The 57,671-nt window shown below is 54.9% G+C and carries 52 protein-coding genes (2 of these 52 cut by a window edge); 26 read left to right on the forward strand and 26 right to left on the reverse strand.

Translation table 11 applies throughout. From position 1 onward, the window contains the following. From araD1 to KUO20_RS13930, 3 genes are all read right to left on the reverse strand, one after another. Nucleotides 1-304 carry the 5' end (the start) of an AraD1 family protein gene (gene araD1, locus KUO20_RS13920; protein WP_235040431.1) on the reverse strand. It extends 692 nt beyond the left edge of the window, so the window shows 304 of its 996 coding nt (coding positions 1-304); the start codon lies at nucleotides 302-304; its stop codon lies off the left edge, out of view. 68 nt (nucleotides 305-372) lie between these two features. Beyond that, nucleotides 373-2,130: an IlvD/Edd family dehydratase gene (locus KUO20_RS13925; protein WP_235040432.1), complete on the reverse strand. Its 1,758-nt coding sequence runs from the start codon at nucleotides 2,128-2,130 to the stop codon at nucleotides 373-375. Between the two features lie 97 nt (nucleotides 2,131-2,227). Beyond that, on the reverse strand, nucleotides 2,228-3,625 hold the full coding sequence (locus tag KUO20_RS13930) for a GntP family permease (protein WP_235040433.1): 1,398 nt from the start codon (nucleotides 3,623-3,625) through the stop codon (nucleotides 2,228-2,230). Between the two features lie 158 nt (nucleotides 3,626-3,783). Between KUO20_RS13930 and KUO20_RS13935 the strand changes: the two genes are divergently transcribed. Continuing rightward, nucleotides 3,784-4,770, forward strand: a complete 987-nt coding sequence (locus KUO20_RS13935) for a LysR substrate-binding domain-containing protein (protein ID WP_235040434.1) — start codon at nucleotides 3,784-3,786, stop codon at nucleotides 4,768-4,770. Here KUO20_RS13935 and KUO20_RS13940 read toward each other — a convergent pair. The 4 genes from KUO20_RS13940 to KUO20_RS13955 form a co-directional block, all read right to left on the reverse strand. Next, on the reverse strand, nucleotides 4,765-6,270 hold the full coding sequence (locus KUO20_RS13940; protein ID WP_235040435.1) for a tripartite tricarboxylate transporter permease: 1,506 nt from the start codon (nucleotides 6,268-6,270) through the stop codon (nucleotides 4,765-4,767). The genes KUO20_RS13935 and KUO20_RS13940 overlap by 6 nt on opposite strands. Beyond that, complete coding sequence (locus KUO20_RS13945) at nucleotides 6,258-6,857, reverse strand: tripartite tricarboxylate transporter TctB family protein (protein ID WP_235040436.1); 600 nt, start codon at nucleotides 6,855-6,857, stop codon at nucleotides 6,258-6,260. Before KUO20_RS13945 ends, KUO20_RS13940 begins: the two co-directional genes overlap by 13 nt. A gap of 9 nt (nucleotides 6,858-6,866) precedes the next feature. Next, nucleotides 6,867-7,853 (reverse strand): Bug family tripartite tricarboxylate transporter substrate binding protein, encoded by a 987-nt coding sequence (locus KUO20_RS13950; protein ID WP_235040437.1) that lies wholly within the window; start codon nucleotides 7,851-7,853, stop codon nucleotides 6,867-6,869. 132 nt (nucleotides 7,854-7,985) lie between these two features. Next, nucleotides 7,986-9,119, reverse strand: a complete 1,134-nt coding sequence (locus KUO20_RS13955) for an iron-containing alcohol dehydrogenase (RefSeq protein ID WP_235040438.1) — start codon at nucleotides 9,117-9,119, stop codon at nucleotides 7,986-7,988. Nucleotides 9,120-9,474: 355 nt separating this feature from the next. Between KUO20_RS13955 and KUO20_RS13960 the strand changes: the two genes are divergently transcribed. The 5 genes from KUO20_RS13960 (at nucleotide 9,475) to KUO20_RS13980 (ending at nucleotide 15,032) form a co-directional block, all read left to right on the forward strand. Next, entirely contained in the window at nucleotides 9,475-11,004 is a 1,530-nt protein-coding gene (locus tag KUO20_RS13960; RefSeq protein ID WP_235040439.1) for a UxaA family hydrolase, read from the forward strand. 28 nt (nucleotides 11,005-11,032) lie between these two features. After that, nucleotides 11,033-12,001, forward strand: coding sequence for a GntR family transcriptional regulator (locus KUO20_RS13965; protein ID WP_235040440.1), 969 nt, complete (start codon nucleotides 11,033-11,035; stop codon nucleotides 11,999-12,001). 24 nt (nucleotides 12,002-12,025) lie between these two features. Then, nucleotides 12,026-12,904 (forward strand): NAD(P)-dependent oxidoreductase, encoded by an 879-nt coding sequence (locus KUO20_RS13970; RefSeq protein ID WP_235040441.1) that lies wholly within the window; start codon nucleotides 12,026-12,028, stop codon nucleotides 12,902-12,904. Between the two features lie 83 nt (nucleotides 12,905-12,987). Next, nucleotides 12,988-14,040: an Ldh family oxidoreductase gene (locus tag KUO20_RS13975; RefSeq protein ID WP_235040442.1), complete on the forward strand. Its 1,053-nt coding sequence runs from the start codon at nucleotides 12,988-12,990 to the stop codon at nucleotides 14,038-14,040. Between the two features lie 92 nt (nucleotides 14,041-14,132). Beyond that, a complete protein-coding gene (locus tag KUO20_RS13980) occupies nucleotides 14,133-15,032 on the forward strand; it encodes an NAD(P)-dependent oxidoreductase (protein ID WP_235040443.1) in 900 nt (299 codons plus the stop codon). Nucleotides 15,033-15,040: 8 nt separating this feature from the next. Here KUO20_RS13980 and KUO20_RS13985 read toward each other — a convergent pair whose 3' ends face one another. The 4 genes from KUO20_RS13985 to KUO20_RS14000 all read right to left on the reverse strand — a co-directional run bounded on the left by KUO20_RS13985 (nucleotide 15,041) and on the right by KUO20_RS14000 (nucleotide 19,667). Continuing rightward, nucleotides 15,041-15,991: a Gfo/Idh/MocA family protein gene (locus KUO20_RS13985; protein WP_235040444.1), complete on the reverse strand. Its 951-nt coding sequence runs from the start codon at nucleotides 15,989-15,991 to the stop codon at nucleotides 15,041-15,043. Nucleotides 15,992-16,041: 50 nt separating this feature from the next. After that, complete coding sequence (locus tag KUO20_RS13990) at nucleotides 16,042-16,812, reverse strand: FadR/GntR family transcriptional regulator (protein ID WP_235040445.1); 771 nt, start codon at nucleotides 16,810-16,812, stop codon at nucleotides 16,042-16,044. Nucleotides 16,813-16,843: 31 nt separating this feature from the next. Then, on the reverse strand, nucleotides 16,844-17,788 hold the full coding sequence (locus tag KUO20_RS13995; RefSeq protein ID WP_235040446.1) for a DMT family transporter: 945 nt from the start codon (nucleotides 17,786-17,788) through the stop codon (nucleotides 16,844-16,846). 76 nt (nucleotides 17,789-17,864) lie between these two features. Continuing rightward, on the reverse strand, nucleotides 17,865-19,667 hold the full coding sequence (locus KUO20_RS14000; RefSeq protein WP_235040447.1) for an IlvD/Edd family dehydratase: 1,803 nt from the start codon (nucleotides 19,665-19,667) through the stop codon (nucleotides 17,865-17,867). Nucleotides 19,668-19,988: 321 nt separating this feature from the next. On the opposite strand from KUO20_RS14000, the gene KUO20_RS14005 reads away from it, so the two are divergent. From KUO20_RS14005 to KUO20_RS14020, 4 genes are all read left to right on the forward strand, one after another. Next, nucleotides 19,989-21,080 carry a TRAP transporter substrate-binding protein gene (locus KUO20_RS14005; RefSeq protein ID WP_235040448.1) on the forward strand — a complete coding sequence of 364 codons (1,092 nt, stop codon included), beginning with the start codon at nucleotides 19,989-19,991 and terminating at the stop codon, nucleotides 21,078-21,080. 136 nt (nucleotides 21,081-21,216) lie between these two features. Further along, complete coding sequence (locus KUO20_RS14010; protein WP_235040449.1) at nucleotides 21,217-21,810, forward strand: TRAP transporter small permease; 594 nt, start codon at nucleotides 21,217-21,219, stop codon at nucleotides 21,808-21,810. Between the two features lie 2 nt (nucleotides 21,811-21,812). After that, nucleotides 21,813-23,096 (forward strand): TRAP transporter large permease, encoded by a 1,284-nt coding sequence (locus KUO20_RS14015; protein ID WP_235040450.1) that lies wholly within the window; start codon nucleotides 21,813-21,815, stop codon nucleotides 23,094-23,096. A gap of 106 nt (nucleotides 23,097-23,202) precedes the next feature. Further along, nucleotides 23,203-24,780, forward strand: a complete 1,578-nt coding sequence (locus KUO20_RS14020; protein WP_235040451.1) for an aldehyde dehydrogenase (NADP(+)) — start codon at nucleotides 23,203-23,205, stop codon at nucleotides 24,778-24,780. On the opposite strand, the gene nanR is transcribed toward KUO20_RS14020, so the two are convergent. The 8 genes from nanR to KUO20_RS14060 all read right to left on the reverse strand — a co-directional run bounded on the left by nanR (nucleotide 24,777) and on the right by KUO20_RS14060 (nucleotide 32,866). Continuing rightward, nucleotides 24,777-25,499, reverse strand: a complete 723-nt coding sequence (gene nanR / locus KUO20_RS14025; protein ID WP_235040452.1) for a transcriptional regulator NanR — start codon at nucleotides 25,497-25,499, stop codon at nucleotides 24,777-24,779. The genes KUO20_RS14020 and nanR overlap by 4 nt on opposite strands. 76 nt (nucleotides 25,500-25,575) lie before the next feature. Next, on the reverse strand, nucleotides 25,576-26,652 hold the full coding sequence (locus KUO20_RS14030; protein ID WP_235040453.1) for an Ldh family oxidoreductase: 1,077 nt from the start codon (nucleotides 26,650-26,652) through the stop codon (nucleotides 25,576-25,578). Between the two features lie 58 nt (nucleotides 26,653-26,710). Next, nucleotides 26,711-28,090, reverse strand: coding sequence for a TRAP transporter large permease (locus tag KUO20_RS14035; RefSeq protein ID WP_235040454.1), 1,380 nt, complete (start codon nucleotides 28,088-28,090; stop codon nucleotides 26,711-26,713). A gap of 49 nt (nucleotides 28,091-28,139) precedes the next feature. Beyond that, complete coding sequence (locus KUO20_RS14040; protein WP_235040455.1) at nucleotides 28,140-28,676, reverse strand: TRAP transporter small permease; 537 nt, start codon at nucleotides 28,674-28,676, stop codon at nucleotides 28,140-28,142. Between the two features lie 57 nt (nucleotides 28,677-28,733). Next, nucleotides 28,734-29,735 (reverse strand): sialic acid TRAP transporter substrate-binding protein SiaP, encoded by a 1,002-nt coding sequence (locus KUO20_RS14045; RefSeq protein WP_235040456.1) that lies wholly within the window; start codon nucleotides 29,733-29,735, stop codon nucleotides 28,734-28,736. 172 nt (nucleotides 29,736-29,907) lie between these two features. Further along, nucleotides 29,908-31,089 carry a four-carbon acid sugar kinase family protein gene (locus KUO20_RS14050; protein WP_235040457.1) on the reverse strand — a complete coding sequence of 394 codons (1,182 nt, stop codon included), beginning with the start codon at nucleotides 31,087-31,089 and terminating at the stop codon, nucleotides 29,908-29,910. Continuing rightward, complete coding sequence (gene pdxA, locus KUO20_RS14055; protein WP_235040458.1) at nucleotides 31,086-32,105, reverse strand: 4-hydroxythreonine-4-phosphate dehydrogenase PdxA; 1,020 nt, start codon at nucleotides 32,103-32,105, stop codon at nucleotides 31,086-31,088. The genes KUO20_RS14050 and pdxA overlap by 4 nt, the downstream gene beginning before the upstream one ends. Further along, on the reverse strand, nucleotides 32,102-32,866 hold the full coding sequence (locus KUO20_RS14060) for an SDR family NAD(P)-dependent oxidoreductase (protein ID WP_235040459.1): 765 nt from the start codon (nucleotides 32,864-32,866) through the stop codon (nucleotides 32,102-32,104). Before KUO20_RS14060 ends, pdxA begins: the two co-directional genes overlap by 4 nt. A 231-nt stretch (nucleotides 32,867-33,097) precedes the next feature. On the opposite strand from KUO20_RS14060, the gene KUO20_RS14065 reads away from it, so the two are divergent. From KUO20_RS14065 to KUO20_RS14075, 3 genes are read left to right on the forward strand one after another with little or no spacing between them, the layout of a single operon-like run. Next, nucleotides 33,098-34,261, forward strand: coding sequence for a fumarylacetoacetate hydrolase family protein (locus tag KUO20_RS14065; RefSeq protein WP_235040460.1), 1,164 nt, complete (start codon nucleotides 33,098-33,100; stop codon nucleotides 34,259-34,261). 37 nt (nucleotides 34,262-34,298) lie between these two features. Continuing rightward, nucleotides 34,299-35,600, forward strand: coding sequence for an L-fuconate dehydratase (locus KUO20_RS14070; protein ID WP_235040461.1), 1,302 nt, complete (start codon nucleotides 34,299-34,301; stop codon nucleotides 35,598-35,600). Continuing rightward, on the forward strand, nucleotides 35,600-37,024 hold the full coding sequence (locus KUO20_RS14075; protein WP_235040462.1) for an FAD-binding oxidoreductase: 1,425 nt from the start codon (nucleotides 35,600-35,602) through the stop codon (nucleotides 37,022-37,024). Before KUO20_RS14070 ends, KUO20_RS14075 begins: the two co-directional genes overlap by 1 nt. 73 nt (nucleotides 37,025-37,097) lie before the next feature. Here the strand turns inward: KUO20_RS14075 and hpaI are convergent, their stop codons facing one another. From hpaI to KUO20_RS14100, 5 genes are all read right to left on the reverse strand, one after another. After that, a complete protein-coding gene (gene hpaI, locus KUO20_RS14080; RefSeq protein ID WP_235040463.1) occupies nucleotides 37,098-37,865 on the reverse strand; it encodes a 4-hydroxy-2-oxoheptanedioate aldolase in 768 nt (255 codons plus the stop codon). Nucleotides 37,866-37,914: 49 nt separating this feature from the next. Further along, a complete protein-coding gene (locus tag KUO20_RS14085) occupies nucleotides 37,915-39,210 on the reverse strand; it encodes a TRAP transporter large permease (RefSeq protein WP_235040464.1) in 1,296 nt (431 codons plus the stop codon). Further along, nucleotides 39,207-39,761: a TRAP transporter small permease gene (locus KUO20_RS14090; protein ID WP_235040465.1), complete on the reverse strand. Its 555-nt coding sequence runs from the start codon at nucleotides 39,759-39,761 to the stop codon at nucleotides 39,207-39,209. The genes KUO20_RS14085 and KUO20_RS14090 overlap by 4 nt, the downstream gene beginning before the upstream one ends. Before the next feature lie 81 nt (nucleotides 39,762-39,842). Then, a complete protein-coding gene (locus tag KUO20_RS14095; RefSeq protein WP_235040466.1) occupies nucleotides 39,843-40,823 on the reverse strand; it encodes a TRAP transporter substrate-binding protein in 981 nt (326 codons plus the stop codon). A gap of 315 nt (nucleotides 40,824-41,138) precedes the next feature. Next, complete coding sequence (locus KUO20_RS14100) at nucleotides 41,139-42,053, reverse strand: LysR family transcriptional regulator (protein ID WP_235040467.1); 915 nt, start codon at nucleotides 42,051-42,053, stop codon at nucleotides 41,139-41,141. Nucleotides 42,054-42,200: 147 nt separating this feature from the next. Here KUO20_RS14100 and KUO20_RS14105 point away from each other — a divergent pair, with 147 nt between their 5' ends. After that, nucleotides 42,201-43,406: a CaiB/BaiF CoA transferase family protein gene (locus KUO20_RS14105; RefSeq protein WP_235040468.1), complete on the forward strand. Its 1,206-nt coding sequence runs from the start codon at nucleotides 42,201-42,203 to the stop codon at nucleotides 43,404-43,406. 37 nt (nucleotides 43,407-43,443) lie between these two features. Then, nucleotides 43,444-44,385 (forward strand): hydroxymethylglutaryl-CoA lyase, encoded by a 942-nt coding sequence (locus tag KUO20_RS14110; RefSeq protein ID WP_235042489.1) that lies wholly within the window; start codon nucleotides 43,444-43,446, stop codon nucleotides 44,383-44,385. Nucleotides 44,386-44,406: 21 nt separating this feature from the next. Here the strand turns inward: KUO20_RS14110 and KUO20_RS16790 are convergent, their stop codons facing one another. After that, nucleotides 44,407-44,535 carry a hypothetical protein gene (locus tag KUO20_RS16790; RefSeq protein WP_273543290.1) on the reverse strand — a complete coding sequence of 43 codons (129 nt, stop codon included), beginning with the start codon at nucleotides 44,533-44,535 and terminating at the stop codon, nucleotides 44,407-44,409. A gap of 62 nt (nucleotides 44,536-44,597) precedes the next feature. Here KUO20_RS16790 and KUO20_RS14115 point away from each other — a divergent pair, with 62 nt between their 5' ends. From KUO20_RS14115 to recQ, 5 genes are all read left to right on the forward strand, one after another. Then, nucleotides 44,598-45,725: an ABC transporter ATP-binding protein gene (locus KUO20_RS14115; protein ID WP_235040469.1), complete on the forward strand. Its 1,128-nt coding sequence runs from the start codon at nucleotides 44,598-44,600 to the stop codon at nucleotides 45,723-45,725. A 17-nt stretch (nucleotides 45,726-45,742) separates the two neighbouring features. Then, the gene (locus KUO20_RS14120; RefSeq protein WP_235040470.1) at nucleotides 45,743-47,023 is read left to right on the forward strand and encodes an ABC transporter substrate-binding protein; all 1,281 of its coding nucleotides are present in this window, start codon (nucleotides 45,743-45,745) and stop codon (nucleotides 47,021-47,023) included. 65 nt (nucleotides 47,024-47,088) lie between these two features. After that, nucleotides 47,089-47,973: a carbohydrate ABC transporter permease gene (locus KUO20_RS14125; protein WP_235040471.1), complete on the forward strand. Its 885-nt coding sequence runs from the start codon at nucleotides 47,089-47,091 to the stop codon at nucleotides 47,971-47,973. Continuing rightward, nucleotides 47,970-48,809 (forward strand): carbohydrate ABC transporter permease, encoded by an 840-nt coding sequence (locus KUO20_RS14130; RefSeq protein ID WP_235040472.1) that lies wholly within the window; start codon nucleotides 47,970-47,972, stop codon nucleotides 48,807-48,809. The genes KUO20_RS14125 and KUO20_RS14130 overlap by 4 nt, the downstream gene beginning before the upstream one ends. 58 nt (nucleotides 48,810-48,867) lie before the next feature. After that, nucleotides 48,868-50,682: a DNA helicase RecQ gene (recQ, locus tag KUO20_RS14135; protein WP_235040473.1), complete on the forward strand. Its 1,815-nt coding sequence runs from the start codon at nucleotides 48,868-48,870 to the stop codon at nucleotides 50,680-50,682. Between the two features lie 19 nt (nucleotides 50,683-50,701). On the opposite strand, the gene mtnA is transcribed toward recQ, so the two are convergent. Then, nucleotides 50,702-51,718: an S-methyl-5-thioribose-1-phosphate isomerase gene (gene mtnA, locus KUO20_RS14140; RefSeq protein WP_235040474.1), complete on the reverse strand. Its 1,017-nt coding sequence runs from the start codon at nucleotides 51,716-51,718 to the stop codon at nucleotides 50,702-50,704. 113 nt (nucleotides 51,719-51,831) lie between these two features. On the opposite strand from mtnA, the gene mtnB reads away from it, so the two are divergent. The 6 genes from mtnB to KUO20_RS14170 form a co-directional block, all read left to right on the forward strand. Continuing rightward, nucleotides 51,832-52,422: a methylthioribulose 1-phosphate dehydratase gene (mtnB, locus tag KUO20_RS14145; protein ID WP_235040475.1), complete on the forward strand. Its 591-nt coding sequence runs from the start codon at nucleotides 51,832-51,834 to the stop codon at nucleotides 52,420-52,422. Next, a complete protein-coding gene (gene mtnC / locus KUO20_RS14150) occupies nucleotides 52,419-53,135 on the forward strand; it encodes an acireductone synthase (RefSeq protein WP_235040476.1) in 717 nt (238 codons plus the stop codon). Before mtnB ends, mtnC begins: the two co-directional genes overlap by 4 nt. A 48-nt stretch (nucleotides 53,136-53,183) precedes the next feature. Beyond that, the gene (locus tag KUO20_RS14155; RefSeq protein ID WP_235040477.1) at nucleotides 53,184-53,732 is read left to right on the forward strand and encodes a 1,2-dihydroxy-3-keto-5-methylthiopentene dioxygenase; all 549 of its coding nucleotides are present in this window, start codon (nucleotides 53,184-53,186) and stop codon (nucleotides 53,730-53,732) included. Nucleotides 53,733-53,994: 262 nt separating this feature from the next. Beyond that, nucleotides 53,995-55,554: a type I restriction-modification system subunit M gene (locus KUO20_RS14160; protein ID WP_235040478.1), complete on the forward strand. Its 1,560-nt coding sequence runs from the start codon at nucleotides 53,995-53,997 to the stop codon at nucleotides 55,552-55,554. Nucleotide 55,555: 1 nt separating this feature from the next. After that, nucleotides 55,556-56,788: a restriction endonuclease subunit S gene (locus tag KUO20_RS14165; RefSeq protein WP_235040479.1), complete on the forward strand. Its 1,233-nt coding sequence runs from the start codon at nucleotides 55,556-55,558 to the stop codon at nucleotides 56,786-56,788. Between the two features lies 1 nt (nucleotide 56,789). Then, nucleotides 56,790-57,671: the 5' portion of an ATP-binding protein gene (locus tag KUO20_RS14170; RefSeq protein WP_235040480.1), read on the forward strand. Its footprint extends 246 nt past the window's final position; 882 of the gene's 1,128 nt are visible here — the first part of the coding sequence; the start codon lies at nucleotides 56,790-56,792; its stop codon lies beyond the right edge, outside the window.

Genomic DNA, 57,671 nt, shown 5'->3' on the forward strand with positions numbered 1-57,671 from the left:
GCATGGCCGAGCGGGTATCGGCACTGCCCAGGTGGGTCAGCCCCGTGCCCGTCACAAGGCAGTTCGCCGGGCTTGTGTGAGTCAATGGCGGAAGCAGCTGCTTTGCTTCTATCAGCGCGGCGTAATCCAGGCGTTCTTCGGTCAAGGCCGCCTTAACGACCTCGCTTAGCGGACGCGACTCGGCGATAGCCTGCTGGGCCAAGCCATAAACTCCTTCACTACCGCTGATAAGCCGAACCTGTTGAGGGCTTTCGACCATGGCGGCTCTCAATTGGCCTTCGTGTAAACACTGAATCAGACGCATACCGTTCTCCTGTTTTTATAACCGGGTGTTATGAATTTGTTGTTAATACTGATGGTTAATGTTGACGGTTAATGCGAGTGACGCGGCACCTCAGATCCCCGGCAGCCGACCAAAAAGTCAAAATCACAGCCTTCGTCCGCTTGCAGCACATGCTCAATATACAGCTGACGGTAACCGCCCTGGCTGGCGATAACCGTTGACGCCGCGGTGGGGTCGCTCTCGGCCAGGCGCGAGGCAAGCTCGGCATCGCTAATATCCAGGTGCAGCCGGCCGCCCTGACAATCAAGCTCAATCATATCGCCGTTACGCACTGCCGCTAGCGGGCCACCCGCAGCCGCTTCTGGGGCCACGTGTAATACAACCGTGCCATACGCCGTGCCGCTCATGCGGGCATCTGAAATCCGCACCATGTCGGTAATACCCTGGGCAAGAATCTTGGGCGGCAGGCCCATGTTGCCCACTTCCGCCATGCCGTGATAGCCCCGCGGGCCGCAGTGCTTCATGACCAGAATATCGTCGGCTTCAACGTCCAGATCAGGGTCGTTGATACGCGCTTTGTAATCGTCGTAATCCTCAAACACCACCGCACGACCGCGATGCTGCATCAGCTCTGCCGTCGCTGCCGAAGGCTTTAGCACCGCGCCGTTGGGCGATAGGTTGCCGCGCAGCACGCAGATACCGCCGTCGACCGTTAACGGATTATCCAGCGGGCGGATCACCTCGTCGTTATAAAGCGGGGCGTCTTGGACGTTTTCCCACAGGGTTTTGCCGTTAACGGTTAACGCATCCTTGAAGGGCAGCCGATCGGCTTCGCCCAGGCGTTTGAGTACCGCCGGCAGGCCACCCGCGTAGTAGAACTCTTCCATCAGAAAGCGGCCCGAAGGCTGCAGGTCAACCACCGTGGGCGTACCGCGCCCTACCCGGCTCCAGTCGTCTAAGGTGAGATCCACACCGATCCGCCCGGCGATCGCTTTTAGGTGAATCACCGCGTTGGTCGAGCCACCAATCGCCGCATTGGTACGAATGGCGTTATCGAAGGCTTCTTTGGTAAGAATTTTGGAGAGGCGCAGATCTTCATGGACCATCTCAACAATGCGGTTGCCGGAAAGATGCGCCAGCACATAGCGGCGGGAATCTACTGCGGGGATTGCCGCGTTATGGGGCAGCGAGGTACCCAGCGCTTCCGCCATGCAGGCCATCGTGGAAGCCGTGCCCATGGTGTTGCAGGTGCCGGCCGAGCGTGACATACCGGCCTCGGCGGCCATAAAGTCGTGCAGCGATATTTCGCCCGCTTTAACCTGTTCAGAGAGTTTCCAAACTACGGTGCCGGAGCCGATATCCTTGCCTTTGTGCTTACCGTTAAGCATCGGCCCACCGGTGACCACGATAGTGGGGATATCGCAGCTTGCCGCGCCCATCAGCAGCGCCGGGGTGGTTTTATCACAGCCCACCAGCAGCACCACCGCATCCATCGGGTTACCGCGGATGGCTTCTTCCACGTCCATACTGGCTAAATTACGGGTAAACATCGCCGTCGGGCGCAGGTTGGACTCACCGTTAGAAAACACCGGGAATTCGACCGGGTAGCCGCCCGCTTCTAAAATGCCTTTCTTAACGTGCTCCGCCAATTTTCGAAAATGGGCGTTACACGGCGTCAACTCTGACCAGGTATTGCAGATACCGATAATCGGCTTGCCCTGAAACTCATGGTCGGGGATGCCCTGGTTTTTCATCCAACTGCGGTACATAAAACCGTTTTTATCAGCGGTACCAAACCACTCGGCAGAACGCAGTTTTGGCTTATTAACATTTGATGAATCACTCATATTCTTCTCCTCAGTCTCGAACTGTCTGCAGCTCAATATTTTTTATTAGGGGTCAAGCCATACCGATTTGGTGGCGCTCTTAGTCACAACATCTTAGTTACACCAGTGAGAACACCAGCCACGCTAAACCAAACGCCATCAATGAAATTCCGATTGAAATAACGGTCCAGGTTTTCAGCATGGTTTTGGTATCCACACCTAAAAAACGACCTACCAGCCAGAATCCAGAGTCATTCACATGAGAATAACCAATGGCACCCGCGACGATGGCCACGGCAATACAGGCTGCGGGCAGGCCTGAAAGCGACGGGTCTGCCAAGACTACTGGCGCCATAATCCCGGCGGCCGTGGTGCCAGCAACCGTTGCCGAACCCTGAGCAATACGGATCACTGAGGCGATCACGTAGCCTGCCAGGATGATCGGCAAGCCGTAGCTTTGCAGGCTATCGGCCAGCGCGTCACCGATACCACTGGCGGTCAGTACGCCGCCGAACATGCCGCCAGCGCCGGTGATTAAGATGATGCTACAAACAGGCGATAACGCTTGTTCAACCGTCTCATTAATAGAGCCAATCGCTTCACGCTGTGGCGAACGAAGCACCAGTAGCCACATAGCAACACAGGTACTGATAAGCATCGCGATGGGCGTTTCACCGATCAAGATCAAGCCTTGAATCAGCGGATTGTCTGCATCCACCGTGCCGCCATGGGAAAGTGTCGAAAGGCCCGTATTGAGGAAAATAAGCACCAGTGGCAACAGCAGCACCAGTAGTACGGTGCGAAACGCGGGGCGCTTGTCTGCCGGCACTTCTTCATTGCTTCCGCCCATAAGGTTGGGCACTGCTTGAAACGGCATACGATTGGCAAGTATCAGTGACAGCCGGTATCCCATCAGATACCACGTCGGTAACCCAACAAGCAGGGCAATAAACAGCACTTGGCCAATATCAGCCTGAAGAAAAACCGCGGCGGCAACCGGCCCAGGATGCGGCGGCACCAGCGCATGCATTACCAGGAAGGCGCCTGCAGCCGGTAACCCATAGAGTAATAAAGATGCTTTCAGCTCTCTTGCCACGGAATAAATGACCGGCAGCATGACAACGAAAGCGGCATCAAGAAAGATAGGAAAGCCAAACAGCAGGCAGGCAATCGAAAGCCCTAACGGCGCCCGGCTATGACCAAATAGTTTGATCAACGTATCGGCCAGCACCTGAGCGCCGCCGGATACAGCGACAATTCGCCCCAGTACCGCGCCAAAGCCAATTAATAGCGCAACGTTGCCTAGCGTTTTACCAAAGCCGCCCAAAAGCGTCGGCACTAGGTCTGCGCCGGAAATACCTGTTGCCAATGCCGTGCCGATACTGACGATAACCAGCGCAAAAAATGGATGAAGGCGTACCCTGATAATGAGCAGCAGCAAAATGATAATGGCAGCCGCTGCGATCAGCATGAGCGCTAACGTTGAAGCCCCTGCTGCTTGCGTCGTTTCTAGCATGGCGTTTTTTTCCTAAAATTTTGTTGTTCTTGGTGTTGCCGTTAATAGCAATCACCAAAGCAAATGCACTATAGGCAGCCATGCAATAACCAACCAATGCCAAAAACTGCCAATATCGATATACTTTTAGTTATTAAGGGCACAACAAGGCTTATTCCATGGGCGTACTCGATGAAAACTGGTTTCTTAACGTGAGACTAAAGTTGCGTCACTTTCAGTTATTTTTGGCGCTTGATGAGCAGGGTAATCTGCATAGGGCGGCGGCTCAGCTCAACATGAGCCAACCCGCCGCCTCAAAGTTACTCAGCGATCTAGAAACAAATCTGGGGATTCGTTTATTTGATCGGCACGCCCGCGGGTTAACGCCTAACTGGTACGGCGAGATTATGATTCGCCACGCCCATACCATGCTTTCGGCATTACGCCACACCGGCGAAGAGCTAAATGCATTACGTGACGGCAATGCTGGAACGGTTGCCGTCGGTACTGTGATGGCGCCAGCGGTCACTCTGCTGACCAGCGCTATCGAGCGCGTGCATCGAGAGCGGCCAGGGTTAAAAATCCGCGTAGATGTTGATGTTAGTAAGACACTCGTGCCGCGCCTGCTGGAGGGCGAGCTAGATTTCGCGATTACACGGATCCCGGCAGGCTTTGATATAGAGCGCTTCGTCTTTGAAGAAATTGGCGAAGAAGAACTCTGCTTTGTATGTCGCCAAGGCCACCCACTAGCCGACAAAACGTCGCTGAGTTTGACCGACATGGCGACCTACCCATGGACGCTACAGCCGACTGGCGCCCTCATGCGCCAGCGTGTAGACAGCCTCTTTTTGCATCATCAGGTAGCGCCCCCCAGTCAGATAGTAGACACCGCCGATGTGCTGCTTTCGCTCGCGCTGGTCGATAAGTCAGACACGATCACCGTCACCACGCGGGAAACGGCCAATCTGCTATGCGCACCGCAGCGTTTCCATCTATTACCGTTTAGCGAAGCGCTCAGCGTTCAGCCATACGGGCTGGTTAGCCTACGCAATCAGCGCCTCTCACCCGGTGCCGCCGCGTTAATGAGCACACTGCGTGACATTATCGCGTTAGGATCCTCTACTGCGGCACCACATCATGGCCGTGATAATGGCCGTGCGTTATGAAGAGGCTCTCGCTGATCTAGATTGTTGGTAGCGATACGCCTTAACCAGAAGAGGCGAACACCACAACACAATCACGGCAATACCCAGCCCCGCACTGATGGGACGCGCGAAAAAGCTCGTTAAGTCGCCACCGGTGCGCAGCATTGCGCTCATAAAGTTATTTTCGACCGTTGAGCCTAGCACTAGCCCCAGAATGGCTGGCGCCATTGGGAAGCCATTGACGGCAAGCACATAAGCCACCAGCCCAATCACCAGCATTATCCAAACATCGACGATGCTGTTATTGATCGCAAAAGCGCCCACGATACAAAAACATAAGATAACCGGCATTAAGACGCGACTGGGGGTCAGAATAAAGAATTTCGATAGTCTGATCGCCATATAGCCAATGGGAAGCATCATTAAGTTAGCGATAATAAACACGATAAATAAGGCATAGATCAGTCCTGAGCCATCCATAAAAATGGTGGGACCAGGGTTCATCCCTTTCATATAAAGCACGCCAATCACGATAGCGGTAATGGAATCGCCCGGAATACCGAACACCAGTGCAGGCACCCACGCCCCGCTCAGGCCGGAGTTATTCGCAGAGCTTGCATCAACAATTCCCTCGATATGACCGGTGCCATATTTCGCTTTGTCTTTCGACCGGCTTTTGCCCACGGCATAGGCAATCCAGGCAGCAATATCGGCACCCGCGCCGGGCAACGCGCCAATCAATGTACCGATTGAGCTGCCGCGTAGCATATTCCGCCAATAGCGCTTCGTATGTTTCGGCACGTTGTGAAACACGCTGTCCGTAGCAACGATGTTGATGGTCTTTTTCTCAGACTTTGAGCTGTAGTAGTTCATCAGCTCATTCAGGGCAAACATACCGATCATTACCGGTATAAAGTTGACCCCCGCCATTAGATCAGGCACCCCAAAGGTAAAGCGTGGGGCGCCACTCATCATATCGAGACCGACGGTCGAGAGTAGAATACCAAAGAGTAATGAGAGAAAGGCTTTCGTTTTAGAGCCGATAGAAATAAATATCGAGCAGCTTAAGCCCAGCACGGCGAGCCAAAAGTATTCAAATGCACTGAATTGTAATGCGACTTCCGCGAGTGACTGCGCCACTACAATTAAGATCACGGTGCCAAAAATACCGCCGAATACTGAGCAAACTAAGTTGATACCTAATACTTCTCGTGCCCTGCCTTTTTTCGCCAGCGAATACGATTCCGTCACGTAAGCCGCCGATGCCGGCGTTCCCGGGATATTCAAATAAGTGCCCGGAATATCCCCCGCAAAAATAGCCATCGCGGATGTCGATACAATAGCGGCGATAGCCGGCGTCGTATCCATATAGAAGGTCACAGGCACTAGCAGCGCCACGGCCATGGTGGCCGTAAGGCCAGGCACGGCGCCGACAAAGATGCCAAATAGCGAAGCCGCTATAATGACCAACATAGTGTCCAGCGTTAAAACTAACGCAAAGCCATTAATCAAAGCATCCATGGCAAGTTACCCCCTAATAAAACGCCTTGAGGTAACGGCACTAAAAGATAGTGTGAAAAAATAAAATAAATAGCCAGTGAGACACCAACTGAGGCAGCCACGGCGACATATAAAACCGTTTTTCTTAGCATCATGAGTGAAAACATAATGATTATCATGGCAAACAGCGCGCCAATGTAAGGACTTGCCACGACGTAAAAAACAATCATCAGCGGCGGCAATATCATTGCCCAGCTTATTTTGCCTGATGGAGGCTCAGCGCCCTCTAACTCAGAGGCGCTTAGTGTTGATGTTTCAAACGTCGTGGTTTCAAACTCTATGGCTTCAAATTCAGTAGTTTCAAATTCAGTGGTTTCTCGTTCAGCGGCCTGTAAATCACTTTGCATCATTTGATCAGCCCCCCTGTGCCTTTGCCACATTCCACTCAACATGAGAACAGCGCCGCCGATGCAAAATCCCCCTCCAACAATGGAGGGGAAAAGCGAGGGCCCGAACTGGAGACTAGGTAAGGTGGGAAACTGCTGGGCGGTGTAAATAGTCACCACCCCAGCAATAACAAACCCTATTCCGATGACGACATCCCGCATTTTCTTTCCTTAGTTAACCAGGCCAACTTGCTCAACGATCTCGCCGAAAACGCTATCCATGTCTTCCATCAGCTGACCAAAGTCTTCAGCATTACGCCACTGCGTACCGAAGCCCTGCTGATGCATAAAGTCTTGATAAGTATCGCTGTTGTAGGCGGATTCCAAAGCGGCCTCAAGCGTGGCAACTACCTCTGGATCCATCCCTTTGGGGCCTGCAATACCGCGCCACTCACCTACTTGATAGCTACTGCCAAGCTCCTCTTGGATGGTAGGAATATCGGGGAAGCTATCAATACGCTCAGGGGACATAACGGCGAAACTTTTTACGCGCTCGGCTTCCATCATTGAACGCGCTTCTGGCACTGAGCTGGGCACGATATCAATGCCGCCGGAGACTAGCTCGATCATCGCAGGTGCGGCACCTTCACTCGGTATCCAGATCACTTGGTCAGCTGGGACACCTTGGTCCATCAAGAAACCCGCAAAAGCCAGATGCCAGACGCCGCCCTGACCCGTACCAGACGCGGTAAAGGTGCCTTTCGGCTCGGTGCGAATAGCTTCTATCAGATCTTCAAGACTTTCATAAGGAGAATCAGCGGCTACCTGTATACCCGGGAAGTCATAGTTAACCTGAGCAATCGGCGTAAAATCTTCATAGGTGAGGTCAGTCAACCCCAGCCAATGCATCATATTGACTTCGCCAGTAGCCAAACCGATGGTGTAGCCATCTGGCTCAGCGTTAATCATCGCAGTATGGCCCACCACGCCACTGCCACCGGTACGGTTAACCACGTTAACCTTTTGGCCCACTTCATCTTCAAGGGCGCGGGCAATGGTGCGCGCCGTCGCATCGGTACCGCCGCCAGCCGCCCAAGGTACAATCAGCGTGATAGGACGGTCAGGGTAATCGGCCAGAGCTGCGCCTGAGGCCACCATCACCGCTGCGGCAACACCTGAAACAAGCATAGATTTAAGAGAGTTATTTATAGTTGTCATATTCACTTTCCTTTAGTCATTGGTTGCTTAGCGTTAATTATCTTTCTTGGAAACGTCATGGGTTAATGCTTTAGGACTTTCTGTTCAAACAACGTTTGCTTTCTCAGTTAAATAGGTGGGGAAACCTATCGCTTAGAAAGCGTCTTTAAGCATGTTGTAAAAATCTTCTTTTGAGGGCGCTCGGGGATTGGTCGCCGTGGAGTGATCTTCTAATGCCCACTGAGCCAGTTGATCCAGGTGCTCTTCCGTGACTCCCATGTCGCTTAAACTAGCGGGCATTCCCAATGTCACATTGAGCTTTTCAAACGCTTTTACTAAATCGTCATCAGGGTTGAGGCCCATAGCGTCTTTGAGGCGAGCAAACTTCTCCTCACAGCCGGGCTGATTAAACTTAAGAACAGTGGGCATCAACACGGCATTGAGCGTGCCATGGTGAAGCTTCAACTCATGCAGGCCTCCTAACGCATGAGACAAGGAGTGCACCGCGCCAAGCCCCTTCTGAAAGGCCATCGCCCCTTCCAGAGCTGCCATCATCATTTCGTTTCGAGCGGTTAAGTTTCCACCGTTTTCAACGGCTTCCACCAGATATTGGCTGGCTCGCGCCAGCCCATCCAAAGCAATCGCTTCAGCGGGAGGATTTACCTTGGGACTTAAAAAGGTTTCCACGCAGTGAGCGATGGCGTCCATACCCGTAGCAGCGGTCAAGAACGGCGGCAAACCGAGCGTGAGTCGAGGATCGCAGATAGCCACCGCAGGAATCAGATACGGGGAAAGAAAGCCGAGCTTACGGTTATCTTTCATCGTAATTAAGGAGGCTCTGCCTACCTCACTGCCGGTTCCGGCCGTTGTCGGTACCGCGATTAAGGGCAGCACGTCGGCATTAATTTTTGCAACGCCGCCTTCAATCGCAGCGTATTGGCGCAGTGGCGCGGGATGATTAAAAAGTAACGCGACCGCTTTAGCCAAATCGATACTGGAACCGCCACCGACGGCCACAATGCCATCGCAGTCTTTTTCTTTTAGAAACGCCAATGCGCTTTCTACGGCCATTTCCGTTGGGTTTGAAGGAGTCCCATCGAAAATACAGGCGTCTTCGGCAAGCTGAGCGGCCTCAACGACTTGCGCAAGAACTGGAGTAGCGCTGAGGCCTTTATCCGTCACAAACAGCGGCCTTTTAACCTTTAACAGCTGTAGTTCGTTGGCAAGCTCTGCAATGGCATGCTCACCAAATTGAATTTTAGTCAGATAGTTGATGATATAAGGCATTGTAATTTCTCATTATTATTGAATGCAAAAATAAACCAATAATACAGACTCAAAAGGTGTCATACAGTATGACTGCACAACAACAGTCTAGTAACGTATTTTGTGCCTGCCAAGCCCTTAATGAAAAAATACTCCACACCAATATGAGCCACGACTGAAGCCGCTTAAAACTGCATTGCGCTTAGTCGCTGAAAGCAATCTAGAACAAATGAACATTGCATTCAATGACCATTACATAGGACGATAGTCTAATCGACGTGCGCAGCCTGCTTGGTAGAGTGCACCCACAATGATCGCTTTTGAGACTGTGCCTGTGCCACGCATCAAAAGTCCAACAATCAGTTTGAGGTAAACGATGGAACTCATTAATTCCCCGTCCGTTATTATTCATCTCAATCCAAGAGATAACGTAGGCGTTGCCTCAACAGCGGTACCGGTAGGTATTCCCATTGATAAAAATGGCACCCTAGCCACAGAGAATATTGATGCGGGTCATAAGGTTGCGTTAACTAACATCAAAAAAGGCGAGGCCGTTTATAAGTACGGCCAGTTGATAGGGCTAGCATCGCAGGATGTTCAGCCCGGCGAGCATGTGCATACGCACAATCTTGCTATGATTGAGTTAGATTCTTCATTACAAGATTTCAAGCCCCACTCGAAAACCGAAACAACGCCTTCTTCGCGCACGTTTCAAGGCTTTCAGCGTGCTGATGGAAGCGTAGGGACACGAAACTACATTGGTATTCTTTCCACCGTTAACTGTTCTGCCACGGTGGCCAAAGCCGCCGCCGACATCCTTAATCAGTCGGATGATCTAAGCCAAATGGGTTTCGACGGCGTCGTCGCGATTACTCATGGCTCGGGTTGCGCCATGAACACTGACTCGGAAGGTTTTACCTTTCTTGAGCGCGTTATTGCCGGTTACGCACAGCACGCTAACTTCGCCTTCGTACTTATTATTGGACTGGGCTGCGAGACGAATCAGGTTAAAACGCTCGTTAAAAGAAAAGGCTTAGAAGATGCTTCAAGGCTTGCCTACTTTAATATCCAAGATGCGGGCGGCACGCGCACAAGTATCAAAACGGCCTGCGATCACATCATGCAGATGGCGGCTCAGCACGGCAAAATACAGCGCACGCCCGCTTCCTTAGAACACCTGGTGGTGGCATTACAATGTGGGGGCTCGGATGGGTATTCTGGCATTACCGCTAACCCAGCGCTTGGCCATGCCGCGGATCTTATCGTGCAACAAGGCGGTAGCGTCATTCTGGCTGAAACTCCTGAGATTTATGGCGCGGAAAACCTGCTGATTGACCGTTCTATCGACGAAAGCGTCGCGCAAAAACTATTGGATCGGATTACTTGGTGGAAGCATTACACTGAGATTAACGGTGCCGAGTTAAACAATAATCCTTCACCTGGCAATAAAGCGGGTGGGCTTTCAACGATTCTAGAAAAATCACTGGGCGCCGTCGCAAAAGGCGGAAGCTCAAGCCTCAACGATGTGCTGCAATATGCAGAGAAAATCACTGCGCGCGGCTTTAACTTTATGGATAGCCCAGGCTACGACCCTATTTCCGTGACCGGCCAAATTGCGTCCGGGTCAACGGTGGTGTGCTTTACCACCGGGCGGGGGTCGGTGTCAGGTTTCAAACCAGCGCCCTGCCTTAAGCTCGCCACCAATACGCCCATGTATGAGAAAATGCATGAAGATATGGATATCAACTGCGGTGTAATCGTCGATGGTACTGGCAGTGTAGAAAGCGTTGGGGAAGAAATTTTTGAACGCATTATCGCGATTGCTTCAGGTGATATGAGCGCAAGCGAATCATTGGGTTACGGTAATAATGAGTTCGTTCCTTGGCTGATAGGTGCCGTCACCTAAGCGTTGTTTCAAAAGCAATGGGCTAACCATGACACAAACGCTGCGCGACCAACTTTATAAGGCTCTTAAGCAGAGCATTGTTGGCAATCGCCTTGAATCAGGCCTGGTGCTGCTTGAGGGCAACATAGCGGCGCTCTTTAGCATTAGCCGCTCCCCCGTTCGTCAAACCTTAAGCCGGCTACACGAAGAGCAGTACATTTGCCGCTTCGAAGGGCGCGGCTATCTTGTAGGGGCATCGCCTAGCGAGATCGTCCGGCGCCCTCTTAGCGAGCGGGATTTCAAACAGCTGGGCTATGCCCCTAAAGTAGATCGTACCGTTTCCTGGCAGACACATATCGACGGCGTAGAACATGACATCGTTCTATGTTCGATTAAGGGCGCGTTTGAGCTCAACGAGCTGCAGCTTTCAAAATCACTTAACGTCAGCCGCACGGTCACTCATCAGATTCTGCACCATTTGCGCTCGATCGGGCTGGTCGAAAAGATTCAATACAATAGCTGGAGCGTTGTCCCCTTAGATGATGTAAGGCTACACAACCTTTACGAGGCACGCCGCCAATTAGAGCCTTATATGATTGTCCGCGCGGCGCGCCATATGCCGGAAAGCACGCTCAGCGGCTATATTGCCAAGCTTAAAGATGCCGCTAGTAGCTACCCTAATATTAAAGGTGAGCTACTCGATGCGTTAGAAAACGATCTCCACCATAGCGCCGTTAGTTTAGGCGCTAATCAGGAGGTCATGGATATGCTTAGGCGCACCCACCCTATTTTACTTATCAGCAAACACCTGCTTGGGCGCGTGCTTAAACTGCCCGACCAAGATCCTTTTTTCGATGAGCATTTGTGTATCTTCGAAAAGATACGCCAACAGCAGCCAGAGCAGGCGGGTAAAGCACTGGTAACGCATTTAGAGCGCTCGGAATCTAAAGTGCTTGATCGTCTTATTCACTTTAGAGAATCGGGAGATATCGATATACCGCCTTATCTACGGCAATAATTAAAATAAACAGAGGAACCAACAATGACAATGTCACGGACTATTGGCTTTATTGGCACAGGCATTATGGGCGCGCCTATGGCGGCACGCTTGGCTAAAGCGGGGCACCGCGTGCGTGTCTGGAACCGCACGAAAAACAAAGCCGAGAATCTAGCATCAGCGGGCGCCAGCATCGTCGAAACGCCTATAGATGCCGTGGGCGGCAGCGATGTGGTGATCGTCATGCTCAGCTCCGGGCCTGTTTGCGATGACATTTTGTTAGGACCCAATGGCCTGCTTCAAGCCATGCAGCCGGGCGCGACCTTAATCGTCATGAGCTCCATTCCCGTCGACACTGCGCGTCGCCAAGCGGCAGAAGCCGCCACGCGTCAAGTCCACTATTTAGACGCACCGGTGTCCGGGGGCGAACAAGGTGCCATCGACGGCAGCCTGGCTATTATGGCGGGTGGTGACGCAGCCGCCTTTCAGGCTGTCGAACATATCCTCTTATCGCTCGGCCGGCCGGTACACGTAGGCCCCGCTGGCAGCGGTGAGCTGGTGAAGCTCGCTAATCAGATGATTGTGGCCAATACCATCGCCACGGTGGCAGAAGCCATCTTACTCGCCGAGCGCGGCGGGGCTGACCCGGCGCAGATGCTGGTGGCACTGGAAGGCGGCTTTGCCGACTCAACGATTCTCAAGATCCACGGCAAGCGCATGGTAAAAGAAAATTTCGTCCCTGGGGGGCCGTCTAAGTGGCAGCTGAAAGATACCCAAACTGCGATGGCATTAGCCGAAGAAATGCGACTTAAGCTGCCGGTCTCGTCATTGGTCAATGGGCTTTATGAAGAGCTCGTCGCTCAAGGCGATGGCGAGTTGGACCATAGCGCCTTGATACGCCAACTCAGACGACACAATGAGTAACCGAACCTGCCAATAACAATTTTTTGAAGAGCCATCTTGCGAAGAACTACATGTGAAGAATAATCGTATGGAGAACAATGACAATGAGTAAACAGTACGACGTGCAGGCAATCATACAATTCAGCACCCAGCTACTGGCAGCCGCCGGCCTTGATGATGACAAAGCTCAGGCGGTAGCCGACATACTCGTGGAAGGCGACCTGATGGGCCATACCACCCATGGTCTCCAGCTGCTTTCCCCTTACCTAGGCGAGATTCAGTCAGGCCGGATGCCGGTCACCGGCGATTACGAGGTGATTTCCCAGCGTGCCGCCGTGGAGACCTGGGACGGCCGCTACTTGCCTGGCCCCTGGCTGATCATCAAGGCCCTGGAAACTGCCGAAAACATGGCTCGCTCATGCGGCACGGGAACGGTTGTGATTCGACGCTCAAACCATATCGCTTGTTTGGCGGCGTATCTCAAGCGCGCTACCGATCGAGATCTGGTGGTCGTCATCGAATCCTCCGACCCGGCGACAAAATCCGTGGCCCCATATGGCGGTTTAGCCGCCACCCATACGCCTAACCCCATCGCTGTGGGCTATCCCACCGATTCAGGCCCCGTTCTGCTGGATGTCAGCACGTCTATTACCACCAACGGCATGGTGGATCGTCTTCACAAACAGAACAGTCAGTTGCCTCATCCGTGGCTAAAAGACCACCAGGGTAACGCGACGGATCAACCCAGCGTGCTGTTTGATGAACCCAAAGGCAGCATCATGCCTATCGGTGGGCTTGACCACGGCCACAAAGGATATGCCCTAGGCCTCATGGTAGAAGCATTGACGTCTGGTTTAGCCGGGTTCGGCCGCGTGCAGGCCCCTACGCAATGGGGCGCTTCTGTCATGGTGCAAGTGATGGACCCAGCAGCCTTTGGTGGATTAGCAGCCTTCAAGCGCGAAACGGGAGCGCTGGCCGATGCGTGTCGCAGCAACCCCGTGGCAGAGGGCAGCCCTCCGGTACGCATTCCCGGAGAGCGCGGGCTCGCCCTGCATAAACGTTACTCACAAGAGGGCGTGCCGCTACCAGAGGGTGTATTCGAAGCGCTGTCCGAATGGTCGGAGCGTCTTGGCGTTGCGTTTCCTGACGCACAGTAATGACTACCACCCCGCTGATTCAAACGTACTGATCTAGTTCAAGCGCACTAATCTTATTACAAGCACGTTGAAGCTACCGCTTAGAGGCGATTATGAAACAGGAACGCATTGGTTTTATTGGGCTCGGCTTAATGGGCAAGGAAATGGCCGGAAACATCGTACGTAACGGCTACCCGCTGAGCGTTATGGCTAACCGCAACCGCGTCCCCTTAGAGGCACTATTTGCAGATGGCGCAGTGGAAGCCAGCAGCGCTAAAGAGATAGCCGGAAACAGCGACATTGTGTTTATCTGCGTCAAAACATCCGAACAGGTGAACGAGATCGTGACCGGCCCCGATGGGCTACTCGCGGGTAGTCATGAAGGCTTAATTATTGTCGACTGCTCTACCGCGCACCCTGAGTCGACTGAACGCCTTGCTGAAAAAGTCGCACAGCAGGGAGTCATGTTGGTGGATGCGCCGCTCGCGCGAACGCCTCGCGAGGCGCGTGAGGGGCGCCTCAATGTCATGCTAGGGGGCGACGATGCCACGGTGGCGCGTCTCACTCCGGTGATTAAAAGCTTTGCCGAAAATATCTTCCACGTTGGCAAGGTGGGCTCTGCGCACAAGCTAAAGCTAATCAATAATTTCCTATCGCTAGGTGCAGCGGCCCTGGTTAGCGAAGCTGCCACCATGGCCGCCGCCATGGATGTTCCACAGCAAAAAATATTGGAAATTTGCTCCCAAGGTGGTGCTAACAGCGCCATGCTGGCGCCCGTAATGGAATGGGTACTGCAAAGAGAGTGTACCAAACTGCAATTCAGCCTCGGTAACGCTGATAAAGACATGCGTTATCTCGCTGAAACATTAACGTCTTATCAGCTAACGTCGAGTATGCTGCCGCCGCTTTGCGAGTTTCTTTCACAGGCGAAAAGCGACGTGGGGGAAGAAAGCTTCGTTCCCCAGGCTTACGACAGCTGCCTAAAGCGCAATGGCATCGCTGCAAGCAGCTGACGCTAGATTCACTCAATAAATGCGTCGGTCGTCTCGCGATGGCCGTATAAAAAAGCATCGGCGACCTGGCGCAGCGGGGCTACATCCACCTCGCTGCGCCCGTTGGCCACAAGATCTACAAAGTGCGTATAAAGCCCGGGGTACTCACGCTCCTCGGCTTCTATGATCAGCTCATCATCAATCTCGAGGCGGCAACCGCCCTGAGTGAGACTCAAGCGGCTACCGTCGCTGTCGATATGCATATCCCAGATTTGCGGGCCGGTTTGGCGAAAGTCGAACGCCGCCTCAATTACCGCACCATGCGGGTCGGTGAAGGCTAACTCTGCAGCAATCGGGGTTTGAGCGTTACTGGGCACTAACAGCTGCGCTTGGCGCAAGAAAAACGGCTGGGGCAATATCTCGGTGGCTATTGAAAGCGCGTTAATACCGGGGTCAAACACGCCCATCCCACCCGGCTGCCAGATCCAGGCTTGGCCCGGATGCCATACCCGCACATCCTCTTTCCATTCGATCGCAACGCGTTGCACCTGGCGCTCTGCCAGCCACTGTTTCGCCTGCGCAACCCCGGGTGCAAACCGCGAGTGCCAGGCCGCAAAGAGGCTTACGCCCTGTTCGCCAGCGAATGTAATCAAGTGCTCCACTTCGCTTAGCGTCGCCCCTGGCGGTTTCTCAAGCAGCACGTGTTTACCGCGCAGCAGCGCCGCACGCGCCTGGGAGTAGCGCAGATGGGTCGGCGTGCAGATTGCCACGGCAGAAATCTCAGGATGCGCGTCCAGCATGGCATCCAGGGTCGCATAGGACGGTACATCATCCAGCGCTGCATGAGGGTCAGCCACGGCCACGAGATGACAGTTAGGCGTCGCGGCAATCGCAGGCAAATGCTGATCACGGGCAATTTTACCCACGCCCACTAGGCCGAGGTTAATGTCAGAGCTGGTGTAAGGACTGATACCAGACATACGCTTACCTTGTGTTAATTCAAAAAAAGATCGGGAAACAATAAAAAAGATTAGTGGGCAGTATGCGGAAGTTCGACGCTACGCCCTAGTGAACTCGCGCTGTGCTCAAGCCCAAGCGCCTCTGCGGTGCCTGCCAATACGGCCTGCGCGGCTAGAAAAGCGTCCCGCGGACGGCGTAGACGAATACTTTCCATCAACTGGCGATGACGTTCAAGACTGTCCTCAGGATCAGAGGCGCTTTGGTTAGACATCGACACCAGCAGATAGATGGAGGGCCGTAAAATGTGCGACAGCTGTGCCCAGACGATATTGTGCGTGGCCTTGAAGATAGCCTCATGAAACGCGATATCGCACTCGCTGTGCAGCCGCCGTTCTTCTTCGCAGGTTGCATTGCGCAAATTCTGCCCAAGCCCCTCAAAGGCTTCTTCAATAGCAACAAGGTCGCGCGCGGTGGCACGCTTGGCGGCCGTCATGGCAACGTAAGGCTCTACATCAAGGCGGAAGGCGAGAATCTCACGCTGAATATCAGGATTGGGCGCCGCGTAGCGGGTTAACCAGTCCGTTACCTGGGCATCAAGAATATGCCACTCTGAATACTCTCGCACTTTGGAGCCATGGCCAGAAATACGCTCAATAATCCCCGCATCCACCAGTTGCCGCAGGTCGCTACGCACCGCCGAGCGGTTGATAGCAAAACGTTCGCATAAATCGAGTTCACGCGGCACAAAGTCGCCAGGATGATAGTTGCCGCCAAATATCTCTTCGGCGAGGTATTCAGCGATACTAGGGCGAGTCAGTGGCTTGCTAAGAGATGACGTCACTGCGATAGGTCCCTATTTCAATGGCTGCCAATCATAGCGTACTTGACCGGTCTGTCGTTATGGGCGAATCCAGCTGCAACGCCGCTCGCTGCCTAAGCTCTAATCGCCTTTCGTAAAGCCCCTTGGCCAGTAAAGTGCCGAGCACCAAGCCTCCTCCCAATAGCGCCACGGGTGCGGGCTGTTCTTTCAGAATCCACCAGGCTAACAGCGTGCCCAGCACCACTTCCAGCAACAGCAGCAGGCCCACTTCGGCCGAAGGCAGATACAGCGGCCCGCGCTGAAGTAGCGTTACACCGCAGGGCACAATGATCAGGCAAAGCAGCACCACCACCGAGAGCTGGTTGACCGTAGGTAGCGTTGTATCACCGCCCACCAGCCAAAAAAGGCCCGCAACGCTGCCGACAATAATACCGTTAAAGACCAGCATCGGGCTCATGTCGACCCCCGGGCGCGTACGGCACAGGGTAAAGTTAATCGCCAGCGTCGACGCCGCCATTAAGGCAAACGCGTTGCCCACCCAGGAACCCGCTCCCACGTCATCAAGCGCGATCATGGCAATACCAACCATACACAGCGAAATGGCCAGCCACGTCCGCCTAGGCAAACGCTCTTTGAGAATGATCCAGGAGAGAACGGCGGCGATTAACGGCGCGCTGGCCAATATCATCAGTACGTTACCCGCTTTGGTATACTGATTGCCCAGCACGAAACCACAGCTCGTCAGACTAAACAATAACGCCACGGCAATGCCGGTCCAGCCGCAGCGCCTGTAGGCCGCCAGCGTGCCGCGGCCGTAGCGCATTAACGCGATAAGCAGAAAACCCAGCGCCGACAGAAAGCCACGCCACATTAGGATCTCTGCATCGGGAAGATCAGCCACCTTAATCAGCAAAGCATCGGGCGCCATGATGATCGCGCCACCACCGGTCAACAGCAGCCCTTGCTGGCGATGCGACAAGTTAGTAAACCGGCTCATCGAGTGCTTGTCCTTTTAGTGGCTAATCCTTTAGTGGCTAATCTTTTAGTAGCTAGTCCTTAAAAACATCGCACTTTTAATGATTGTCTCTAGGTGGATGCAGACGAGCAACGTCGCGGTACTTGGTCGCGGATTCCAACGTCATTCCACGGTCAAGCGGCTCAATCATGCTGCGCTGAATCTCCTGCCAAGGCGTTTGATGGCCCGGATAGCGGTAACCGCCCTGCTGGGCTAAACGCTCGCGGCGTGCGTCCAGCTCAGCGGGCTCAATCAGCAGCTGCACCTGGCCACGCTTTAGATCTACTCGCAGCCTGTCGCCACTTTCAAGTAGCGCTAAACCACCGCCGGTCGCGGCTTCTGGCGATGCATTCAGGATTGAGGGCGAACCCGACGTGCCTGACTGGCGCCCATCGCCCAAACACGGCAGTGATTCGATACCTTGTTTGATTAACGCTTCCGGTGGCTGCATGTTCACCACTTCGGCACCGCCAGGATGGCCCACCGGCCCTGCGCCGCGCATGACCAGGATAGTACGGGCGTCGATACCTAATGCAGGGTCATCAATGCGGGCGTGATAATCCTCAGAGCCATCAAACACCGCCACTTTCCCTTCAAAGGCTTCAGGATCGTTGGGGTCGTTTAGGAAACGCTCGCGAAAGTCACGGGAGATCACGCTGGTTTTCATCAGCGCCGAGTCAAACAGATTGCCCTTAAGGTTAAGGAAGCCGGCATGGTCGACCAGCGGGTCGGCGTAGCGGCAGATCACGTTAAGATCCTGCGTTTCTCGACCTTCAAGATTCTCACCAATAGAGCGGCCATTAACTGTCAGCGCCCCGCCGTGCAGCTTGCCGGCCACATTAAGCTCGTGCAGAACGGCGGGTACCCCGCCTGCGCGATAAAATTCTTCGCAGAGAAAAGCACCGGCGGGCATGACGTTCGCCAGCAGCGGAATTTCATGCCCCAAGCGCTGCCAGTCGTCATTATCTAGCTCAATACCGGCATGGCGGGCAATAGCGTTAATGTGCACCGGCGCGTTGGACGAGCCGCCCAGAGCAGAACAGGCAACGATGGCGTTTTCGAACGCTTCGCGGGTGAGGATATCCAGCGGGCGCACGTCCTCCCAGACCATATCGACAATGCGCTTACCGGTGTCGTAGGACACCATCGCGCGCTCTTTATACGGCGCGGGGATTACCGCCGAGCCGGGCAGGCTCATGCCCAGCACCTCAGCCATGGAGTTCATGGTGGAGGCGGTGCCCATCGTATTGCAGTGACCAATCGAAGGCGCTGAATCACTGGCGCGAGAAAGAAATTCCGCGTAGTCGATATCGCCGGCCGCCAGGCGTTTGCGCAGCTCCCAAATAATCGTTCCCGAGCCCACCCGCTCAGCCCCGCGCCAACCGTTAAGCATTGGCCCACCGGAAAGCACAATCGCAGGGATATTCACCGTCGCGGCCGCCATGAGCGCCGCAGGGGTGGTTTTATCGCAGCCGGTAGTCAATACCACGCCGTCTAACGGGTACCCGTGCAGAATCTCTACTAATCCCAGATAGGCAAGGTTGCGGTCTAGCGCGGCCGTGGGCCTGCGTACGTTTTCGTGAATGGGGTGCATGGGGAATTCAAAGGGCACCCCGCCTGCCGCACGAATACCGTCTTTAACGCGCTTAACCAAGTCAATGTGATGACGATTGCAGGGGGTTAAATCAGAGCCCGACTGGCTGATCCCAATAATCGGCTTACCGCTGGTTAACTCATCCAGCGTGATGCCGTAATTAAGATAGCGTTCAACACAGAGCGCGGTGGTGCCCGGATGATCCGGATTATCAAACCAGTAGCGTGAACGCAACTGTTCAGACGTAATACGATGAGAACTGGCCATGGTGTCACTCCACGCCTAAAGTGAAGAATAAGAAAATAATGCCGTGACGTTACGCCTTCTCACCCTCAGCGTCGATACATACAAAAGTCTATGTTGAACATATGCAAAAAAAGTTCCACATTACTCCTAGTGTTTGCGGTAGCGATGCGCTCTTAAGGACTAGGTTTAAAGAGCGGCTAGGCTAAAAGTGACGGCATTCTGAAGAGTATGGTCGTTTGACGCGTATTGCCGCTTACGTAAAACAACAACAGTTATCGCTTTGCCGGTCCTTTGAATCAGACCGTGCACAGCCATCAGCACCTCGCCAGGAGAATTAATACAATGCAACATTTCTGGAAGCGCACCCTGTTAATGACCGGTGCCACCCTGCTCAGCTCAAGTATCGCTTACGCCCAAACGCCTGAGCTGTCCGATCCGCCTGAAATTGAAGGCGCGGTGGTGGGTGACCACGGCAAGGTGACGATACGCATGGGACTAGGGCTGGCAGAAACCTCGCCTCAGTACATCTCAAGCCAGTACTTCGCGGATATCCTTGACCAGCGCAGTGAAGGGCGCATCAGCGTTAACCTGTTCCCTAACAGCCAGCTCGGCGATGACGTGCAGATGATGGAAATGCTGCAAACCGGCACGCTGGACATGACCTATCCGTCGACCTCCCCGGCGACCGGCTACGTAGAAGAACTGGCCGTGTTCGACCTGCCGTTCTTGCTCCCGACGCGCGAAGCGGCCGTTCAAGCCATGCGCAGCGATGCTGCCCAAGAGATGCTCGATGCGTTTGATGGCACCGGCATTAAAGCCCTGGCCTTCGCTGAAAACGGCTTCCGCCAGCTCTCTAACAGCGCGCGAGAAGTCTCCTCACCTGAGGACGTCGCAGGCTTAGACGTGCGCGGCCTGTCGGTGCGCACCATGGAAAATCCGGTGCACCTGGCTATTTGGCAAGCGCTGGGCGCCAACCCTACTCCCATGGCTTTCGGTGAGCTTTTCTCCGCGATGGAACAGGGCGTCGTTGACGGCCAGGAAAACCCATGGAGCACCATTCTGACCTCCAACTTCTATGAAGTGCAGGACTACGGCTCCGAAACTCGGCACGTTTACACGCCGTTCATCAAGATGATCTCTCAGCGTACTTGGGATCGGCTCGACCCTGAGTATCAAGAGCTAGTACAGGAAGCCGCGCTACAGGCAGCCGATTATGAAATTCTGCTTTCTAGCGAATACGACGACTGGGCGCGCGATCAGCTTGAAGAGCGCGGCATGCAAATCACGCGCTTGGATGACGAGCAGATTGCTGCTTTCCAAGAAGCCGTGCAGCCGGTTTACGCCGAATGGGCACCGCGCATTGGCGAAGATTTAGTGGCTGAGTTCCAGCGTCTTGCTGAATCTTCTATGACCGAATCGTCTACAGAAAAGTAAGCGTCCTTGACGATAAGGCCGGCGCTATTGTTCGGTCTCCTATTGCAGGACCTCCTCTCAATAGACGTTGTATTGAGAGGCTAGGCAAGAGGCATAGGCCTCTTGCCTTTTCGTTACTCGCCACTTCGGAAAGCTCATGGACACTCCCAACACCCCAATTCCTGATACTGCGGCATATTTTGACGATCCTCAACGCCAACCTTTGGAAATTGAACCCGAGCAGCGCCGAGGCCCGGCGATCTTTCGCTGGCTAACCCAGGCGATGGAACATGTGATTGCCACCTTACTGGTCGCCTTGATCATTTCCGTGTCAGCGAATGTCGTCGGCCGCGCGGTATTCAACCGCTCGCTGCCCTGGGCCGATGAGCTGGCGCGAATGCTGTTTATATGGCTGATTTTCATCGGCGCCGCCGCGGCTTTTGCACGTTATGAACATATTGCGGTTGATATCTTGGTTCGCAAACTAAAACCGCGGGCCGCCCATATGCTGTATTTATTCCAGCACTTGGTTATCACCGCGTTAATGGGCGTCATCATTTGGGGTGGATGCCTGGTGATAGCTCGCGCTTCAAGCCGCACCGCGATTTTGAATGTGCCCTGGAATATCGTTAACGTTTCGCTAGTTCTGTGCGCCGTGTTTATTGCTGCCGTGTCTATCTGGCGCGCCTGGCAGAGCGTGCAACAAATTCGCTCGCCTAGCGTTATCATCACGCCTGCTGGAGATCACTGATCATGCTATGGATCTTTTTAGGCATTCTTTTTGCCTCACTAGCCCTGGGCTTGCCCATCGCCTTTGGCCTAGGCATTGCCGCCGTCATTATGGCGCTGCTTTCTGACATTCCGCTCTCGATCATGATTGAGCAGTCGATCCGCGGCGTTAACAGTTTTCCGCTGCTGGCGATTCCATTCTTTATTCTCGTTGGTGAAGTAATGAGCAACGGCGGTATCGCCCGCCGCTTGATGGATCTAGCAGGCGCCCTGGTCGGTTTTGTGCGCGGCGGTTTAGGCCAGGTCGCTATTACCGGTTCCATGTTCTTCGGCGGCATTAGCGGTTCAGCCGTGGCAGACACGGCAGCCACCGGCGCGATGATGATTCCCTCGATGACCAAACAGGGCTATACCGCGCCTCAAGCAACGGCAATCAATACCGTTTCATCGGTTATCGGCATTATCATTCCGCCCTCTATCCCGCTGATTCTGTTTGGTATTGTTACCGAGACGTCAATTAGCCGCCTGTTTATTGCAGGCATTGTGCCCGGCATATTGATTGCCGCCGGCCTGATGACGACAACCTTCATCATGGCGACCATTGGCCATGCCGGCCAAACCCGTAAGTTCCGCCTTGATGTGCTCTGGGAAGCTTTTAAAGCAGCATGGCTGGCGCTGGTGCTACCCGTGATCGTGATTGGCGGCATTATCGGCGGCGTATTCACCGCCACCGAAGCGGCCGTTGCGGCGCTGCTTTACTCACTGTTTATCTCGCTGATCGTGTATCGCGAATTCAAGATAACGGAACTGTGGGGAATGCTCATCCGTACGGCCCGCTTGACCGGTATGGTGCTGCTGCTGCTGGCGTTTGCCACCGTTATTGCCTGGTTTTTAACCATTAATATGGTGCCGCAAACGCTGGTTACGCAGGTACAGGCGATCACACAAGATCCTTTCCTACTGCTACTGATCGTAGCGGGCCTACTGCTGCTGGTGGGATTTGTAATGGATCTAACCCCGGCGATGGTCATCATGGCGCCCATGCTAACGCCCATCGTTACCTCGGTTGGCGTTGATCCGGTTTACTTTGGCGTGCTCATGGCCTTTATTCTCGGCATTGGTCTTTTGACACCGCCGGTGGGCACTTGCCTTTACGTTGGCTGTGGCGTCGGTAAAGTCTCCATGGAACAGCTGGTCAAAGCGATGCTGCCCTACTATGCCGCGCTGCTCGTGGTACTGGTGATCCTGATCGCCTTCCCTGGCATCGTAACGTGGCTGCCGGACCTGACGGCCGTGCGCGGTAACTAAGTACTGACGCCCAATAAAATCAATAGCGACAAGGTGATCAGCACACCGATCACCTCACTACGTATTACGCTAGATCGACAATAATGCCCTTTAATAGGAGGCCAGCATGACACTGCAAGGCACACTGCTTATCGGTCAACAGGCCGTGACAGGCACACAGGATGAAATCCACGCTATCAATCCCGCTACCGGTGACGTGCTACAGCCAGGCTATCATGGCGGCAGCCGTTCCGACGTGGAACAGGCCTGCAAACTTGCTGATGCGGCGTTTGATCAGTATCGCGAGACGTCGCTCGAGACACGCGCACACTTCTTAGAAACCATTGCTGATGAAATTGAGGCTATTGGCACCGACTTAACTGAGCGCGGTGTCGCCGAGTCGGGCCTTCCTCAGGCCCGTCTTGAAGGCGAACGTGGCCGTACCTGTGGCCAGCTACGGCTTTTCGCTTCTGTGGTACGCGCGGGAGAATGGCTGGACGTACGCCATGACCCTGCACTGCCAGATCGCCAGCCGATGCCCCGCGCAGACCTGCGCCAGCGTCACATTCCGCTGGGCCCAGTGGCTGTTTTTGGCGCCAGCAACTTCCCCCTCGCGTTTAGCGTCGCAGGTGGCGATACCGCGTCTGCGCTAGCTGCAGGCTGCCCAGTGGTTGTTAAAGGCCATTCGGCCCACCCTGGCACGTCCGAATTAGTGGGTCGCGCCATTCAGCGAGCGGTTGCTAAGTGCGAGCTGCCGGAAGGCGTCTTTTCGCTGCTGTTCGGTTCAGGCAAAGAGATTGGCCAGGCGCTAGTAGCCGACCCGCGCATCAAGGCCGTCGGCTTCACCGGTTCACGCAGCGGCGGCACTGCATTAATGGCCACCGCACAAGCACGCCCCGAGCCGATTCCTGTTTATGCTGAAATGAGCAGCATCAATCCCGTCTTCCTAATGCCCGAGGCGTTGAAAGCTCGCGGCACTGCGATTGCAGAGAGTTTTGTGGCATCGCTAAACATGGGGGCAGGCCAGTTCTGTACTAACCCTGGACTAGTCGTTGGCCTGAAAGGCGCTGATCTTGATACCTTCGTAGCAACAGCGGGTGACGCGGTGAAAGCCAGCGGTGCCCAAACTATGCTGACACCCGGCATTCATGAGGCTTATCGAAGCGGCGTCAATGAGCTTTCGGGCAACGCTAGCGTTACAGAAGTCGCGCGTGGACAAACCAACGATGGCCCGCATAGCTGCCAAACTGCTTTATTTACCGCTAGCGCCCACGATTTCTTAACTCAAGAAGCGCTGCAAAGCGAAATCTTCGGGTCTGCATCGCTGGTGATTGAGTGCCGTGACAGCGATGAGATGCAGCGCGTGGCCGAGCAATTGGAAGGCCAATTGACCGCGACACTGCAGTTAGACGATGGCGACCTAGACGCTGCTAAACGCCTAATGCCCACACTGGAACGTCGCGTGGGCCGTATTATGGCCAATGGCTGGCCGACCGGTGTGGAAGTGGGTCATGCGATGGTACATGGCGGCCCCTACCCGGCCACGTCTGATAGCCGGACGACATCCGTGGGCAGTGCTGCGATTTATCGCTTCCTGCGCCCCGTCTGCTACCAAGACTTGCCAGCAGGCCTGCTGCCCGAAGCGCTGCGCGATAGCAATCCTTTTAACGTTTCCCGCTTAGTCGACGGCAAGCGTGAAAGCTAAGGGGTATCAGACAGGCGCTTTTTAAGCTGCATGTACGTGCCGTAATGACGGTCGAGGTGGCGCCGCATGGCTGCCTCGGCCGTATCAGGGTCGCGAGACTCAATGGCATCAATGATTTCAGTGTGCGCTGCGGTCGCGGCCTTATCTTCATCTTTTTGCTGCAATACTTGGGCACGCCGATCATCTAGCCATTCGGACAGCGCCACATGGATAGCATCAAAAATAGGATTGCGGCCAATACTCGCTAACACACCATGAAAGTCGTTATCAGAGCGTTTGAAGCGTGCTTCGTCACCAATAGCATCACGATTGGCTTGTAAGGCATCGCGCAGCCGTATCAGATCCTCATCGCTGGCGTGACGAGCGGCGTAGCGGGCGAGCGATATTTCAAACGTAGCCCGAGCTTCCTGAAAGTATTGCTGGCCATCCGGCTTTGAAAGAAGCTGCCGTGTCACCCCCGAAAGCCTCGCCATCACCGCATCAGCCGTAGGACGAATCACCCTGGCACGCGTGCCGCTATTGATCGCAATCAATCCCAGCTGCTGCAAATGAAACAACGCTTCGCGCACCGCGGGCCTACCAACGCCGAACTGCTCCATCAGCTCTCTTTCTGAGGGCAACTGATCATTCTCACTTAGCCGCCCCTCAAGAATCTCCGCCTCAAGCTGTTCAGCGACCTGTTCGGAAAGCGTTTTGCGCTCAATCCGGTATCTGCTCATAGGCAGTCGCTCCTTGTTAACCTGGAATTGGCCGCCATTTTACTGCATTTCTCGCCATTGTCTTTTCATTGGGCCATTAATCAAGCCGAGATAGCGGCGTAATTCGGTGCCGCTCAGCCAGTTCGGCATAGGCTAATTGGTTGGCAACATCGAGTGGAACGCCCTGAGCATCGCGCTGCGCCTGGCAGCGCCATTCACGATCACCGGGTGCTAATACGCTGGCATTTTTTGAGGCTGGCTGGGCGCGAAGGTCTGTTAAATACGCGGCCAGCCCTTGAGCAAAGGTACCTTCATCAACAAAGGCATCGGGCTTTATGGCTAGAAAGAAATGCCCGACGCCGCGCGGCGTTGCCATATCCGGCCCGCCCATAGGCAGTAACCTGAAGCCATGCTGCATGCCCGACAGCATCGAGCTCAGCACTTCGACCATGCCACCTAGTCCGGCACCTTTAAAGCCGAAATCACTGCCGCCCAGCGGCAACAGTGCGGCGATATCAGCGGGTACACGACTTACCTGGCCGGCGGCATCCGCGGCGACTTGGTCGGGCAGCTCGCGGCCAATAGCACCAAATTGCTGCACTCGATTCCAGGGGATCGAGCTCGTTGCCATATCCAACAGATACGGCGACTCACCCGCTACCGGCGCTGCAAAGGCGATGGGATTAGTACCGTGAAAGGGCTTGGCACCATCGTGCAGCAGTACAAAGGGGTCTGAATTACAGAACGCCATGCCAATGTAGCCACGCTCAGCCGCGGCTAACGCATAGCATCCTGCCGCGCCGAAGTGCGATGATTTACTCACAGCGACAGCGCCCATCCCGACCTCATCAGCCATCGCCGTGGCGTGCTCCATCGCGGTATAACCTGCCAGGTGCCCAAGACCATCGTCAGCGTTTAAGGAGCCTGTGGCCGCTAAACGACGCTGAAACACCATGTTAGGTGCCCCGTTAATACGCCCGCCTTGAAGCGCCTGCACATAGTGGGGCAATAGACGCAAACCGTGGCTATCGGTCCCCATACGCGATGCGGTGACCAGCGCGCGGCTCACCGCCTGCGCCGATGCTTGATTGGCGCCAACGGCGGCGAGTGTCGCCTGTATAAAACGAGAAAGATCCTCGTGGGTAACGCGAAAATCTAGTGAGCTATCAGTCATTAATAAAATACTCCGGGTCTTAATAGCGGAGCCGGCATTCCGCCAGCGCCAGCGGTGCTTAGCGATATATCAACGTGGGCAGCCACATAGAAATAGCCGGGATGAACGTTACCAACAGAAGGCAGATCACCAAGGGTATTAGGAACGGAATGGTTCCCCGCATGCAGCGCTCAAAGCTCACGTTAGAGACCCTAGAAAGCACGTAGAGCACCATGCCCACCGGTGGCGTCAATAGTCCGATCATCAGGTTAAGCACCATGATGACCCCGAAGTGGACAGGGTCTACCCCCACCGCAACGGCCATTGGCAACAGCACCGGGACTAAGATGGTGATCGCAGCAATCGTTTCCATAAAGCAGCCCACGATAATCAGCACGATATTGGCCATCACCAGTACGGCGAGCTTGCTGTCGGCAAAGGGGCCCATTAAGGCAATCACATTCTGAGTCACCTGATTACTGGTCAGTATCCAGGCGAAGATCGATGCCGAAGAAACAATGAACAGAATAACCGCGGTGGTCTCGATGGTTTCCATACTGACTTTAAGCAGTTTGCGCCACGTCAACGTGCGGTAAATCACGCCACCCAGAAGCAAAGCATAAAACACCGCCGCCACCGCGGCTTCGGTAGGCGTAAAGGCGCCGGTGATAATGCCGCCGACGATAATGACCGGCGTCATGAGCGATAAAAACGCCCGTTTAAAGGTATGGCCAAGCACCCGCATAGAGAAAATGGCATCGCGCTGATAGCCACGCCGCCTTGAGATAATGAAGATCATAATCATCAGCATGATGCCCATCAACAGACCAGGGATCAGACCTGCGGCGAACAGCTGGCCTACAGAGGCGGACGCCATAACCCCGTAAATCACCATCGGCAAGCTCGGCGGTATGATAGGCCCGATGGTCGAGGATGCCGCGGTAATTCCCACGGCGAACTCTTCATCGTATCCCGCATCCTTCATTGCCTTGACTTCAATCATGCCCAGGCCGCCTGCATCCGCTACGGCCGCGCCCGACATGCCCGAGAACACAATGCTAGCCCCCACATTGACATGGCCAAGACCACCGCGCATCCAGCCCATCAGCGCCTTAGCGAAATTGAAAATACGCTCGGTAATGCCGCCATTGTTCATTAGGCTGCCGGCAAAAATAAAAAACGGAATCGCCAGCAGCGGAAAGCTGTCAATGCCGTTAATCATGCGGTGTGCTATGACAATGCTGGGCACCTGGCCGGTGATTAACACAAACATTAAGCAGGCGCCCGCCAAGCTAACCGCGATAGGCACGCCCAGCACCAGCATGGTAAACAGCGCGAAGAACAAAAAGCCAAGATCGTAGCCCATTAGCGGTAAAATCACGCAGCCCAGAATAGCCAGTGCCGCTAGCAGCGGAGACACTATCGGCTTTTGCCAACGCATCACAGAAAGTCGGGACATGGGAGACCTCTTGATAAAGATGGTGTCGCGGGTAGCCACAGCTCAAGCGTCATAGGGAACGTCCCCGATACTTCAAGTAGAGCCGTTGAACCGTTCGCAGCGCCATCAATGTAAACGCCGCACAGACCGTGAAATAGATGATGCTCTTAGGCAAATCCACCGACACCATTAAGCTATTGGTGCGTGAGGCCAGCTGGTAGGCGATCCATGCCATCGCGATATAAAAACTAAGGCTTATCAGATTGACCAAACGTTCAAGCAAACGCGCCTGCCAGCCCGGCATGTAATGGTAGAAAAATTCCACCATGATGTGGCTACCGTTACGGGCTGCCATGATGCTGCCAAAAAAGCCCACGCCAATCAGTAAGTAACGGGCAATTTCTTCGGTCCAGCCAATAGAACTGCCCAGCACATAACGACTAAAAAACTGGGCGAATACCACTAAAATCAATGCCCAAAACAGCGTTAAGGTGACGAAGTCTTCAAGGCGATAATCACTCAGTTTGAACGGGGCATCATCGAAGGCAGATTCAAAATCCACCATCGGGTCGCCGATAGGCGGGGAATTCTCGCGCGGATCACTCATGGCACAGGGCTCCAAACACTCCGCTCAGCAAAGAGCGGAGTGCTATCAGGGGTTGGATTACTGGCCGATAGCCTGTAGGCGATCGTAGGTTTCCTGATCCCAGGTGGCGGCATCGCCGTTATGGGCGGGTAATACGGCCTCACGGAAGAGCTCACGATCCACTTCATTAACGGTGTTGCCCTGCTCTTCAAACCAGGCAACCAGCTCACTTTCAGCCTGCAGAATATCTTTGGTGTTGTTTTCAGCCGCTTCCTGGAAAACCTCACGGAATATTTCGCGGTCTTCTTCGGAGAGCTGATTCCAGCGCGGCCCGCCGACAATCGTAATGAGCGAATCGGTGATGTGGCCGGTCAGGTTGATGTAGTCCTGCACTTCATGGAAGGCCTTAGCACGAATAGTCGGCAGCGGGTTTTCCTGCGCATCTACAACGCCTTGCTGCAGAGCCAAATACACCTCATCGAACGAAATGGGCGTTGGATTGGCGCCTACTGCTAGCGGCATCATCATGTACATCGGTGCGTTGGGCACCCGAATTTTTAGCCCTTCCATGTCAGCCGGTTCATTAATGGGAATATTGGACGTGACGTGGCGTTCACCATAATAGTTGAGCGCCAGCGGAACGTTGCCGGTTTGATCTTGATAACCCTGAGCAATCTCTTGGAACAGATCGCTATCGGCAAACGCCTGCCAGTGATCGAAATCACGGAACATATACGCAGCCCCGGCAATACCGATGGGCCCGTAAGCGCGGCCAGCGAACTGGGTGCCAGTATAGATGACGTCGACCGTGCCTAACCCAAGCCCTTCGTTGATGTCTTCCTCTTTACCTAGCGAGGCTGCGGGGTACACCTCCATGGTATAGCGACCATCGGTGCGCTCTTCAATTTCATCAGCAGCCCATAATGCCCACTTATGGAAAGGCTCGGAGGTTTCATAAACGTGGGCGAAACGCAGATTTTCGACGGCCTGTACCGCACCGGCAACGCTGATACCCGCGGCAATAAGCGTAGCGGTTAGCAAACGGGACATCGTTAGACGGTGTTGGCTTTTGTAGCTCATCTTGTATTCCTCACAACCATTAGATTTATTGTTGATTATTGTGCGAGTGGCAACAGCCGATGAAACCGACCATCTTGCTGTATACGTATCATACCACCAGATTGAAACCTAGCCTGTGACCCTCAATTACGCAACCACTCGACTAGCATTTTGCTGTCGTTATTTTGTGTGCTTAGCTCGACTCACCGCTCAGGTTAAGCTGTTGATGCAAACGAACGAGTAGTGATGAGTCGCCGAAGCCGCCCGCCTTAGTCATTACTCTGCGGTGGGAATCACCATCCAAACATCCTAATGCCACCCCCGGCGACCACTCAGTCTCAACGGTGATATAACGAACGCCTTGCAGGGAGAGCACTGCCATAGCGATATCGCCACCGGTAAGAAATTGCAGGTGCTCATCTTCGTCGTGCCAGGCTGAGATAATGCCAGCCACCTGGGCCGCCATTGCATCGGCCACTTCAATCGCTGTGCGCACGGTTCCATCGTCACTAGGCACGATGACACACGCTTCGACACTAAGGTGATCATGCGACGTAGCACACGCCTCAATAATCGCTAAGTCGGGTAACTGCTGGCACAGCGACTCAAGCTGCTCCGCCGCACGAGGAGCCCGGGAGCCAACGGCATACAGCACCGATTTTATCCCGCTCAGTGACCGAACCTGAGCACAGGGAGCTCCAAAGCAACGTTGCGCAATGGCCATAGCCAACCCCGCCGCGCCGGCCATGACGCGCGAGCTTTTGAGCTTCAGCACGCCATCGTAAAGCGCGGCGAGCTCCTCGTCGCTGCTGGCATCGACAATGCAGCTCTCGTGAGGAAGCGTGTTTCCCTCCTCAAGGCGATAGCGCTGTAACGCCAGTCCCCCTGTAGCAAACGCATGATCAATAGGACCCAATAGAGGCGATGACCGCGCATCCTGCTGATAAGCCGTATTGGCCAAGTTTACGCCATCAACCCAGACTTCAGCGTTGCGCACAATGCGCCCTTGAGACGGCACCGCTGGCGCCAATAGCAGTGGATACCCAATGGCTTCTTGTAATGCTCGACACTCGGCAACTACCTGGCCACGCAAGGTTGAATCCACCTTTTTAAACCATTGCTGCGGGCTTACCTGTGTCAATAGACGAACCGCCTTAGCAACCCGCAACGCCGCTTCATCGGCCCGCAAATGGCGCGACTCGGTATTCACGGCGATGACCGCTGGCCACTGCCCTTGCCACACATCAAGCGTCGCTGCTAATGCTTCTAGACTGACAACCACTCGGGCATCGGCTCCCCGTGCGGCAAAGGGCGCTGATGCATCCAGCGCACCCGACAAATCGTCGGCAATAATGGCTAGCTGGCAGAGGCTCACGAATGTCTGCCACTGGCGAGACGTCGAGCATAGGCAATCGCGGACCGCATGTTGGTAGCATCCGCTTTACCTTGCCAGGCGATATCAAACGCGGTGCCGTGATCCACTGAGGTACGCTGTAACGGCAGGCCTAGGCTGACATTCACCGTCGTATCGAATGCGATGAGCTTGACCGGAATATGACCCTGGTCATGATACTGAGCAACGACTAGATCGAACTCGCCTTTCGAGGCTCGGTAGAACACCGTGTCAGCAGAAATAGGGCCGCTTACATCAAAGCCACGCTCGCGTAGACGCTCCACCGCAGGCGCAATACAGCGGCTGTCCTCATCGCCAAAAATCCCCCCTTCACCGCAATGCGGATTGAGCCCTGCAACGGCGATACGCGGCGCGCTTAGCCCCAGCGCAACCAAGTGAGCATTGCCGGCCTCGACGGTGGCAATAATACGTTCAGGCGTCACTCGATCAATCGCCTCTCGCAGCGATACATGCGTTGAAACATGCAGCGTCGAAAGCGTCTCTGAGGCCAATAGCATGAACGATGAGGGCGCACCGGTCAGCGCTGCCAGCATGCCGGTGTGGCCATCGTAATGGTGGCCTGCTTCATGCAGCGCCGCCTTGTTTAACGGCGCAGTGACAATCACCTGCGCCCGGCCTGACTGCACTAAGCTCACCGCCGCCTGAACGCAACGAAAAGCCATATCACCTGCGCCCGCACTGATTTGGCCATCGGGAATATCTGCACCCATCGGCACGTCCACCACGCTGATAGCGACACAGTGATCACCGCTGGATGGCTGGTCGAGCGGCACAAAAATCAGCTCAGCATCGACACTGACCGCTGCACGACGATAAATAGCAGGATCTCCCACCACGATGGCACTGGCTCGGTCGGCGCTAGACATCGCCTTTAACGCGCGACAAATAATTTCCGGGCCAATACCCGCAGGGTCGCCCATGGTGATCGCAATCTCATAACACTTAGCGCCTGGGTTACTACGCAATGACATACTCATGGCATTAGCTGCCCACCGTTGACCTCAATGATTTGACCCGTCACATAGCCGCTCAGCGTGTCTGTTCCGAGAAACACATAAGCCCCTACGCACTCTTCGGACGTGCCTAATCGCCCCATAGGGATCGATGCACGTGCCGCGGCTAAATGCGCCTCGCTGGAGTGGCGCTCGTGAAAATCGGTCGCAATCGTACCGGGGGCGACGGCGTTAACGCGGATATTCTCGCCGGCCAGTTCCTTCGCCATATTACGCGTCACCGTGCTCACAAACCCCTTGGCCGAGGCATAAAGCCCTGCACCACCGCCACCACCATTGCGTGCAGCAATAGACGTGGTATGGATGATATTGCCGCTTCCTGCGCGCCGAAAATGCGGTAGCGCAGCGCGGCTGGCCATGATCACCGAGCGCACGTTGAGATCCATCACCCGGTCATACTGGTCATCGTCCATCTCGTCTAAGCCTACCCGGCCCAGCATGTCACCGGCGTTATTGATTAGCAGATCCAACCCGCCCAGGCGTTTGGCCGCTTCATCGACAAGCCGTTGCGTTTCACTGGAATGACTGACGTCCGCTTTAAGGGTAAAGGCTTCACCCCCTGCATCGCGGATAGCCTTGGCCACCGCTTCGGCGGGCGCTTCACTGCTGTGATAGTGCACCGCCACATGGGCACCCAGCGCACCTAGCTGCTTAGCCACCGCCGCACCGATTCCACGGCTGGCGCCGGTGATGAGGACTCGCTTGCCTTTCCACTCATCTAACATGACCTTCTCCTTAACGATTTTTACTTTTATTTTTCAAGCAGTATTCAGCGAAATCGATCTCAATTAGGCATATTTAACTATCGACCCGAAACCGGACGGTGCGCTAAAGTGAGCCATGAACTGGCATACCTGTCATACAACACAATATCCATAACATGATAGGTGATGATGCACCAACCACTCGTTGCTCATCACTAGTACATCTTTAGTTCAACGCTGCTGGAGGCGCACATGAACCCACTGTCCCTGACTGACTCTCTTCCCCATGATCTAGACAAAGCGCTGCTCGTTGGCCGCGCTTGGCTGGATGGCACGCATCCCGGCCCCGCACTGGTGACCGTTCACGCTGGCCAGGTCATCGATATCACCGCGTATGGCCCCACCATGGCTGATTTGCTGGAACGCGATGATGTGCTGTCCGTCGTGCAACGCGCAGAAGGACCGTCAATCGGTAGCGTCGAGGCGCTACTCGCCAACTCCCAGATGCCCTCGCCAACCGCACCCTATCTACTTGCGCCCTGCGATGTGCAGGCCGTTAAAGCCTGCGGCGTCACCTTTGCCGTTAGCCTGCTAGAGCGGGTGATCGAAGAGCAAGCGGGCGGTGATCCGGCTCGGGCCGTGGCGCTGCGCGATGATTTGCAGGCGCTGATTGGCACCGATCTCTCCAAGATTACCCCAGGGTCTGCCGAAGCGATGGCGCTCAAAGAAGCGCTGCAAGCCCGCGGTGGCTGGTCGCAGTATATGGAAGTAGGCATTGGCCCCGATGCCGAGGTGTTCACTAAAGCACAGCCGCTGTCTTCGGTGGGCTTTGGCACCCCGGTCGGCCTGCATGTGTCCTCGCAGTGGAATAACCCCGAGCCGGAAATTGTCCTGGCGGTAGACAGCCGCGGCCAGGTGCGCGGCGCCACGCTAGGCAATGACGTCAACTTGCGCGACGTTGAAGGCCGCAGCGCCCTGCTGCTCGGCAAAGCAAAAGATAACAACGCCTCCTGCTCGCTGGGGCCATTCATCCGACTCTTTGACGATCACTTCAATATGGATAGCGTGCGCAACTGCCAGGTATCGCTGCGCATTGAAGGCGAGGACGATGATTTCTTGCTGCAGGGTGAAAGCGATATGCGCGAGATCAGCCGCGATCCGCTGGACCTAGTGGGCCAAACTATCGGCGAGCACCACCAGTATCCTGACGGCTTCATGCTGTTTCTCGGCACCATGTTCTCACCGATTCAGGACCGCGACGGCGAAGGCCAGGGGTTCACCCACCACCTAGGCGATCGCGTCACCATCGCCACACCGTCCCTTGGTGCCTTAGTCAATACGGTAGGCCGAAGCGATCAGCTGCCGCCCTGGACCTACGGCATTCGCGAACTGATGCGCCACCTCGCGCGCCGCTAAGCATTACGTCACTCATATCACCGATTAGGAGAGCACAATGACAACCATAACTCGTGTCGAGATCAAGGATATCCGCTTCCCCACGTCGCGCACGCTGGACGGTTCGGATGCCATGAACGCAGCGCCCGACTACTCGGCCACCTACGTCATCCTGCATACCGATGACGGCAGCCCCGAAGGGCACGGTTTAACGTTTACTATCGGCCGCGGCAACGAAATAGTGGTTACCGCCGTACAATCACTCGCGCCGTTAATTGAAGGGCGCTCGCTGGCGTCCATCACCGACAAAATGGGCAGCTTTTGGCGAGAAATCACCGGTGACAGCCAGCTCCGCTGGATCGGCCCCGATAAAGGTGCGATTCACTTAGCCACCGCCGCCATCGTCAACGCCGTGTGGGATATGTGGGCAAAGCACGAAGGCAAACCGGTATGGAAACTGCTGGTGGATATGACCCCAGAGCAGCTGGTGCGCTGTCTCGACTTTCGCTTCGTTACCGATGCACTCACGCCGGAAGAGGCGATCTGCCTGCTGCGCCGCCAGTCATCCGGCAAAGCAGAGCGTGAAGACGAAATGCGCCGCGACGGCTATCCGGGCTACACCACTTCATCGGGCTGGCTGGGCTACAGCGACGAGAAAGTGCGCCGCTTAGCCAGAGAAGCGCTGGCGGAAGGCTGGACGCACTTTAAACAAAAGATTGGCGGCGATATCGAAGAGGATGCCCGCCGCGCAGCGTTGCTGCGCGAAGAAATTGGCTGGGATAACGTGCTGATGATGGACGCCAACCAGGTATGGGACGTCGATGAAACGATCACTAAAATGCGCCGCCTGGCAGAATTTGACCCGCTGTGGATCGAAGAACCCACCAGCCCTGACGACATTCTCGGCCACGCCGAAATTCGCCACCGCGTTGCGCCTATTGGCGTTGCTACCGGCGAGCACTGCCATAACAAAGTGATGTTTAAGCAGTTCTTCCAAGCAGATGCCATCGACTACTGTCAGCTCGATGCGGCACGCCTGGGCGGGCTCAACGAAGTCATCCTGGTGGTACTGATGGCAGCCAAGTTCGGCGTGCCAATTTGCCCTCACGGCGGTGGCGTTGGGCTATGCGAATACACCCAGCACATTTCACTTTTCGATTACATTGCGGTATCCGGTAGCCTTGAGGGTCGCGTTCTGGAGTATGTGGATCATCTTCACGAACACTTCATTGACCCCGTCGTTATTCGCGGCGGACGTTATCAGGTGCCCGAAGCGCCGGGCTACAGCATTGCCATGCATGCTCAGTCGCAAGCACAGCACTGTTTCCCAGATGGCGCTGCCTGGCAGGAAGAGGCCTAATGACAGCAATCACCACCTTTTTAAACGAGCTCGCCAGCCTGCTTGGCGAGCGCGGTTTAATACGCCAACCAGATGCGATGGCGCGCTACGTTAGCGATTGGGCGGGCGACACGCTAGGCATGCCCCTGGCCGTGGCTCGTCCGGCGAATACCGCTGACGTTGCGGAGGTTGTCAGGCGCTGCTATCAGCAAGGGATCGCAATGACACCCCAGGGTGGCCACAGCGGCCTAGTGGCGGGCGCATTGCCCGCCGCGAACGGCCAGGAACTGGTGATCAGCCTGGAGCGTTTGAATAACGTGCGGGCTATTGATCCGGTCAACTTCACCATCACGGTGGACGCTGGCTGCATCCTTGAGAACGTCAAGCTAGCCGCTGCCGAGCATGACTGCGATTTTCCGCTTTCACTCGGCGCTCAGGGCAGTTGTCAGATTGGTGGCAACATTGCTACCAATGCAGGCGGCCTTAACGTGCTGCGCTACGGAATGATGCGTGAGCTGGTGCTGGGGTTGGAAGTGGTGCTTCCCGATGGGCGCGTGCTGGAGGGCCTAAACGCCCTACACAAAGACAACCGTGGCTACGATCTTCAGCAGCTGTTTTTAGGCAGCGAGGGCACCCTGGGCATCGTCACCGGCGCCGTGTTAAAACTCTCACCTCGCCCGACTCAAAACCGCACCGCGCTGCTTGGCCTGCCCTCCGTTCAGGCGGTTATCGACCTATACGGCTTAGCACGCCGCGACTGCTGCGATTTGCTGACGGCTTTTGAGCTGATTCCGCGCCGCTGCATTGAGCTGGCCATAGAAGCAACGCCGGAGCTTCGCGACCCCATGGAAAGCGCCTACCCCTGGTACGTGCTCATGGAAGTTGCCGCCACCGGGCCGGTAGATTTAGCGACGATGCTGGAACAGCTGCTGGAAACAGGCATGGAGCGTGAGCTGGTGCTTAACGGCGCGCTGGCCGCCAGCGATACCCAGTCGGCCCAGCTGTGGCAGTTTCGCGAGAGTATGCTGGAAGGTCAGCGTCGGCGCGGCGAGCACTTACGCACCGATATCGCCGTGCCCATTTCAGCGATTCCAGAATTTGTCACGCAGGCGAGCGAGGTCATCATGGCCGCCTCACCCGAGTGCGAAATCATTGCCTATGGGCACGTCGGTGACGGCAACCTGCACTTTAACATTCTGCCGCCCAGCGCCATGGCTGACGCCGATAAAAAAGCCCATCTACATGACCTGGAAGAGCGGCTTTTTGAGGTGCTTGATGACTTCCAAGGCAGTATCAGTGCCGAACACGGCATTGGCCGCACCAAACAAGCGCCTTATTTGGCTCGGCTATCGCCCCTTGAGCGCGAGCTCATCAGCGGCGTTAAAGCCCTGTTTGATCCTAAGGGGCTGATGAATTCTGGAAGGATTTTGCCAACCGCAGATTAACGACCCCGCCAGGCAAGCGCAGAACGCACGTCCAAAGCGCTTGCCTGTCCTTCGCTCAGCGTTCATACAAACCCTAGCGTTTGAACCGCTCTGCCAGGCCGCGCAAGGCATTGGCATACAGCAGAGCATCGATCCCCACGCCAACGAATGTACAGCCCGCATCTAGGTAGCCGCGGGCTGCCTGTTCGTCCACCGTGACAATCCCTACCGCCTTACCCGCTGCGCGAATTTTGTGAATAGCATCGCTAATCGCCGCTTCCACGTCGGGGTGGCCGGCGTTGCCAAGATGCCCCATTGACGCCGACAAATCGGCAGGCCCAATAAACACACCGTCGACCCCGTTTACTGCGGCGATGGCCTCCAGATTATCCAGCGCCTGCTGGCTCTCTACCTGCAGCATCAGGCAAATCTCGTCATCCGCGCGGGCCAGATAGTCTTTCATCTGCCCCCAGCGCGAGGCGCGCGCCAGCACATGCCCAACGCCACGTTCACCGTGGGGCGGATAGCGGGTTGCCGCCACTAGTTCAGCGGCTTGCTCGGCCGTTTCTACCATGGGAATCAGTAAGTTCTGTACGCCAATATCCAAATAGCGCTTGATCAGCACGGTATCGCCCGTGGGCGGGCGCACGACAGGGTGGCTGTTATAGGGCGCCAGCGCCTGCAGTTGAGCAAGCAGGCTGCCCAGATCATTAGGAACGTGCTCGGCATCTAGCAACAGCCAGTCAAAGCCAGCGGTGGCGGCGATTTCCGCTGAGTAAGCGCTCGCTAGCCCGAGCCAAATCCCCGTTTGGGGATGGCCCGCTAACAGCTGCTGTTTAAACACATTTTGAGGCATGTTCATACTGGCTCCTTTTTATTTTGATGGCGGCTAAAACACTCGCCTTAAGCTCTTAATAACCCATGAGATCTGGCAGCCACGTGGCCAAGCCCGGCACGGCTATCAGCAACAAAATAGTGGCTATAATCGGCAGCAAGAAAGGCAGTATCGCGGTCACTACCTGACCGTAGCGCAATCGCGTAATGCCCACCATTAAAAACAGCACCGTGCCAAACGGGGGAGTGATTACCCCAACGGACAGTGTAATCACCATCACAATGCCGAAATGCACCGGATCTAATCCAGCGCTCAGCGCAGCCGGCACCACAATCGGCGTAAAGATCAGAATACTTTCAATCACTGACATAAAGCAGCCAATGAGCAGAAAGAACAGCGCAAAACACAGCAGCAGCGCCACCGTGGGCATATCGACGCTGGCGACCTGCCCGGCCAGTGCCTGGGGAATGCCCATACGCACCAGTATCCAGCCGTAGAAGCTGGAAACCGCAATAATCAGCAGAATAACCGCACTGAACATTAATGTTCTGCGGAAAGCATTAAAAAGATCCCGCCCGTTCAAATCACGGTAAATCACACCGCCCAGAATGATGGCGTACAGCGAGGCAATCGCGCCCGCTTCCGTCGGCGTGAAGAAGCCGCCCCAAATGCCACCCACGATGATTGCAGGCATCATTAGCGGCAAAATCGCACGCTTGCCGGTGCGAGCGACTTCGCAGGCATCAAACGGCTTAGGTTTAGGCATCACGACCTTGCCCGTGGCGCCAAGCAGCACCGTCATGCCCATCAGCAGCAGCGCCATCAAAATACCCGGCAAAAGCCCCGCCATAAACAGACCACCAATGCTGACGTTAGCAAGCCAGCCATACACGACTAGCGCAATGCTGGGTGGCAAGATTGGCCCAATAACGCTTGAGGCAGCGGTAATGCCCGTGGAGTAATCCAGCGCATAGCCACGCTCTTTCATGGCCTTGATTTCAATACTGCCAAGCCCCGCAGCGTCCGCTACGGCGGTGCCTGACATAGTCGCGAAAATAGAGCTCGCCACCACGTTAGCGTGGCCAAGCCCACCTTTAGTGAAGCCGACAAGCGCGGTCGCGAAGTCGAAAATGCGCGTGGTCGTCGAGCCGACATTCATAATATTGGCGGCGAGAATAAACAGTGGAATCGCCAGCAGCGTAAAGTTGTTGAGCGTTTGCACCATCCGCAGCGGCAATAGCTCAACGGGCAGCCCACCGGTGCCGGTCGCCACCAGCGCGATAAACGACGTCACGCCAATGGCCACCACCACGGGCAAGCCAATGGCCATCAGTATCAATAGCCCGCCGACAAAAATCAGTAATTCCATCATGGCTGAGCTAACTCCTCTGGACGCTCTTCTTCATCACGTACTTCCAACCACGCGACCGGGCCGCGCAGGGTTTGCCACACCGCTATCAGCGCCATGCCTGCAAAACTAAAGAAAATACCGTAATAGAGATAGCTGAAACTAATACTCAGTGAGACCGTTTTATTGTTGGCGCTCATATCCGACATGATCCATGCGCCCCAGGCGGCAAGGGCAAAAAAGCCGCAGGAAATCAGTGCAGTGGCTCGATACTGAAGGCTTTTTCCTAACCCCGAAAGCTTATGGCTAAACAAATCGACTACCAGATGCTCGCTGCGCACCCAGGCCGATAGCGATCCAAAGCCAATCGCGTAGATCGCCATCATAGACGCGACCTCTTCGGTCCAAGGCATACCAAGCCCCAGCAGGTCACGCGCAATAACCGCCGCCACAATAAGCAGTAGGATAGCGGCCATTAACGCCACGCCCGCCCCATCGCAAAGGCGGGTTACCCAGCGCAACGTATAGAAAGCTATTCGATCGAACCCGTTACTGGGCGGAACCACGTGATTCACAGGAAGACTCCCCGACATTTATCAACATATAAAAATAAAACGACGGCCCAATGGGCCGCCGCTGTTGGCTTCAGGTGCGTATTAGTTACTTTCGCTAGCCAGCGCATCTTCGCGAACGCCGTCGGCCATCTCAGAAAGAACGCGATCAATGGCGGGCATCGCCGCTTCGCGGAAGGCATCAATATCAGGCTCGATGACCGTCATTCCTTCTTCTTGAAGGGCTTCTAGATAATATTTATCCAGTTCAAGCTCTTGCTCTGAGCCATACTCGCGGGCCACATCGATGGCCTCTGCAATCAGCGCCTGATCTTCCGCTTCCAAACCGTCCCACCAGCGCGAACTGGCTACCCAGCTCCAGGGGAACTGTACGTGGCTGGTCAAAATCAGGTAGTCCTGCACTTCCCACAGCCGGCGCGTATAGGGCGATGAAAGCGAGTTCTCGTGACCGTCGACCTGGCCGGTTTGCATGGCCAGATAAATTTCCGGTGCCGGTACGTTGACGACCTGCGCACCAATTTCTTCCCACACTTCTAGCCAAATAGGCAACGAAGGCAGGCGAAGGCGGAATCCGGCAAGATCCTCTGGCGTATTAATTTCTTTATTGGCCGTCATATGACGCGGGCCGCGATGCTGGGTGCCGAAGAATTTAAGACCGCCTTGGCTCTCCGCCTTTTCAATTAACGCCTGCCCAGAAGGGGTCTCTATATAGGCGTCCACTTCGTCCCAGGTGGTAAACAAAAAAGGCACGGTGATGGCATCATATTCAGGCGCATATTGCTGGCGCCAGTTGCCGCCGGTCAGGGAGATCTGTGTCTGGCCAAGATTCAGCAATTCCAAAATAGCGTTTTCACCGCCCAGGGATCCCGCCAAAAAAGGACGCACCTCAAAGCGGCCCGGCGCCTGCTCTTCTAAATATTCAGCGAAACGTTCCACCGCGGCACTTTCCGAGCCGCCTTCACTCATGGTGTTGTTGACTTGAATTTCGATGGGATTAGCGAGGGCGAAGGGAGCCGCCGTTAACATTCCAAGGGTAGCCAGCGTGGCAAATAATTGTTTCCGCATGCGATGACTCTCTACGGTTGTCGTTATGGGGTGTCATTATTGTGATCGTTCTTATAACGAGTCCTAGTGACGCTACTTCAATCTTGAAACAAGCCGCCAACGGGCTCAAATCGACGTTCAAGAAGGCTGCCTTCGTATAATACGATGGCTAGAAACGCCCCTATAGCGCGTTATTTTACCCCTGCCCTCTCTGCCATACGACCAAAGATGAATAACGCCGCTGGCTTAAAGTACGCTGACGTGAACGCTGCAGACTATTTAACGCCTAATCATTCAGAGCCTGCATTCTCGAAATACGAAGCCGCTAGAGCATGCCTAATCTTCGATAAGCACCGAATGGGCGCTGTCGCCCACTAAGTGGTCAACCAAATGCCGGGCCGTGACGGGCAGCGTTGCATAGCGACGTATGCCAATCACCAGTTCGTGCTGAGCCCACGAGTCGCTCAGCGGGATGCTTTTCAGCTGCAGATCACCCAGGTCGCGATAAATGGCTTGTTCGGGCAGCACGCCAACGCCCATACCGTGATGAATCATGCGACATATAGCGTCAAAGCTACGCACTTGAATGCGCATTCTTAGCGCTTTTCCCGTCATATTGGCCTGCTCATTCAACAACGATTGCACCGACGCGTCTTGCTGCAAGCCAACAAAATCAAACTCAAGCGCTTCACTAAAGGCGATGCTTTCACGCTCAGCCAGAGGATGGCCCTTGGGCGTCATCAGTACGAGCCGGTCTCGTCGATACGAGAGCCGCTGAAGGTCAGGCGCCGCCACATGCCCAGCAAAAATACCGATGTCGGTCAGCCCGTCACGCACGGCGGCAACGATTTCACTGCTGACCCGCTCCTGCAGGTCGATTTTAATTTCGGGATAGAGCCGCGAGAAGGCGCTGAGGTCCTGGGGAAGAAACGCAATGATCGCTGAGGTATTGGAGTGAATGCGCACGTGGCCACGCACGCCTTCCCCATACTCGCTCAGCTCTGCATGCAGGCGTTCAATGTTATCCAGAATACGTCGGGCGTGGTGCAAAAACGCCTGGCCCGCAGGCGTTAGCTCAACGCCTCTGGGGCGACGGTACAGCAGCTTAGCGCCCACCAACACTTCCAGATCACTAATCCGCTTGCTCACGGCGGCAAGCGCCAAGTGTTCGCGCTCCGCAGCCGCTGTCAGGCGCCCCTCATCCGCCACGGAGATAAAGAGCTTAAGAGTGACAAAATCAAAGCGGCGCATAAGAATCTCCCGGTAAGACAACGGCCTTATGCTAGCGCAGACCTTCGTCGTCTACGAAACCTTTGTTACCCATTGTCTAATTGTCGGCCGCAAATCGCTCGCGCATGCTGACAATCTGTAATGAATCCAATCACAAGAGAAAGCCCCATGAACGCTCCCACTGCACGCCAGCTACCGCTACAGGGCCTGAAGGTTCTTGAGCTTGGTCAACTCATTGCAGGCCCTTTCGCCACCAAGCTGCTGGGTGAGTTTGGCGCAGACGTGATTAAAATCGAGCCGCCGGGCACCGGCGACCCACTTCGCAAATGGCGAATGATTGAAGATGGCACTTCGCTGTGGTGGCACGTGCAAACCCGTAACAAGCGCTCGGTAGCACTGGATTTACGCAGCCAAGAAGGCCAGGCGCTGGTGCGTCAACTTATCGCCGAAGCCGACGTCGTGGTGGAAAACTTTCGCCCAGGCACCTTAGACAGCTGGGGGCTAGGCTGGGAAGCGCTCTCTAAACTCAATCCTCGGCTGATCATGGTGCATATTTCAGGCTATGGGCAAACGGGGCCTTACCGCGACAAGCCCGGCTTTGGCGTGATTGGCGAAGCCATGGGCGGGCTGCGCTACCTCACCGGCCAGCAGGGCGAGCCTTCCGTACGCGTAGGCGTGAGCATTGGAGACTCGCTTTCCGCGCTTTATGCCGTGATTGGTACGCTGCTGGCGCTTCAGGAACGCAATCGCAGTGGCCTGGGCCAGGAAATTGACGTTGCGCTGTATGAGTCGGTGTTCGCGATGATGGAAAGCCTGCTGCCAGAGTTCGATGCCAGCGGCCAGGTTCGTCAGCCCAGCGGCAGCGCTTTACCCGGCATTACCCCTTCGAACGCTTATCGCTGCCAGGGCGGTGACTATGTACTCATCGCGGGCAACGGCGACAGTATCTTCAAGCGCTTAATGAGCGTCATTGGCCGCGATGATCTTGGCAACGACCCAGCGCTGACCCATAACGACGGCCGCAGCCAGCAAGCCGACATGATTGACGCCGCTATTCAAGCGTGGACTGAAGAACGTCCTCGGGATGCTATTTTGCAAGCCCTAGATGACGCCCGCGTACCCGCAGGCTACCCCTACACCGCCGAAGACATTGCCTTTGACCCGCATTATTTGGCGCGAGAAATGATTCAAACCTTTAACCGCCCCAACGGTAAAGCGCTAAAAGTACCGGGCGTACTGCCCAAGCTGAGCGCGACCCCAGGGCGGCTCGGCAACGGTGGCCCCGCGCTGGGTCAGCATACTGACGACGTATTGGATGAGCTGGGCATTGATCACGACACCCGCGTCAAGCTGCGCCAAGCGGGCATTATCTAACACATATAAGGCTTAGGAGAACACGATGCACAGCACAATGAGCCCGCCAACGCCCTGCTCTGCAAAGGTAGAGATCAATGAAGTCGCCCCGCGGGACGGCCTGCAAATTGAAGCGCGTTATGTACCAACAGAAGAGAAAATCCGCTGGATCGATGCGCTCTCCACCACCGGCCTGCGGCGCGTTGAGGCGACCTCGTTCACCTCACCCAAAGCGATTCCCAATCTGCATGACGCGGCCGAAGTAGTGACCGGCATTCAGCGCAGAGAAGGCGTCGATATCACCGTACTGGTGCCTAACGTTAAGGGTGCCGAGCGGGCATTAGCCTGCCAAGTGGATGAGATTAATCTTGTCATGTCCGCCAGCAATAGCCACGGGCTGGCAAACCTGCGCATGACGCCAGAGCAATCTCTTGAGCAATTCGCTGCGATTTTGGATGTTAGTAAAGATAGCGGCGTGTTTATCAACGCCTCTCTCTCGACCACTTTTGGCTGCCCATTTGAAGGCGATGTGCCGCAAGCCCGGGTGCTAGAACTGGTTGAACAGCTTATCGCACTGGGTATTCAGGGCATCACGCTCTGCGATACTACCGGCATGGCCAACCCCGCCCAGGTCAGCATGCTCTGCGAAGCCGTTCTTGAGCGCTGGCCAGAAACGCCGTTTACGCTGCATTTCCACAACACACGCGGCATGGGATTAGCAAACGCCCTAGCGGCCTGGCAGGCGGGCATCACGCGCTTCGATGCCGCACTCGGCGGGCTAGGCGGCTGCCCCTTCGCCCCCGGCGCAACGGGCAATGTATGCACCGAAGACTTGGTGCATATGTTTGAAACCATGGGCGTCGATACCGGTGTCGACCTGGATGCACTGTTGGAAGTCGCGGCCACCCTTCCCGACCTTATCGGCCATGATGTGCCGGGGCAGGTGGTTAAAGCCGGGAAATCGACGCGGCGTTATCCGATGCCTAAGGCTCATGCCTGAACATTAGGCATAAAAAAACGCTTAACCCACGGGCTGAGCGTTTGAACAATCCAGCGTAGCGCGCAGGCTTACGAGCGACGAGACCAGAATCACCAAACCAAGTATTCCCTTGACACCACCAACGTAATCAACCATCCATATAAGTGTCATGTAATGGCAACACCTTCAACCCAAGCTGAACCAATAACAACCAACAGCTGGTGATGAGAGTTATGAGCCAATCGCGTATCCGCCTGGAACGCGTCGCCAAGTGTTGGGGCGCGACCACGGCGGTCGATGATATTTCTTTTGATGTGACTCCCGGGCAATTCGTCATTTTGCTAGGGCCTTCCGGCTGTGGGAAATCCACCACGCTGAGGATGATCGCTGGCCTGGAAGAAGCCAGCAGCGGACGCATTACGATTGGTGAGCGCGATGTCACGCGCTTGCCGCCAGGGGACCGTGGGCTGAGCATGGTGTTTCAGTCCTACGCACTGTTTCCGCACTTAAGCGTTGCCGACAATATCGTTTTTGGCCTACGCAGCCGCAAAGTGCCCAAAGCGGAACAGCGCGAACGGCTGGAAAAAGTTGCCGAACTGGTCGATTTAACCGATTACCTGAACCGTAAACCTGCCCAGCTTTCCGGCGGCCAGCGCCAGCGGGTGGCGTTGGCGCGCTCGATTATTTCCGAACACCCGATCTGTTTGATGGACGAGCCGCTTTCCAATCTGGATGCACGGCTGCGTAGCGATATGCGCAGGGAAATCAAAGCGCTGCAGAGTCGCCTGAACATGACCGTCATCTACGTCACACACGATCAGGTCGAAGCCATGAGCATGGGTGATCGGGTGATTCTGATGGAGCACGGCAAAATCGTGCAGGACGGCACGCCCGACGAGCTATATAACCGCCCAGCGAGCGCCTTTGCAGCTAGCTTTATCGGCAGCCCTGCGATGAACCTGTTACCGCTGATAGCCGGCGAACATGGCGCCATTATTGCGGGTGAACCCAGCGTGTCGGTGGCCCCCCTCGAAGCCACTGGCGGGCAGCTGGGTATCCGCCCTGAAGATATAGAGCTACACCCAGTATCAGCCAATGGCGTACCGGCAACGGTTGTTAGCGAAGAGTATTTAGGTGCCGACACTATCGTCCATGTCACCGTCGGCGGCCATGCACTACGAGTGCGAATAAACGGAAAACTTACCCTAACTAACCCCCTTTGCAGTCTTGCCTGGGCGCCCGAGCATGCCCACCTTTTTGGTATCGACGGCCTGCGCCGCCATGACCTCACACCAAACGCTTTTCCTACCTCACCGCAAACCATTCCCCGCCCACCGAGAGTGGGTTCGTTCCAACACTGATGATTGAGGAGTCTAGTATGCGCTTGCGCCCGCCCTTCGCTTTAACGGCACTGACAGCCGGCCTGTTAAGCGCCGCACAGGTAAACGCTGATAGCGTCGATCTGACCATGTACTACCCGGTCTCGGTGGGCGGTGCACTCACCGACGTTGTGGATAACTTGGTCGAGGAGTTTGAAAGCGAATATCCCGATATCAACGTTGAGGCGATATACGCCGGTAACTATGACGATACCCGCGTGCGCGCCATGTCAGCGATGGAAGCCGGCGACACGCCCCAGCTATCGGTCATGTTCTCAATCGACCTGTACGAGCTGCTTGAGCAAAACGCCATCGTTGCCTTCGACGATCTGGTCGAAACAGATGAAGAGCGCGATTGGCTGGATAGCTTCTACCCAGGCCTGATGGAAAATGGACAGCTAGATGGAAAAACCTACGGCATCCCCTTCCAGCGCTCCACCATCGTGCTGTTCTGGAATAAAGACGCCTTTGAAGCCGCTGGGCTAGACCCAGAAACGCCTCCCGAAAACTGGCAAGAGATGGCAGAAATGGCCGCTACCGTTCGCGAAGCCTCCGGCGGCGATCAGTGGGGCGTGATGGTGCCCTCAACCGGCTATCCCTACTGGATGTTCCAAGCGTTCGCTTATCAAAATGGCCACCGGCTGATGAGTGAAGATGGCACCGAGGTGTATTTTGACGACCCCGCCGCCGTTGAAGCACTGGAGTACTGGGTGTCACTGGCCAGCGAGCATAACGCCATGCCTGATGGAACCATCGAATGGGGTACGCTGCGCCAGAACTTTATTGAGCAATCGACGGCGATGATATGGCACACCACCGGCAACTTAACCGCCGTACGCAGCGAAGCTGATTTTGATTTTGGCGTCGCCATGCTGCCCATGAATACCCAGCGCGGCAGCCCTACCGGCGGCGGCAATTTCTATATTTTTGAAGATTCAACCGAAGCTGAGCAACGTGCGGCGATGACGTTTATTCGCTGGATGACGGCCCCTGAACGCGCCGCCGCCTGGTCGATTGAAACCGGCTATATGGGCGTCAGCCCTGCGGCGTACGAGACCGATGCGCTGCAACGCTATGTAGAAGATTTTGCGCCAGCGGCGGTCGCGCGTGATCAGCTTGAGCACGGCACTGCGGAGCTTTCAACGTACCAAGGCGGCCGTGTGCGGCGGGCGTTAGATAACGCTGTGCAAGCTGCATTAACGGGTCAAATGACACCAGAAGAAGCGCTCAGCCAAGCGCAACAAGAAGCCGAAGGCGTGCTGCGTCGCTACGCCCGCTGATCGTTATATACCACCGAATTTGCCGGGGGCACACCCCGGCTTTTTCTAACGTGCGGTACTCATCTATGACCTTAACCGCTCATCGCAAAATGCAGCTTTATGGCGCGCTCTTGCTGCTGCCTGCCGCGATACTGCTGACCGCCTTTGCCTACCTGCCCACGGTAACCACCGTCATCAATAGCCTATTCTTGCCTGGCTTTCGCGGCGCGCCCACTGAGTTTGTGGGCATTGAGAACTATCAGGTGCTGTTCAACGACCCAACGTTTTGGAAGGTAGCCCGCAACAACTTAGTTTATGCAGTAGGTACGATTCCCACTTCGATCGCGCTGGCATTAGCAATGGCGCTATTCGTCAATGGAAAGCTGCGCGGGCGCGGCTTTGTGCGCATGGCATATTTTACGCCCACTATCCTGCCAATGATTGCCGCGGCCAATATCTGGATGTTCTTCTACGCTCCCCAAATTGGTCTATTCAATAAGCTTTTAGGCGCGTTAGGTTTTTCTGGCGTTAACTGGTTAGGCGATCCTAACGTGGCACTCGGGTCGGTGATTGTTATGTCGGTATGGAAAGAAGCCGGCTTTTTTATGATTTTCTACCTGGCGGCACTGCAGGGCATGCCGCCAGAGCTAAAAGAGGCAGCCGATCTTGAAGGCACTCGCCGCTGGAGCTTCTTCTGGCGCGTCACCTTTCCACTGCTGATGCCCACCACGCTATTTGTGCTGATTAACGCGCTTATTAACGCCGTGCGGGTGGTCGATCATCTATTTATTTTGACCAAGGGCGGGCCCAATAACGCCACCAATCTGCTGCTGTATTACGTCTATGAAAACGCCTTCTCTTTCTTTGACCGCACCACGGCGGCCACGATTACGGTGGTGATTTTGCTAGTGCTTGGCGTGGTAGCAACGCTGAAGTTCACGATTCTTGACCGCAGGACGCACTACCAATGAGCGCAACCACCTACTCGCCACGTGCCAGGTACTTCTCAGTGCCATCGCTGGAAACGGTAGCCGCATGGTTGCTGGCGATTATTTGGGTATTTCCGCTGCTGTATGCCTTTTGGGCGGCGTTCCATCCCAGCGAATTTATGGTGCGCTTTGAGCTCTTCGCCCCGCTTACGCTGGACAACTTTGTTAATGCCTGGTCTCAGGCGCCCTTTGCTCGCTACTACTTAAATACCTTCGCGCTAGTGACGGGGGTAGTGATTGGTCAGTTTGTGGTGTGCACGTTAGCCGCGTTCGCCTTTGCTCGCTTTCCGATTCCCGGTAAGAACGTGCTGTTTATGCTGGTGCTGATCCAGCTGTTTGTGTTTCCCGAAGTGCTGATCGTGGAGAATTATCGCATCGCCAGCGAACTGGGGCTGATCAACACCATCACGGGCGTTGGCTTGCCCTACGTGGCCAGCGCTCTGGGTATTTTTCTGCTCCGCCAGACCTTTAAAACGATTCCCCGCGAGCTGGAGGACGCCGCACGCATTGAAGGCTGCAGCTGGCTCGAAATTCTCTGGAAGGTTTATGTCCCACTGGCTAAGCCCACCTACTTGGCTTACGGGCTGGTATCGATCAGCCACCATTGGAACAACTTTATCTGGCCCTTGGTGGTCACCAACTCGGTGGAAAGCCGACCGCTAACGGTGGGCTTGGGGATTTTTTCCGCGCCGGAAACCGGCGTTAACTGGGCCACCGTGAGTGCGGCTACCCTGCTGAGCATTGCACCACTGCTGGTTGCCTTCCTGCTTTTTCAGCGCCAGTTTGTGCAGTCGTTCCTGCGCGCCGGGATTCGCTAAGCAAACGCGCAAGGGGCTTTCATGCGACAATCTCCGCTCGGCAAAAAGGAGAGCGTGGATGCACGGCGAACCCAACCCGGCGGCCCTCAAGGTGTTGCAGGACGTCTTTGGCTATGACAGCTTTCGCGGCCCGCAGCAGTCGATTATTAATCATGTCGTTGCCGGTGGCGATGCGCTGGTACTGATGCCCACCGGCGGTGGTAAATCGCTGTGCTATCAGATCCCTGCGCTGTTGCGCGAAGGCACTGCGGTCGTAGTGTCGCCCTTGATCGCACTAATGCAGGATCAGGTGGCAGCACTCGTTCAGAACGGCGTCCGGGCGGCGTATCTGAATTCCAGCTTGGACTATCACGAGGCGGTCGACGTGGAAAATCGCCTCCGGGCGGGCGAGCTTGATCTTCTATACGTGGCGCCAGAGCGGCTCGCCACGGCGCGCATGCAGGCGCTTCTGGAGCAGATGCGCATTGCGCTGTTTGCCATCGACGAGGCGCACTGCGTTTCCCAGTGGGGCCATGACTTTCGCCCCGAGTATCGCCAGCTTTCCCAGCTGCACCAGCGCTTCCCCAATGTGCCGAGAATTGCGCTGACCGCCACTGCCGATGTGCCCACCCGCGGCGATATCATAGATCATCTTCAGCTTGGGGAGGCGGCGCTTTACAACAGCGGCTTTGATCGTCCCAACATCCGCTATCACATCGCTGAAAATCAGGGCAACACCCGCGAGCAGCTGCTTCGCTTTATCCGCGAGAACCACAGCGGCGAAGCCGGCATCGTTTACTGTCTCTCCCGGCGCAAGGTGGATGACACCGCCGCTTGGCTTGAACGTCAGGGACTGACTGCGTTGCCCTACCACGCGGGGCTTCCCCCCGAGCAGCGCCAGCACCACCAGACCCGTTTTCTGCGTGAAGACGGCGTAATTGTGGTCGCCACTATCGCCTTTGGCATGGGCATCGACAAACCCGACGTACGCTTTGTCGCGCATCTCAACCTGCCCAAAAGCATTGAAGCCTACTACCAGGAAACCGGCCGCGCCGGGCGCGATGGTCTGCCCGCCGATGCCTGGATGGCCTATGGGCTTCAAGATGTGATTACGCTGCGGCAGATGCAGCAGGACTCCAGCGCTCATGATCATCAAAAGCGCATCGAGCAGCAGAAACTCGACGCCATGCTGGGGCTTTGCGAGATCATCAGCTGCCGTCGTCAGGCGCTATTGCACTACTTTGGCGATTCGCTAGACGAGCCCTGTGGTAACTGCGACAACTGTCTGATCCCGCCCGAGACCTGGAATGCCACCGTGGCAGCGCAGAAAGCGCTGTCGTGTGTCTATCGCACCGAGCAGCGCTTCGGCGTCACCTATCTGGTGGACGTACTGCTGGGTAAGACCAACGAGCGTATCACCCGCTTTGGTCACGATAAGATCAGCACCTTTGGCATCGGCGGTGATCTTTCGGCCAATGAATGGAAGGCGCTGTTTCGCCAGTTGATTGCGAGCGGTTTTCTCAGCGTCGATATGGAGGGTCATGGCGGGATTCGCTTAACGGAAAACGCCAAGCCGGTGCTGCGCGGCGAGCAGCCGCTGACGCTGCGTAAGCCGAGCAAGGCCAAAGCTGTACGACGCGGCAGTAAAGGCGCTTCGGCAACGCAGGGCCACGGCCCTTTGTGGGAAGCCCTGCGCCAGCACCGAAAGGCACTTGCCGAGACTCAGGGCGTGCCTGCCTACGTTATCTTCCACGACGCCACGCTTGCCGAAATGGCCGAACAGAAACCGCAAAATTTGCAGGTACTCGGCGCTATTTCCGGCGTTGGCGCTCGCAAGCTAGAAGATTACGGTGAAGGCTTTCTGGCGGTGATTCTAACTAACGGCGATGCCTAGCCGCTAAGTTTAGCGGCTGTTACCGGCAGTGCTCACCGCGAGCGATAGCGGCGGCGTCAAACACGCCGGTATCCAGCACCCAGCCGGTTACTAAAGACGCTGGCGTAACGTCAAAAGAAGGATTCCACACCGGCGCATTTTCCGGCGCCCAAACGACATTCCCAAAAGCACCGGAGGCGCCACGTATTTCAGCGGCGTCGCGCTGCTCTATCGGAATGTCAGCACCTGTGGCGCAGGCCTTGTCTACCGTGGTGTACGGCGCCACTACGTAGAACGGTACCTGGTGGTAGTGTGCGACAATCGCCAGCATGTAAGTGCCCACTTTATTGGCAAAGTCGCCGTTAGCGCAGATGCGGTCGGCGCCCACCATCACTTTATCCACCTTACCGGCGGCCATTAGGCTTGCGGCCATGCTGTCCGCAATCAGCTGGTACGGAATACCCAGGTCGGCCATTTCCCAGGCGGTTAACCGGCCGCCTTGAAGCAGCGGGCGAGTTTCATTCACGTACACATGCAGCGTTACCCCGCGTTTTTTGGCCACTGCCAGCGCGCCAATCGCCGTGCCGACACCCGCCGTCGCCAGGGCGCCGGTATTGCAGTGAGTCAGCACTTGCTCGCCCTCTGCCAACAAATCCGCACCGCGTTCGGCCATGCGCAAACACAGCTCGCGGTCTTCTTTAAACAGCGCGGCAGCGCGCTCGGCCAAAGCATCCGGCCCTTGGGCAAAGCAGGCCTCCATGGCGTCCAGGCAGTACATCAAATTAACCGCCGTGGGACGCGTTGCCCGTAAGCGATCACTAACCCACTGCCACTCGCTCTCCTGCCCGGGATGTTGCGCGGCATACTGCGCCAGCACAAAGGCAGCACTCAGGCCGATTAACGGCGCGCCGCGAATCGCCAGGCTTTTCACCGCCACCTGCCAATCCTCCGGGCTTGCACAGCGTACCCACGTTTCGGCCTGCGGCAGGCGCGTTTGATCCAGATACTCAAGCGAGTCGGCATACACCCGCAAACTGCGTGATTGAAGATGAGGCATCAGGGGCTCCTTGAGTACTGATTGCAAGAACGGGTGCGGCACATGGCTTATCAGCCGCGAAGCTTATCATATAGAATAAAGGCCTTTGAAAGCGACGCGATGCTGACCCTACAATGACCTCACAAGACGAACTGCTAGCCGCGATTGGCTGGGCCGCTCACAACGGCTGGACCCCAGCCACCGGCGGCAACTTCTCCGCACGCACGGATAACGGCTATCTGGTGACGGCCTCCGGCGTTGATAAAACCTGCGTGACGGCCAACGACCTGCTGCTTTGCAACCTGGACGGTGGCGTGCTTGAAGGTGATGGTAAGCCAAGCGCCGAAAGCGACCTTCACGCTGCGCTCTACCGCTTGGACCCAACGATCGGCTGCGTGTTGCATAGCCATACGGTCGCCAGCACCACCCTGTCGCGTCGCTTTCCAGAGGGTATTGAGCTAAGCGGCTTTGAAATGCAAAAGGCGCTTCAGGGCAACCAGACCCACGCTGCTACTATTAACCTGCCGGTTGTGCCCAATTCTCAGGATATGAGCGAGCTGGCCGATCATGTGCGTACTGGCTGGCCGATGCCATGGGGCTTTCTGGTCGTGGGCCACGGTATTTATGCCGTGGGCAACACTATTGCCGAGTGTCGCCGCCATTTAGAGGCAATCGAGTTTTTACTTGCCTGTGTTCTTGAAGAGAGTCGGTGGTCTAAATCATGAATAACCCAGATATGAATCATCCAGATTTTGATAACACCAGCATTCGCGCCGTGGTCACCGATATCGAAGGCACTACGACAGATATCAGCTTTGTGCATAAGGTGTTGTTTCCTTACGCTCATGACCAGTTGCCCGAGTTCGTTCACAGCCATTCAGCCCAGCCTGATGTAGCCGAGCAGATAGCCGCCGTGCGCGATGAGCTCAAGGCACCGGATGCCTCACTGGATAAAGTGATCGAAACGCTGCTTTACTGGATCGAGACCGACCAAAAAGTCACCCCGCTCAAAGCACTACAGGGCATGATATGGGCCGATGGCTATCAGCGCGCCGCTTTCAAAGGGCATCTTTATAGCGATGTTGCCCCGCACCTTCGTCAGTGGGCAGACGCCGGGAAGCAACTTTATGTCTACTCGTCAGGCTCGGTTCAAGCGCAAAAGCTGCTGTTTGGTTACAGCACAGAGGGCGATTTGACGCCGCTCTTCAGCGGCTATTTCGACACCCATATTGGCCACAAGCGCGAAGCCCCGGCGTATCAGCATATTGTCAGCAAGCTACAGCTTCCCGCCGATGAAATCCTGTTTCTATCCGATGTAGTAGAAGAGCTGGACGCCGCCAAGCAGGCGGGCATGCAAACACTGCAGCTGGTGCGTGAAGGCACGCAGGCAGGGACACAGCACGCTTGGGTGACAAGCTTCGATGAGATCAATCTCTAACGATTTAGTCTTTAACGGTTCAAGTATTCACTAGCGGAGAGCGCCTTAATGTCACAACTCAAAGTATTTGCCGATCAAGACCCGAACAGCGTATTGATCAACATCACCGACGGCGAGCAAATCAAGGCCGAGCTAAACCGTGTCAACGTGCTGTTCGAGCGCTGGGCAACGCCGGGCGAAATTGCTGACGATGCAACTCAAGATGACATACTGGCGCTCTACCAGGATGACATTGAGCGGCTAAAAGCCCAGGGCGGCTACCAAACGGTTGACGTGCTGCACATGGTGCCCACGCACCCCGAAAAAGACGCCATGCGCCAGAAGTTCTTGAACGAGCACCGCCATCACGAAGACGAAGTGCGCTTTTTCGTCAAAGGTCAGGGGCTGTTCTGCCTGCATATTGAAGACAAGGTGTATCAGGTGCTGTGCACCCGCAACGACCTAATCAGCGTGCCCGCCAATACGCCCCACTGGTTTGATATGGGCCCTGCCCCTGAATTCACTGCGCTACGCTTTTTCGATAACGTGGAAGGCTGGGTGCCCCACTGGACCGAAAGCGATATCGCTGGAAAGTTTGATCGGATTGATCAGCTTTAAACAGGCGAATTAAACAACGCGGCGGATTTCAACATCTGTCGCCTTTACGGGCCCGTCGGGCTACGCTGAATAAAAAACCATTTATAATCATGCTATTAAAAACTTTAGACGGCTATCGAACCCATTGACCCCGGTGGGTTCGATAGTCGCCTGAACACTGAGTTAGTGCAGTCTATTTGAAAGAACGAATAACACCAAATGATAGAACCGTTAAAAAATAAGCGCTGGCGTTACCAAACTGATAGTGGAAAGGAAGAAACCTATGACAAGCATCCAACAACGCGCCGCGCTACAACGCCAAATCTGGGCCATTGCCAACGATGTGCGCGGCTCAGTGGATGGCTGGGATTTTAAGCATTTCGTGCTTGGCACTCTATTTTACCGTTTTATAAGCGAAAATTTTGTTATTTACATCGAAGCCGGTGATGACAGCGTCAACTATGCAGAGCTGCCCGATAGCGTGATCACGCCCGATATCAAAGACGATGCTATTAAAACCAAGGGCTACTTTATTTACCCCAGCCAGCTGTTCAGCAAGGTGGCTAAAAGCGCCAATACCAACCAAAGCCTGAACACCGACCTGGCAGCTATCTTTTCGAATATTGAGAACTCCGCCAACGGCTATGCTTCGGAAGCCGACATTAAAGGCCTATTCGCTGATTTTGATACCACCAGCAACCGGCTGGGGAGCACCGTAAAAGACAAAAACACCCGCTTGGCGCATGTGCTAAAGGGTGTCGCCGGGTTGGATTTTGGCCATGATTTTTTTGAGGAAGGTGAAGACAGCCAGATTGACCTGTTTGGTGATGCCTACGAATTTCTGATTTCCAACTATGCCGCGAATGCGGGCAAATCCGGCGGTGAGTTTTTTACTCCGCAGCATGTGTCCCGGCTGATTGCTCAACTGGCCATGCACAAGCAGACCAGCGTTAACAAGATTTACGACCCCGCAGCGGGCAGTGGCTCGCTGCTGCTGCAAGCCAAAAAGCACTTTGATAATCACATCATTGAGGAAGGTTTTTACGGCCAGGAGATTAACCACACCACCTACAACCTGGCCCGCATGAACATGTTCTTGCACAACATCAACTACGACAAGTTCGATATTCAGCTGGGCAACACCCTGACCAACCCGCATTTTGGCGATGAAAAACCCTTTGACGCCATCGTCTCCAATCCGCCTTACTCGGTGAAGTGGATCGGCAGTGATGACCCCACCCTGATCAACGATGATCGCTTTGCTCCTGCTGGGGTGCTGGCCCCTAAATCCAAGGCCGATTTTGCCTTTGTGCTCCATGCACTCAACTACCTTTCCAGCAAAGGCCGGGCGGCGATTGTGTGCTTTCCGGGTATTTTTTACCGTGGCGGTGCCGAGCAGAAGATCCGAAAATACTTGGTCGATAACAACTATGTGGAAACGGTGATCTCGCTGGCTCCTAATTTATTTTTTGGCACCACCATCGCGGTAACGATTCTGGTGCTGGCCAAACATAAAAGCGAAACGACGACCCAGTTTATCGATGCCAGCGATCTATTCAAAAAAGAAACCAACAACAACGTCCTAACGGATGAACATATCAAGCAGATCATGGCGGTGTTTGATAGCAAAGAAAATATCGATTACCTAGCCCGCTCCGTGCCTCTGGAAGAAGTCGCTGCAAATGACTACAACCTTTCCGTGAGCAGCTACGTTGTAGCTGAGGACACCCGAGAGAAAACCGACATCACTCAGCTAAATGCCGAGCTAAAAACTACCGTGGCCAAAATTGATCAGCTACGGACGGATATTGATGCAATCGTCGCGGAAATCGAGGGGGCTTGAGATGAGTGAACTGAATTTTATGGACAAGCTACTGGATAGGGTGGATGTGGAGTGGAAGCCACTTTCCGATGTGGCTGAATATGTCCGAGGTCTGACTTATAGCAAAGCCAATGAGAGCAGCGATGGATCAGGTTATAAGGTTCTGAGAGCAAATAACATTACGCTTTCCGGAAGCACCATAAATTTTGACGATGTAAAGATTGTGAAGCATGAAACCAAAGTAAAGGCTTCGCAAAAACTGTATAAGAATGATATTTTGATAAGTGCCGCAAGCGGCAGCCGAGAGCATGTCGGAAAAGTCGCCTTTATCAATTCAGACATCGACTTCTATTTTGGCGGATTCATGGGGGTTGTTAGGTGCCACCGTGGTATTAACCCACGATTTTTGTTCCATGTGCTCACGAGTGGGATTTTTCAAAAACACCTCGATGAAATGCTTAAAAGCTCGACCATAAATAATTTAAGCTCATCGGTAATGAATGCTTTCCAAATCCCCATCCCCTACCCAGACAACCCCAAAAAATCGCTGAAGATTCAGGCCGAAATCGTCCGTATTCTGGACGCATTTACCGCCATGACCGCCGAGCTGACCACCGAGCTGACCACCGAGCTTAATCTGCGTAAAAAACAATACAACCACTACCGCGACCAGTTGTTGAGTTTTGAGGAAGGGGAAGTGGAGTGGAAAAAGCTGGGTAAGGTGGCAGCAAATCTCGATTCTAGAAGAAGGCCAATCACAAGCGGCTTAAGGCAACCAGGGAGTATTCCTTATTACGGGGCATCTGGCGTTGTCGATTATGTAAAAGACTACATTTTCGATGGTGATTTTCTACTCGTTTCTGAAGATGGTGCAAATTTATTGGCTCGCAATACGCCTATAGCGTTCAGTATCAGCGGGAAGACGTGGGTTAACAATCACGCTCACGTCCTTAAGTTTGATACCTATGCCGAGCGAAGATATGTTGAGTATTATCTGAACAGTATTGACTTAATTCCATACATATCGGGCGCAGCGCAACCGAAGCTGAATAAAAAGAATTTAGAAAGTATCCCTATTCCAAACCCCTCACCAGAGGAAAAAGAGCGGATCGTCGCCATCCTCGACAAATTCGATACTCTCACGGCCTCCATCAGCGAAGGCCTGCCACGCGAAATCGAATTGCGCCAAAAGCAGTATGAATACTACCGCGATCTGCTGCTGAGCTTTCCTAAGTCAGGCAAGGAGGCCGCGTAGTATGAGCAAAACGCTAATGGATATAGCCGAAGACTTAAGGAATGCCCCCAAAAAGGTGCAACTTATCTATGCCTTTAATGGTTCGGGTAAAACGCGCCTCTCACGTGAGCTCAAGCAGCTTATTACCAAAGATAATTGTGAAGGTGACGAAGCAGCACCTTCACGTGAAAAATTCCTGTATTACAACGCCTTTACCGAAGACCTGTTCTATTGGGATAACGATTTGGAGGGTGACGCCGAGCCAAAACTAAAAATTCAGCCCAATTCCTATACCAATTGGTTGCTCACGCTATTGAAAGACCTTGGTCAGGATGCGAATATTGCTGCGTACTTTCAGCACTTCACGAATGACAAACTTACTCCTCATTTTAGCGAAGATTTCAGCGAAGTGACCTTTTCACTGGAGCGGGGCAATAATGATAGAGAGATCAATTTAAAAATTTCTAAAGGTGAAGAAAGTAACTTTATCTGGAGTATTTTCTACACATTACTGGACCAAGTAATTACGATTCGTAATGTGGCTGAAATAGAAGAACGAGAGACCGATCAGTTTGATCAGTTGGAGTATGTATTTATTGATGATCCGGTAAGTTCTCTGGATGAAAACCATCTGATTGAGCTGGCGGTCAATTTGGCCACCCTTATCAAATCCAGCCCATCTAATTTAAAATTTATTATTACTACTCATAGCCCCCTATTTTATAACGTGCTCTACAATGAGTTGAATAGTAAAGCCTGTTATCTGTTGGAACGTTTTGAAGATGGCACTTTCCTGCTTGCAGAGAAGAATGGCGATTCTAACAAAAGTTTTTCTTACCATTTGTATTTAAAACAGATCCTTGAAAAAGCAATTTCTGAAAACAAAATACAGAAGTATCATTTC

Origin of the sequence: Vreelandella profundi, assembly GCF_019722725.1 — a bacterium.
Lineage (GTDB): Bacteria > Pseudomonadota > Gammaproteobacteria > Pseudomonadales > Halomonadaceae > Vreelandella > Vreelandella profundi.

What these genes read in the sequence shown, in the direction of transcription:
- KUO20_RS13925 (WP_235040432.1), bottom strand. Translation starts at nt 2,130, where the DNA reads ATGAGTGATTCATCAAATGTTAATAAGCCAAAACTGCGTTCTGCCGAG.
- KUO20_RS13930 (WP_235040433.1), bottom strand. Translation starts at nt 3,625, where the DNA reads ATGCTAGAAACGACGCAAGCAGCAGGGGCTTCAACGTTAGCGCTCATG.
- KUO20_RS13935 (WP_235040434.1), top strand. Translation starts at nt 3,784, where the DNA reads ATGGGCGTACTCGATGAAAACTGGTTTCTTAACGTGAGACTAAAGTTG.
- KUO20_RS13940 (WP_235040435.1), bottom strand. Translation starts at nt 6,270, where the DNA reads ATGGATGCTTTGATTAATGGCTTTGCGTTAGTTTTAACGCTGGACACT.
- KUO20_RS13945 (WP_235040436.1), bottom strand. Translation starts at nt 6,857, where the DNA reads ATGCGGGATGTCGTCATCGGAATAGGGTTTGTTATTGCTGGGGTGGTG.
- KUO20_RS13950 (WP_235040437.1), bottom strand. Translation starts at nt 7,853, where the DNA reads ATGACAACTATAAATAACTCTCTTAAATCTATGCTTGTTTCAGGTGTT.
- KUO20_RS13955 (WP_235040438.1), bottom strand. Translation starts at nt 9,119, where the DNA reads ATGCCTTATATCATCAACTATCTGACTAAAATTCAATTTGGTGAGCAT.
- KUO20_RS13960 (WP_235040439.1), top strand. Translation starts at nt 9,475, where the DNA reads ATGGAACTCATTAATTCCCCGTCCGTTATTATTCATCTCAATCCAAGA.
- KUO20_RS13965 (WP_235040440.1), top strand. Translation starts at nt 11,033, where the DNA reads ATGACACAAACGCTGCGCGACCAACTTTATAAGGCTCTTAAGCAGAGC.
- KUO20_RS13970 (WP_235040441.1), top strand. Translation starts at nt 12,026, where the DNA reads ATGACAATGTCACGGACTATTGGCTTTATTGGCACAGGCATTATGGGC.
- KUO20_RS13975 (WP_235040442.1), top strand. Translation starts at nt 12,988, where the DNA reads ATGAGTAAACAGTACGACGTGCAGGCAATCATACAATTCAGCACCCAG.
- KUO20_RS13980 (WP_235040443.1), top strand. Translation starts at nt 14,133, where the DNA reads ATGAAACAGGAACGCATTGGTTTTATTGGGCTCGGCTTAATGGGCAAG.
- KUO20_RS13985 (WP_235040444.1), bottom strand. Translation starts at nt 15,991, where the DNA reads ATGTCTGGTATCAGTCCTTACACCAGCTCTGACATTAACCTCGGCCTA.
- KUO20_RS13995 (WP_235040446.1), bottom strand. Translation starts at nt 17,788, where the DNA reads ATGAGCCGGTTTACTAACTTGTCGCATCGCCAGCAAGGGCTGCTGTTG.
- KUO20_RS14000 (WP_235040447.1), bottom strand. Translation starts at nt 19,667, where the DNA reads ATGGCCAGTTCTCATCGTATTACGTCTGAACAGTTGCGTTCACGCTAC.
- KUO20_RS14005 (WP_235040448.1), top strand. Translation starts at nt 19,989, where the DNA reads ATGCAACATTTCTGGAAGCGCACCCTGTTAATGACCGGTGCCACCCTG.
- KUO20_RS14010 (WP_235040449.1), top strand. Translation starts at nt 21,217, where the DNA reads ATGGACACTCCCAACACCCCAATTCCTGATACTGCGGCATATTTTGAC.
- KUO20_RS14015 (WP_235040450.1), top strand. Translation starts at nt 21,813, where the DNA reads ATGCTATGGATCTTTTTAGGCATTCTTTTTGCCTCACTAGCCCTGGGC.
- KUO20_RS14020 (WP_235040451.1), top strand. Translation starts at nt 23,203, where the DNA reads ATGACACTGCAAGGCACACTGCTTATCGGTCAACAGGCCGTGACAGGC.
- nanR (WP_235040452.1), bottom strand. Translation starts at nt 25,499, where the DNA reads ATGAGCAGATACCGGATTGAGCGCAAAACGCTTTCCGAACAGGTCGCT.
- KUO20_RS14030 (WP_235040453.1), bottom strand. Translation starts at nt 26,652, where the DNA reads ATGACTGATAGCTCACTAGATTTTCGCGTTACCCACGAGGATCTTTCT.
- KUO20_RS14035 (WP_235040454.1), bottom strand. Translation starts at nt 28,090, where the DNA reads ATGTCCCGACTTTCTGTGATGCGTTGGCAAAAGCCGATAGTGTCTCCG.
- KUO20_RS14040 (WP_235040455.1), bottom strand. Translation starts at nt 28,676, where the DNA reads ATGAGTGATCCGCGCGAGAATTCCCCGCCTATCGGCGACCCGATGGTG.
- KUO20_RS14045 (WP_235040456.1), bottom strand. Translation starts at nt 29,735, where the DNA reads ATGAGCTACAAAAGCCAACACCGTCTAACGATGTCCCGTTTGCTAACC.
- pdxA (WP_235040458.1), bottom strand. Translation starts at nt 32,105, where the DNA reads ATGAGTATGTCATTGCGTAGTAACCCAGGCGCTAAGTGTTATGAGATT.
- KUO20_RS14060 (WP_235040459.1), bottom strand. Translation starts at nt 32,866, where the DNA reads ATGTTAGATGAGTGGAAAGGCAAGCGAGTCCTCATCACCGGCGCCAGC.
- KUO20_RS14065 (WP_235040460.1), top strand. Translation starts at nt 33,098, where the DNA reads ATGAACCCACTGTCCCTGACTGACTCTCTTCCCCATGATCTAGACAAA.
- KUO20_RS14070 (WP_235040461.1), top strand. Translation starts at nt 34,299, where the DNA reads ATGACAACCATAACTCGTGTCGAGATCAAGGATATCCGCTTCCCCACG.
- KUO20_RS14075 (WP_235040462.1), top strand. Translation starts at nt 35,600, where the DNA reads ATGACAGCAATCACCACCTTTTTAAACGAGCTCGCCAGCCTGCTTGGC.
- hpaI (WP_235040463.1), bottom strand. Translation starts at nt 37,865, where the DNA reads ATGAACATGCCTCAAAATGTGTTTAAACAGCAGCTGTTAGCGGGCCAT.
- KUO20_RS14085 (WP_235040464.1), bottom strand. Translation starts at nt 39,210, where the DNA reads ATGATGGAATTACTGATTTTTGTCGGCGGGCTATTGATACTGATGGCC.
- KUO20_RS14095 (WP_235040466.1), bottom strand. Translation starts at nt 40,823, where the DNA reads ATGCGGAAACAATTATTTGCCACGCTGGCTACCCTTGGAATGTTAACG.
- KUO20_RS14100 (WP_235040467.1), bottom strand. Translation starts at nt 42,053, where the DNA reads ATGCGCCGCTTTGATTTTGTCACTCTTAAGCTCTTTATCTCCGTGGCG.
- KUO20_RS14105 (WP_235040468.1), top strand. Translation starts at nt 42,201, where the DNA reads ATGAACGCTCCCACTGCACGCCAGCTACCGCTACAGGGCCTGAAGGTT.
- KUO20_RS14110 (WP_235042489.1), top strand. Translation starts at nt 43,444, where the DNA reads ATGAGCCCGCCAACGCCCTGCTCTGCAAAGGTAGAGATCAATGAAGTC.
- KUO20_RS16790 (WP_273543290.1), bottom strand. Translation starts at nt 44,535, where the DNA reads ATGACACTTATATGGATGGTTGATTACGTTGGTGGTGTCAAGGGAATA.
- KUO20_RS14115 (WP_235040469.1), top strand. Translation starts at nt 44,598, where the DNA reads ATGAGCCAATCGCGTATCCGCCTGGAACGCGTCGCCAAGTGTTGGGGC.
- KUO20_RS14120 (WP_235040470.1), top strand. Translation starts at nt 45,743, where the DNA reads ATGCGCTTGCGCCCGCCCTTCGCTTTAACGGCACTGACAGCCGGCCTG.
- KUO20_RS14125 (WP_235040471.1), top strand. Translation starts at nt 47,089, where the DNA reads ATGACCTTAACCGCTCATCGCAAAATGCAGCTTTATGGCGCGCTCTTG.
- KUO20_RS14130 (WP_235040472.1), top strand. Translation starts at nt 47,970, where the DNA reads ATGAGCGCAACCACCTACTCGCCACGTGCCAGGTACTTCTCAGTGCCA.
- recQ (WP_235040473.1), top strand. Translation starts at nt 48,868, where the DNA reads ATGCACGGCGAACCCAACCCGGCGGCCCTCAAGGTGTTGCAGGACGTC.
- mtnA (WP_235040474.1), bottom strand. Translation starts at nt 51,718, where the DNA reads ATGCCTCATCTTCAATCACGCAGTTTGCGGGTGTATGCCGACTCGCTT.
- mtnB (WP_235040475.1), top strand. Translation starts at nt 51,832, where the DNA reads ATGACCTCACAAGACGAACTGCTAGCCGCGATTGGCTGGGCCGCTCAC.
- mtnC (WP_235040476.1), top strand. Translation starts at nt 52,419, where the DNA reads ATGAATAACCCAGATATGAATCATCCAGATTTTGATAACACCAGCATT.
- KUO20_RS14155 (WP_235040477.1), top strand. Translation starts at nt 53,184, where the DNA reads ATGTCACAACTCAAAGTATTTGCCGATCAAGACCCGAACAGCGTATTG.
- KUO20_RS14160 (WP_235040478.1), top strand. Translation starts at nt 53,995, where the DNA reads ATGACAAGCATCCAACAACGCGCCGCGCTACAACGCCAAATCTGGGCC.
- KUO20_RS14165 (WP_235040479.1), top strand. Translation starts at nt 55,556, where the DNA reads ATGAGTGAACTGAATTTTATGGACAAGCTACTGGATAGGGTGGATGTG.